At 57.6% G+C, this 56,418-nt stretch carries 51 protein-coding genes and 6 pseudogenes (2 of these 57 only partly in view); 34 read left to right on the top strand and 23 right to left on the bottom strand.

Features of this window, described 5'->3' with window-relative positions:
* The 6 genes from EQV97_RS04035 to EQV97_RS04010 all read left to right on the top strand — a co-directional run.
* Nucleotides 1–620 carry the 3' portion of an SDR family oxidoreductase gene (locus EQV97_RS04035; RefSeq protein WP_240888470.1) on the top strand. The gene continues 166 nt to the left of window position 1, outside the view, so 620 of the gene's 786 nt are visible here — the last part of the coding sequence; its start codon lies beyond the left edge, outside the window; it ends in the stop codon at nucleotides 618–620.
* Nucleotides 621–630: 10 nt separating this feature from the next.
* Nucleotides 631–1,101, top strand: a complete 471-nt coding sequence (locus EQV97_RS04030; protein ID WP_122839851.1) for a MaoC family dehydratase — start codon at nucleotides 631–633, stop codon at nucleotides 1,099–1,101.
* Between the two features lie 6 nt (nucleotides 1,102–1,107).
* Nucleotides 1,108–2,316 carry an acetyl-CoA C-acyltransferase gene (locus EQV97_RS04025; RefSeq protein WP_240888469.1) on the top strand — a complete coding sequence of 403 codons (1,209 nt, stop codon included), beginning with the start codon at nucleotides 1,108–1,110 and terminating at the stop codon, nucleotides 2,314–2,316.
* Between the two features lie 76 nt (nucleotides 2,317–2,392).
* A complete protein-coding gene (locus EQV97_RS04020) occupies nucleotides 2,393–3,595 on the top strand; it encodes a helix-turn-helix transcriptional regulator (protein ID WP_240888468.1) in 1,203 nt (400 codons plus the stop codon).
* 101 nt (nucleotides 3,596–3,696) lie between these two features.
* Complete coding sequence (locus tag EQV97_RS04015) at nucleotides 3,697–5,073, top strand: DUF1329 domain-containing protein (RefSeq protein ID WP_122839853.1); 1,377 nt, start codon at nucleotides 3,697–3,699, stop codon at nucleotides 5,071–5,073.
* A 178-nt stretch (nucleotides 5,074–5,251) separates the two neighbouring features.
* Entirely contained in the window at nucleotides 5,252–6,292 is a 1,041-nt protein-coding gene (locus EQV97_RS04010) for a Rieske 2Fe-2S domain-containing protein (protein ID WP_045058503.1), read from the top strand.
* 453 nt (nucleotides 6,293–6,745) lie between these two features.
* Here the strand turns inward: EQV97_RS04010 and EQV97_RS04005 are convergent, their stop codons facing one another.
* From EQV97_RS04005 to EQV97_RS03975, 7 genes are all read right to left on the bottom strand, one after another.
* The gene (locus tag EQV97_RS04005; RefSeq protein ID WP_201146879.1) at nucleotides 6,746–8,062 is read right to left on the bottom strand and encodes a PAS domain-containing methyl-accepting chemotaxis protein; all 1,317 of its coding nucleotides are present in this window, start codon (nucleotides 8,060–8,062) and stop codon (nucleotides 6,746–6,748) included.
* 278 nt (nucleotides 8,063–8,340) lie between these two features.
* Nucleotides 8,341–8,469: a DUF2256 domain-containing protein gene (locus EQV97_RS04000; RefSeq protein WP_122839855.1), complete on the bottom strand. Its 129-nt coding sequence runs from the start codon at nucleotides 8,467–8,469 to the stop codon at nucleotides 8,341–8,343.
* Entirely contained in the window at nucleotides 8,466–10,004 is a 1,539-nt protein-coding gene (locus EQV97_RS03995; protein WP_240888467.1) for a cryptochrome/photolyase family protein, read from the bottom strand. The genes EQV97_RS04000 and EQV97_RS03995 overlap by 4 nt, the downstream gene beginning before the upstream one ends.
* Before the next feature lie 43 nt (nucleotides 10,005–10,047).
* The gene (locus tag EQV97_RS03990) at nucleotides 10,048–10,755 is read right to left on the bottom strand and encodes an SDR family NAD(P)-dependent oxidoreductase (protein ID WP_240888466.1); all 708 of its coding nucleotides are present in this window, start codon (nucleotides 10,753–10,755) and stop codon (nucleotides 10,048–10,050) included.
* Complete coding sequence (locus EQV97_RS03985) at nucleotides 10,752–11,294, bottom strand: DUF3833 domain-containing protein (protein WP_240888465.1); 543 nt, start codon at nucleotides 11,292–11,294, stop codon at nucleotides 10,752–10,754. Before EQV97_RS03985 ends, EQV97_RS03990 begins: the two co-directional genes overlap by 4 nt.
* Nucleotides 11,295–11,677: 383 nt before the next feature.
* A complete protein-coding gene (locus tag EQV97_RS03980; protein WP_240888464.1) occupies nucleotides 11,678–12,799 on the bottom strand; it encodes an alkene reductase in 1,122 nt (373 codons plus the stop codon).
* A gap of 106 nt (nucleotides 12,800–12,905) precedes the next feature.
* A complete protein-coding gene (locus EQV97_RS03975) occupies nucleotides 12,906–13,583 on the bottom strand; it encodes a type 1 glutamine amidotransferase domain-containing protein (protein WP_240888463.1) in 678 nt (225 codons plus the stop codon).
* A 197-nt stretch (nucleotides 13,584–13,780) separates the two neighbouring features.
* Here EQV97_RS03975 and EQV97_RS03970 point away from each other — a divergent pair, with 197 nt between their 5' ends.
* Nucleotides 13,781–14,374: a TetR/AcrR family transcriptional regulator gene (locus EQV97_RS03970; protein ID WP_240888462.1), complete on the top strand. Its 594-nt coding sequence runs from the start codon at nucleotides 13,781–13,783 to the stop codon at nucleotides 14,372–14,374.
* A 13-nt stretch (nucleotides 14,375–14,387) separates the two neighbouring features.
* Here the strand turns inward: EQV97_RS03970 and EQV97_RS03965 are convergent, their stop codons facing one another.
* Nucleotides 14,388–15,047, bottom strand: coding sequence for a TetR/AcrR family transcriptional regulator (locus tag EQV97_RS03965; RefSeq protein WP_225569739.1), 660 nt, complete (start codon nucleotides 15,045–15,047; stop codon nucleotides 14,388–14,390).
* A 161-nt stretch (nucleotides 15,048–15,208) separates the two neighbouring features.
* On the opposite strand from EQV97_RS03965, the gene EQV97_RS03960 reads away from it, so the two are divergent.
* From EQV97_RS03960 to EQV97_RS03945, 4 genes are all read left to right on the top strand, one after another.
* Nucleotides 15,209–16,375, top strand: coding sequence for an ATP-NAD kinase family protein (locus EQV97_RS03960; protein ID WP_240888461.1), 1,167 nt, complete (start codon nucleotides 15,209–15,211; stop codon nucleotides 16,373–16,375).
* 36 nt (nucleotides 16,376–16,411) lie between these two features.
* A complete protein-coding gene (gene gcvPA, locus EQV97_RS03955; protein WP_122839863.1) occupies nucleotides 16,412–17,815 on the top strand; it encodes an aminomethyl-transferring glycine dehydrogenase subunit GcvPA in 1,404 nt (467 codons plus the stop codon).
* A complete protein-coding gene (gene gcvPB / locus EQV97_RS03950) occupies nucleotides 17,812–19,368 on the top strand; it encodes an aminomethyl-transferring glycine dehydrogenase subunit GcvPB (RefSeq protein WP_122839864.1) in 1,557 nt (518 codons plus the stop codon). The genes gcvPA and gcvPB overlap by 4 nt, the downstream gene beginning before the upstream one ends.
* A 123-nt stretch (nucleotides 19,369–19,491) precedes the next feature.
* Complete coding sequence (locus EQV97_RS03945; RefSeq protein WP_240888460.1) at nucleotides 19,492–21,114, top strand: acyl-CoA synthetase; 1,623 nt, start codon at nucleotides 19,492–19,494, stop codon at nucleotides 21,112–21,114.
* Between the two features lie 460 nt (nucleotides 21,115–21,574).
* On the opposite strand, the gene EQV97_RS03940 is transcribed toward EQV97_RS03945, so the two are convergent.
* Nucleotides 21,575–23,398 carry an NAD(P)/FAD-dependent oxidoreductase gene (locus EQV97_RS03940; protein ID WP_240888459.1) on the bottom strand — a complete coding sequence of 608 codons (1,824 nt, stop codon included), beginning with the start codon at nucleotides 23,396–23,398 and terminating at the stop codon, nucleotides 21,575–21,577.
* A 244-nt stretch (nucleotides 23,399–23,642) separates the two neighbouring features.
* Between EQV97_RS03940 and EQV97_RS03935 the strand changes: the two genes are divergently transcribed.
* From EQV97_RS03935 to EQV97_RS03925, 3 genes are all read left to right on the top strand, one after another.
* Nucleotides 23,643–25,532 carry a sigma-54-dependent Fis family transcriptional regulator gene (locus EQV97_RS03935; RefSeq protein WP_240888458.1) on the top strand — a complete coding sequence of 630 codons (1,890 nt, stop codon included), beginning with the start codon at nucleotides 23,643–23,645 and terminating at the stop codon, nucleotides 25,530–25,532.
* 48 nt (nucleotides 25,533–25,580) lie between these two features.
* Entirely contained in the window at nucleotides 25,581–26,006 is a 426-nt protein-coding gene (locus EQV97_RS03930; RefSeq protein WP_225569734.1) for a VOC family protein, read from the top strand.
* 110 nt (nucleotides 26,007–26,116) lie between these two features.
* On the top strand, nucleotides 26,117–26,365 hold the full coding sequence (locus tag EQV97_RS03925; RefSeq protein WP_122839868.1) for a CsbD family protein: 249 nt from the start codon (nucleotides 26,117–26,119) through the stop codon (nucleotides 26,363–26,365).
* Between the two features lie 103 nt (nucleotides 26,366–26,468).
* Here EQV97_RS03925 and EQV97_RS03920 read toward each other — a convergent pair whose 3' ends face one another.
* Nucleotides 26,469–26,735: a Rho-binding antiterminator gene (locus tag EQV97_RS03920; RefSeq protein ID WP_122839869.1), complete on the bottom strand. Its 267-nt coding sequence runs from the start codon at nucleotides 26,733–26,735 to the stop codon at nucleotides 26,469–26,471.
* Between the two features lie 297 nt (nucleotides 26,736–27,032).
* Between EQV97_RS03920 and EQV97_RS03915 the strand changes: the two genes are divergently transcribed.
* From EQV97_RS03915 to EQV97_RS03900, 4 genes are all read left to right on the top strand, one after another.
* Entirely contained in the window at nucleotides 27,033–27,218 is a 186-nt protein-coding gene (locus EQV97_RS03915) for a hypothetical protein (RefSeq protein WP_225569732.1), read from the top strand.
* Nucleotides 27,219–27,343: 125 nt separating this feature from the next.
* Nucleotides 27,344–28,810: a catalase gene (locus EQV97_RS03910; RefSeq protein ID WP_240888457.1), complete on the top strand. Its 1,467-nt coding sequence runs from the start codon at nucleotides 27,344–27,346 to the stop codon at nucleotides 28,808–28,810.
* Between the two features lie 80 nt (nucleotides 28,811–28,890).
* Nucleotides 28,891–29,454, top strand: coding sequence for a cysteine hydrolase family protein (locus EQV97_RS03905; RefSeq protein WP_045058489.1), 564 nt, complete (start codon nucleotides 28,891–28,893; stop codon nucleotides 29,452–29,454).
* Nucleotides 29,455–29,589: 135 nt separating this feature from the next.
* A complete protein-coding gene (locus EQV97_RS03900) occupies nucleotides 29,590–30,537 on the top strand; it encodes a helix-turn-helix domain-containing protein (protein ID WP_240888456.1) in 948 nt (315 codons plus the stop codon).
* Between the two features lie 10 nt (nucleotides 30,538–30,547).
* Here the strand turns inward: EQV97_RS03900 and EQV97_RS03895 are convergent, their stop codons facing one another.
* Nucleotides 30,548–30,958 (bottom strand): helix-turn-helix transcriptional regulator, encoded by a 411-nt coding sequence (locus EQV97_RS03895; protein WP_122839874.1) that lies wholly within the window; start codon nucleotides 30,956–30,958, stop codon nucleotides 30,548–30,550.
* Nucleotides 30,959–31,220: 262 nt separating this feature from the next.
* On the opposite strand from EQV97_RS03895, the gene EQV97_RS03890 reads away from it, so the two are divergent.
* The 4 genes from EQV97_RS03890 to salA all read left to right on the top strand — a co-directional run bounded on the left by EQV97_RS03890 (nucleotide 31,221) and on the right by salA (nucleotide 35,563).
* A complete protein-coding gene (locus EQV97_RS03890) occupies nucleotides 31,221–32,291 on the top strand; it encodes a hypothetical protein (RefSeq protein WP_240888455.1) in 1,071 nt (356 codons plus the stop codon).
* Nucleotides 32,292–32,485: 194 nt separating this feature from the next.
* Nucleotides 32,486–33,310: an alpha/beta hydrolase gene (locus EQV97_RS03885; RefSeq protein ID WP_240888679.1), complete on the top strand. Its 825-nt coding sequence runs from the start codon at nucleotides 32,486–32,488 to the stop codon at nucleotides 33,308–33,310.
* A 192-nt stretch (nucleotides 33,311–33,502) separates the two neighbouring features.
* Complete coding sequence (locus EQV97_RS03880; protein WP_240888454.1) at nucleotides 33,503–34,120, top strand: thymidylate kinase; 618 nt, start codon at nucleotides 33,503–33,505, stop codon at nucleotides 34,118–34,120.
* Between the two features lie 159 nt (nucleotides 34,121–34,279).
* Nucleotides 34,280–35,563, top strand: a complete 1,284-nt coding sequence (salA, locus tag EQV97_RS03875; RefSeq protein WP_240888453.1) for a salicylate 1-monooxygenase — start codon at nucleotides 34,280–34,282, stop codon at nucleotides 35,561–35,563.
* A gap of 126 nt (nucleotides 35,564–35,689) precedes the next feature.
* On the opposite strand, the gene EQV97_RS03870 is transcribed toward salA, so the two are convergent.
* The 3 genes from EQV97_RS03870 to EQV97_RS03860 all read right to left on the bottom strand — a co-directional run bounded on the left by EQV97_RS03870 (nucleotide 35,690) and on the right by EQV97_RS03860 (nucleotide 40,731).
* Nucleotides 35,690–36,988, bottom strand: coding sequence for a carbohydrate porin (locus EQV97_RS03870; RefSeq protein ID WP_122840405.1), 1,299 nt, complete (start codon nucleotides 36,986–36,988; stop codon nucleotides 35,690–35,692).
* Nucleotides 36,989–37,091: 103 nt separating this feature from the next.
* A complete protein-coding gene (locus EQV97_RS03865) occupies nucleotides 37,092–39,497 on the bottom strand; it encodes a glucose/quinate/shikimate family membrane-bound PQQ-dependent dehydrogenase (RefSeq protein WP_122840406.1) in 2,406 nt (801 codons plus the stop codon).
* A gap of 319 nt (nucleotides 39,498–39,816) precedes the next feature.
* Nucleotides 39,817–40,731 carry a pyridoxal-phosphate dependent enzyme gene (locus tag EQV97_RS03860; protein ID WP_240888678.1) on the bottom strand — a complete coding sequence of 305 codons (915 nt, stop codon included), beginning with the start codon at nucleotides 40,729–40,731 and terminating at the stop codon, nucleotides 39,817–39,819.
* Nucleotides 40,732–40,971: 240 nt separating this feature from the next.
* Here EQV97_RS03860 and pstS point away from each other — a divergent pair, with 240 nt between their 5' ends.
* The 6 genes from pstS to EQV97_RS03830 all read left to right on the top strand — a co-directional run bounded on the left by pstS (nucleotide 40,972) and on the right by EQV97_RS03830 (nucleotide 46,217).
* The gene (pstS, locus tag EQV97_RS03855) at nucleotides 40,972–42,003 is read left to right on the top strand and encodes a phosphate ABC transporter substrate-binding protein PstS (RefSeq protein ID WP_122840408.1); all 1,032 of its coding nucleotides are present in this window, start codon (nucleotides 40,972–40,974) and stop codon (nucleotides 42,001–42,003) included.
* Between the two features lie 73 nt (nucleotides 42,004–42,076).
* Nucleotides 42,077–43,042: a phosphate ABC transporter permease subunit PstC gene (gene pstC, locus EQV97_RS03850; protein WP_122840409.1), complete on the top strand. Its 966-nt coding sequence runs from the start codon at nucleotides 42,077–42,079 to the stop codon at nucleotides 43,040–43,042.
* The gene (pstA, locus tag EQV97_RS03845; RefSeq protein WP_122840410.1) at nucleotides 43,042–43,935 is read left to right on the top strand and encodes a phosphate ABC transporter permease PstA; all 894 of its coding nucleotides are present in this window, start codon (nucleotides 43,042–43,044) and stop codon (nucleotides 43,933–43,935) included. The genes pstC and pstA overlap by 1 nt, the downstream gene beginning before the upstream one ends.
* Before the next feature lie 76 nt (nucleotides 43,936–44,011).
* Entirely contained in the window at nucleotides 44,012–44,773 is a 762-nt protein-coding gene (gene pstB / locus EQV97_RS03840) for a phosphate ABC transporter ATP-binding protein PstB (protein WP_045058436.1), read from the top strand.
* A 107-nt stretch (nucleotides 44,774–44,880) separates the two neighbouring features.
* Entirely contained in the window at nucleotides 44,881–45,579 is a 699-nt protein-coding gene (locus EQV97_RS03835) for a hypothetical protein (RefSeq protein WP_240888677.1), read from the top strand.
* Nucleotides 45,579–46,217 (top strand): hypothetical protein, encoded by a 639-nt coding sequence (locus tag EQV97_RS03830; RefSeq protein WP_240888452.1) that lies wholly within the window; start codon nucleotides 45,579–45,581, stop codon nucleotides 46,215–46,217. The genes EQV97_RS03835 and EQV97_RS03830 overlap by 1 nt, the downstream gene beginning before the upstream one ends.
* Nucleotides 46,218–46,382: 165 nt before the next feature.
* Here EQV97_RS03830 and EQV97_RS03825 read toward each other — a convergent pair whose 3' ends face one another.
* Complete coding sequence (locus tag EQV97_RS03825) at nucleotides 46,383–46,640, bottom strand: YgjV family protein (protein WP_240888451.1); 258 nt, start codon at nucleotides 46,638–46,640, stop codon at nucleotides 46,383–46,385.
* 235 nt (nucleotides 46,641–46,875) lie between these two features.
* Here EQV97_RS03825 and EQV97_RS03820 point away from each other — a divergent pair, with 235 nt between their 5' ends.
* Nucleotides 46,876–47,319 (top strand): DNA methylase, encoded by a 444-nt coding sequence (locus EQV97_RS03820; RefSeq protein WP_240888450.1) that lies wholly within the window; start codon nucleotides 46,876–46,878, stop codon nucleotides 47,317–47,319.
* A 156-nt stretch (nucleotides 47,320–47,475) separates the two neighbouring features.
* Here the strand turns inward: EQV97_RS03820 and EQV97_RS03815 are convergent.
* Together EQV97_RS03815 and EQV97_RS03810 are read right to left on the bottom strand one after the other, a co-directional pair.
* A pseudogene (locus tag EQV97_RS03815) lies at nucleotides 47,476–47,568 on the bottom strand (DUF393 domain-containing protein); the annotation flags it as partial.
* A gap of 67 nt (nucleotides 47,569–47,635) precedes the next feature.
* Nucleotides 47,636–49,276, bottom strand: coding sequence for a methyl-accepting chemotaxis protein (locus EQV97_RS03810; RefSeq protein ID WP_240888449.1), 1,641 nt, complete (start codon nucleotides 49,274–49,276; stop codon nucleotides 47,636–47,638).
* An 800-nt stretch (nucleotides 49,277–50,076) separates the two neighbouring features.
* Between EQV97_RS03810 and EQV97_RS03805 the strand changes: the two genes are divergently transcribed.
* Entirely contained in the window at nucleotides 50,077–50,457 is a 381-nt protein-coding gene (locus EQV97_RS03805) for an antitoxin Xre-like helix-turn-helix domain-containing protein (protein ID WP_346769714.1), read from the top strand.
* Here EQV97_RS03805 and EQV97_RS03800 read toward each other — a convergent pair.
* A pseudogene (locus tag EQV97_RS03800) lies at nucleotides 50,454–50,639 on the bottom strand (integrase core domain-containing protein); the annotation flags it as partial. The gene EQV97_RS03805 and the pseudogene EQV97_RS03800 overlap by 4 nt on opposite strands.
* Before the next feature lie 65 nt (nucleotides 50,640–50,704).
* On the opposite strand from EQV97_RS03800, the gene EQV97_RS03795 reads away from it, so the two are divergent.
* Nucleotides 50,705–52,954, top strand: a complete 2,250-nt coding sequence (locus EQV97_RS03795; protein ID WP_240888675.1) for a GGDEF domain-containing phosphodiesterase — start codon at nucleotides 50,705–50,707, stop codon at nucleotides 52,952–52,954.
* Nucleotides 52,955–53,442: 488 nt separating this feature from the next.
* Here EQV97_RS03795 and EQV97_RS03790 read toward each other — a convergent pair.
* Nucleotides 53,443–53,820, bottom strand: a pseudogene (locus EQV97_RS03790) (HAD-IA family hydrolase); the annotation flags it as partial.
* Nucleotides 53,821–54,161: 341 nt separating this feature from the next.
* On the opposite strand from EQV97_RS03790, the gene EQV97_RS03785 reads away from it, so the two are divergent.
* Nucleotides 54,162–54,401, top strand: coding sequence for a hypothetical protein (locus tag EQV97_RS03785; protein WP_240888448.1), 240 nt, complete (start codon nucleotides 54,162–54,164; stop codon nucleotides 54,399–54,401).
* 199 nt (nucleotides 54,402–54,600) lie between these two features.
* Here EQV97_RS03785 and EQV97_RS03780 read toward each other — a convergent pair whose 3' ends face one another.
* Entirely contained in the window at nucleotides 54,601–54,873 is a 273-nt protein-coding gene (locus tag EQV97_RS03780; protein WP_163019495.1) for a hypothetical protein, read from the bottom strand.
* A 490-nt stretch (nucleotides 54,874–55,363) separates the two neighbouring features.
* Here EQV97_RS03780 and EQV97_RS03775 point away from each other — a divergent pair, with 490 nt between their 5' ends.
* Nucleotides 55,364–55,789, top strand: a complete 426-nt coding sequence (locus EQV97_RS03775; RefSeq protein WP_240888447.1) for a DUF2628 domain-containing protein — start codon at nucleotides 55,364–55,366, stop codon at nucleotides 55,787–55,789.
* Nucleotides 55,790–55,795: 6 nt separating this feature from the next.
* Here EQV97_RS03775 and EQV97_RS03770 read toward each other — a convergent pair.
* Nucleotides 55,796–55,983: pseudogene (locus EQV97_RS03770) on the bottom strand (class I SAM-dependent methyltransferase); the annotation flags it as partial.
* On the opposite strand from EQV97_RS03770, the pseudogene EQV97_RS03765 reads away from it, so the two are divergent.
* A pseudogene (locus tag EQV97_RS03765) lies at nucleotides 55,984–56,239 on the top strand (hypothetical protein); the annotation flags it as partial.
* Here EQV97_RS03765 and EQV97_RS03760 read toward each other — a convergent pair.
* A pseudogene (locus EQV97_RS03760) lies at nucleotides 56,203–56,320 on the bottom strand (transposase domain-containing protein); the annotation flags it as partial. The pseudogenes EQV97_RS03765 and EQV97_RS03760 overlap by 37 nt on opposite strands.
* Nucleotides 56,321–56,418, bottom strand: partial view of an NAD(P)-dependent alcohol dehydrogenase gene (locus tag EQV97_RS03755; RefSeq protein WP_240888446.1) — the end only. 913 nt of this gene lie beyond the right edge of the window; the window shows 98 of its 1,011 coding nt (coding positions 914–1,011); the start codon falls outside the window, past its right edge; its stop codon occupies nucleotides 56,321–56,323.

The following is a 56,418-nucleotide window of genomic DNA, read 5'->3' as shown; positions in this document are numbered from 1 at the left end:
AAGAGGCGGTAGCGCGCCTCAAGGGCGAGACCGGCCTGCAGGCGATCTACGGCCAGCTGTGCAATGTCACGATAGAAGACGAAGTCCAGGCCTTGGTGGCGGCGGCCGAAGAGGCTCTGGACGGGGTCGATGTGCTGATCAACAACGCGGGGCTGGGTGGCCAGAAGCGTGTGGTAGAGATGAGCGACGAAGAGTGGTTGCGGGTGCTGGACGTGACATTGACGGGCACCTTCCGCATGACTCGGGCGATGTTGCCGCACATGCAGCGCCGCGGCGCAGGAGCCATCGTCAATAACGCCTCGGTGCTCGGTTGGCGGGCCCAAAAGGAACAGGCGCATTACGCTGCGGCCAAGGCCGGCGTAATGGCCCTGACCCGCTGCAGCGCCCTGGAAGCCGCTGAGTTTGGCGTGCGCATCAATGCGGTATCGCCGTCGATTGCCCTGCACGATTTTCTCAAGAAAGCCTCCAGCGAAGAATTGCTTGCCAGCCTGGCAGGGCGCGAAGCGTTCGGTCGTGCCGCCGAAGTATGGGAGGTGGCCAACGTGATGATGTTCCTGGCCAGCGACTACGCCTCCTACATGGTCGGTGAAGTGCTGTCAGTCAGTTCACAACAAGCTTGAGGGCACGCTCATGAGTCACCTTTTCAGTAGCGCCCAGGCTCTGCTTGCGGCCGAAGGCCTGGACCTGGGCCACACCGCCTGGCTGACCATCAACCAGGAACGCATCGATCTGTTCGCCGAGGCCACGGGTGACCACCAGTGGATTCATGTCGATCCGATACGCGCCGCCAACGGGCCGTTCGGCACCTGCATTGCCCACGGCTACCTGACCCAGTCCCTGGCCAACCTCTTCATGCCGCAGTTGTTGACCCTTTCAAACATGACCATGGGCGTCAACTACGGCAGCGATCGGGTGCGCTTCCCGGCCCCGGTCAAGGTCGACTCGCGGGTGCGCGGCAGCGGCCAGATTATCCGCGCCGAGCCAGTGGGCGATGCCGTGCAACTGGTGGTGCGCATCACCGTGGAAGTCGAAGGCCAGGCGCGCCCGGGCTGCGTAATCGACACCATCAGCCGCTATACCTTCAACCCAATTTGCGAGTGAGTTTCCATGGACCTGAATGAAGTCGTCATCGTCGCCACCGCCCGTACAGCGCTGGCCAAATCGTTTCGTGGATCGTTCAACGATACCGAGGCGCCAGTGCTGGGTGGGCATGTGGTACGCGCGGTGGTCGAACGTGCCGGCATTGAGCCTGGGGAAGTAGAAGATGTAATCATGGGTGCGGCGGTTCAACAGGGCACCCAGGCCTATAACATCGGTCGGCTCTGTGCCTACACCGGTGGCTTGCCGGACAGTGTGCCGGGGATGGCGCTGGACCGCATGTGCGCCTCGGGGCTGATGAGTATCGGCGTAGCTGCCAAGAGCATCATGAGTGGCGAGATGAATATTGCCATTGGCGGCGGCGTCGAGTCCTTGTCGCTGACCCAGACCAAACACAAAAACAGCTTCCGCGCCCAATCCGAAGCGGTGCTGCAGGTGATGCCCAGCGCCTATATCCCGATGATTGAAACCGCCGAGATCGTCTCCCGTCGTTATGGCATCAGTCGCGCCGCCCAGGATGAGTATTCATTGCAAAGCCAGCTGCGCACGGCTGCTGCTCAACGGGACGGGCTCTTTGATGAGGAAATCGTGGGCCTAGGCGTGGACAAGCTGCTGTTCGCCGCTGATGGCCAGCCCAATGGTCATGAGCGCGTGCAGGTTCTGCGTGACGAATGCAACCGACCGAGTACGCGCCTTGAAGACCTGGCAAACCTGAAGCCGGTGTGGAAGGACGGTAAATGGATCGAGCAGGGGACGTTCGTCACCGCCGGCAACGCCTCGCAGTTCTCTGACGGTGCTGCGGCCAGTCTGTTGATGAGTCGTACCGAGGCCAAGCGTCGCGGATTGACGCCTTTGGGCATCTACCGTGGCATTGCCGTGGGTGGGTGCGCACCCGAGGAAATGGGCATCGGTCCGGTGATCGCCATACCCAAGCTGCTCAAGCGTTTCGGCCTGGGGGTGGGGGATATTGGCCTGTGGGAGATCAACGAGGCTTTTGCCTGCCAGGTGTTGCATTGTCGCGATGCGCTGCAGATCCCGGCAGAGCGCCTGAACGTCAACGGCGGGGCGATTGCCATCGGTCACCCATTCGGTATGTCCGGCGCGCGGATGGTGGGCCATGCCTTGCTCGAAGGGCGGCGGCGCGGTGCGCGTTATGTGGTGATTGCCATGTGCATCGGTGGCGGAATGGGCGCCGCCGGCCTGTTCGAACTGCCGTGAAGCGAGCGGGACGCGGCCGCACATTCGATTAAAGCCATGGGGGCCCGCGGGTCGGGCCCGCTGCTGGGGAATGGATATGCAAAGTTGTATGCCCAATGCACAGGTCCTCGCGCAAATGGGCCTGGAGTTGGCCGAGTACGAACGGATCATTGGCAACATCTACGATTCGTCGATGAACACGGCCTCCTTGAGTGACTCGTTGCGCGAGATACGCGCGCTGTTCAAGGCTAATTTCGTGACCTTGATCCTGCGGGTTCAGGATGAGCCGCTGCTGTCACCGATGGTGGTTGCCGGTGATGTCGAATTGGGCCAGGGCGGCATCAACCATTACGCCTATTACGCCAAATCTACCCTGTTCGAGGGTTTGCCCACCGACACGGTATTCACCATCGATGAGCTGATGAGCGATGCCGAATGGGCCAGTTCGGCGTTTTACCTGCTGTACTGCCAACCTTACGATTGTTACCACATGCTGGGTGCCGATATACGCATGCCGGATGGCGGCATCGTGCGTTTTCGGATCAATCGACCACAGGGCCACCCGCCATTCAGTGAGACCGAGCGGGCCTTGTGCGCCATGTTGCTGCCCCATTTGCGTCGGGCCTTGCATATGTATTCGCTGCTGGACCGCAGCGAGTCCCTCGGCAGCCTGTATTCGCAAACCATCAGCCGCCTCGCGGTGGCGACCTTCGTGCTCGACGAAAACGGCTGCGTGGTGCAACTCAATCCCGTGGCCAGGGAAATTCTTGACAGTCAGGACGGCCTCAAAGTGGTGGGAGGTCGACTGGAGGCGACCTACCCCAGTGACAATCGGGAGTTGGCGCGCCTGGTGCGTAATGCCTTCCAGCGGGCCAGGCAAGGCGCAGCCAGGGGCGTACAGGTGGCCGAGGCAACGTCGATTTCCCGTCCCTCGGGACAGGTCAGCCTCGGCGTAGTGGTGGAATTGATTCCTTCACGGGAACTGCTCGAAGGCCACGGTAAACCTACAGTGGTGGTGTATGTGCGGGACGCGGTGAGCAAATCGCTGGTGAGCACGGTGCTGACTTCGCAGCTGTACAACCTGACCCCGGCAGAAACCGCGCTCGCCCTGGAATTGGCCAACGGCCTGTCGCTTGAGGACGCCTCGGAAATTCTGAATATCCGGCGCAATACCGCACGCGCGCACCTGCGTTCGATATTTTCCAAGACGGGTGTCCGACGCCAGACCGAGCTGGTGCGGATCATGCTCAACAGCGTGGTAGCGCTGGGTGCGCCCCAGCCAGCCGGGTCTCGGCTGTGACCTGGGGCCAGGCCAAAATGCGTTAGTCCGTGCGGACGATGCTCTCGGTTTCCTTGCCTGTCGATACTGGGCAACCGTTGTCGAACCCAAGGAGAATAAAAATGACCGGCAGTAATAAGTCCCCTGGCTGGGCCTTGACGTTGTTATTTGGATGCTGTGCCATCGGCACCGCAAACGCAGCACCGGAGGACATCCCGCGCCTTGGCAAAGACTTGACATGCCTGGGCGCGGAACAGGCCGGCAATGCCGATGGCAGTATCCCGGCGTTCAGTGGCAAGTGGTTGGGCGCGCCGCCCCATGTTGATTTCAAAGGTACGGGGCACCACCCCGTGGATCCGTACCCGGACGAAAAGCCGTTGTTTGTGATCACTGCGCAGAACATCGCGCAATACAGTGACTCCCTGTCTGACGGGCAAAAAGCCCTGTTCAAATTGTACCCGGCCACCTACAAAATGCCGGTGTATCCCTCGCACAGGGATTTTCGCGTCAGTGACTCGGTATGCCAGGCCACTCGGGAAAACGCCAGCGTGGCGCGTCTGGTGGATGACGGTGAAGGGGTCGTCGGCAAGACCGGCGGCACACCATTCCCGGTGCCGCGCAGCGGGCTGGAGCTGTTGAAGAATGCCTCGACCTTCACCTTGCGGGCCTGGACCGAAGAGTACACCTCCGATAACGCCTACGTGCTCAAGGACGGCAATATCAACTGGGGCAGGGTGCATTCGCGCAACCTGGCCCCAGCATTGGAACCAGGCAAGATCGGCGATACCACCGGCAACTCGTCGTTCTATCTCAACGAAACCCTGCTACCGCAACGGGACAAGGGTGAGATCAACACCGGCACCGAATTCTGGAACGACAAAACCGAACCGCGCCAGGCCTGGCGTTACGATCCAGGCACCCGGCGCGTGCGTCAATCGCCGGGCTATGGTTTCGACATGTCATTCCCCGGCAGTGGCGGCTCGATCACTGTGGATGAAGTGCGCCTGTTCAACGGGTCCGGCCAGCGCTACGACTGGAAGATCGTTGGCAAACGGGAAATGTACATTCCGTACAACACCTATCGTCTGCACGACGCCAAGCTCACCTACGCCAGCCTGTTGACTCCCGGTCATATCAACCCCGATGCCATGCGTTATGAGCGTCACAGGGTCTGGGAACTGGAAGGCACTCTCAAACCTGGCTATCGCCACCTGTATGGCAAACGCAAGTTGTATGTCGACGAAGACACCTGGTTTCCGATGCTCGCCGACAACTACGACAACCGTGGCGAGTTGTGGCGCACCTCGATGGTCAACTACTTCTATGCCTACGAGAGCCAGGCCCAGCAGGCGGGCGTCGGCCTGTACTACGACCTCAATGCCGGCAGCTACCTGGCGTTCAACCTGATCAACGAGCAGCGCAACGGTTACCTGTTGAACAAACCCGGTTTCAGTCCCAGGGACTTCGGCCCGGAAGCCGCTCGCCGCTTCGGCCAGTAAGCAGGAAACAGGGCGCCCGCTGTTTCAGGGGCGCGCTTTGAGAGTAGCTCTCATTTGATCTAGTCCAACTGCACGATGATCTTGCTGCGCGACTGCTCAATGATATCCGCCATGGGATTACCCGGTATTTCTTGGGGGCATCGCCTGCCCCGAAGTCTGCATTTGAGGAATAATAACAATGACGAAACTCGCTGAAATCAACATCGAGAATGCCCAGCGTACCCACCGTTACGCGCGCGGCTGGCACTGCCTGGGCAATGCCAACGATTACCGTGATGGCAAGCCTCATACCCTGGAAATCTTCGGCACTCGGCTGGTGGCGTTTGCCGATAGCCAGGGCGTCATCAGTATTCTCGATGCCTACTGTCCGCACATGGGCGCCGACCTGTCACAGGGCACCATCGAGAACGACAGACTGGTATGCCCGTTCCATCACTGGAAGTACGACACCGGCGGCAAATGCGTGGAGATCCCTTACTGCAAGCGCATTCCACCCAAGGCCAAGACGCGCAGTTGGTTGACCTGCGAGGAGAACAACCTGTTGTTCGTCTGGAACAACCCCGAAGGCCGTCCGCCCAAAGAGGGCGTGATCATTCCGCACCTCCCTGAGATGGACGACCCGGACTGGATTCATAACTGGAACATCGACACCATGCTGATCGAAACCAACCCACGGGAGTTGGTCGATAACCTGGTGGATGCCCAGCATTTCGGGCCGGTGCACGGTACGCCAACCAAGTATTTCGCCAACATTTTCGAAGGGCACATCGGCCATCAGATTTTTCATGGTGACTCCGAGCGCCTGGGTGGTGACCTGATCGCACCATCGGCCTATTACGGTCCGGCCACTCACTTCACCCATATCAGTTCGATGTTCGGCGATGCGCGGATCCACGCCATTCTGCTCAACAGCCACGTGCCAGTGACGCCAAACAGTTTTGACTTGCGCTTTGGTTGCATGGTCAAGCGCGTACCGGGCTGGACGGAAGAGCAAAACCAGGAAGTGGCCAGGGCCTATGTCCAGGGCAACCGGGACTCGTTCTACCAGGACGTGGTGATCTGGAAGCACAAAATCCGTATCGACAAGCCGGTGCTCGCAGAAACCGACGGCCCGGTCTATCAGTTGCGCGAGTGGTATGAGCAATTCTTCACCAATGAGGACGACGTGCCCGCTTCAATGGCGCTGCGTCGCGAGTTCATAACGGTCGACGAGCGCTGATAGAGGGAGCAGGGCGCCTTCGAGAAGCAAGCGAATACTCTCCAAGGCGCCGCTCCCAGGGACACAGCCACCTTGAGTCCATGGTGATGACTCAGGTCCGATTTGAAGGCAATGAGGGAATACAAAATGAAAATAAAAAATGCCTACACCTTTCCTTTGTTAGTAGTGTTTCTCCTGGTGTTGGTTGTACAGATGTCGGTGCCGGCGGAGTCGGCCAGCGTCAAGGCGTGCAAGCGCTACGCGAGCTGCCTTTCGCTGAGTTCGGGAATCTCAAACTGGCTGGATTTTCGTTAGGGCTGTTTCAGGGGAGTGTTGCCTCGGAACCGCGGGCAACGCTCCGCCCCTGTTTGTCGCCACAGGTGTTATCAATGGGGATGGCCCCGTCGTAGAGGTGGGCGCCACAACGCTGCCCAGCGTTTCAGGCTTTATTAAAGTGCTCTGCTGATCGCTGAGTCAGCGTGCTAATGTCGAGGCGAAATGGCTGATCGCCTGTACGACCTGACGAGCACTGTCCTGAATATCGAGAATCACTTGACCCGCCTCACCGGCTAATTTGACGCCTTGTTCTGCCTTGTCTTTACTCGTCTCCATCCTGGCCACTGCCCCCGTGGCCAATTCACGATTGTGCTGCACCACCTCGACAATCCTGACAGTGGCTTGACTCGTGCGTGCGGCCAAGTTGCGCACTTCGTCAGCAACCACGGCAAAACCTCGCCCCTGATCTCCGGCACGAGCCGCTTCGATGGCCGCATTGAGCGCCAGAAGATTAGTCTGCTCGGCAATCCCACGGATGGTCTGCACGATACTGCTGATTATTTCCGACTGCTGACTGACGGCATTGACACCTTCGGCTGCGCGATTCAACTCGTCGGCCAGGCTTTGCATGACCTCCACGGTGTCCTGCACGACACGGGCTCCTTCGTGGGCTGTATCGTCAGTTTTCAGTGAAGTCTCATAAGCCATGCGCGCTGCTCGTGACTCGGTTTCCTGCTGTAGAACCTGATCAGTAATATCGCTCGCATACTTGACTATTTTGTAAAGATCGCCGTTGGCGTCGAACACCGGATTGTAAGTCGCACGTAACCAGACTGCGCGTCCCTGTTTGTTAAGGCGCTTGAAGCTGCCTGAGAAAAATTCGCCCTGATTCAGGCGCTCCCAGAACTGCCGGTAATCGGGGGATTCGATTTCGCTAAGCTCACAGAACAGCCGGTGGTGCTTGCCAACAATCTCTTCCAAGCGGTAACCCAGCACTGCAAGGAAGTTTTCGTTGGCGCTGACGACTTCTCCCTGCCGGTTGAACTCGATGGTTGCCATGGACCGGTTTATCGCCTTGATCTGGCTCTCCTGCTCTTGTTCCTTCTGAACCTGGGCAGTTACATCCGTCGCAATCTTGACGACCTTGATCACCCGTCCGGTGGTATCGCGAACAGGGTTATAGCTGGCCTCCAGCCAGAGCTCACGCCCCTGTTTATCCAGGCGCAGGAAGCGGTCGTTGATGAACTCGCCATTACCCAGGCGTGACCAAAAGCCTTGATAAGCAGCGCTGTTGGCGTATTTCGGCGTACAGAATAAGCGGTGATGCCGAGATTGGATTTCTTCAACGCTATAGCCCATTACCCTCAGGAAGTTGCTATTGGCACTGAGGATCGTGCCATCAGGCTGGAACTCAATCAGGGCCATGGAGCCACCTAAGGCTGCAAGGGTGGCTTCACTGTCAGCCAAGCGCCGCTGGCTGACGGCCAGTTCTTTTTTGATTGTCGAGTTGAACATGCATACCTCAGTGGATATGGGCTGCCTGGCATTTCCTTCAAGCCAACGGAAAGCTATGCAGATCGATGTCAGATGTACAATAAACCTGTGAAATCAGATACGAATCGCGGTTGCCGAAAGAGCCGTAACGGCGTTAGTTAGGCAGCGAGCATCCAGTAATGGCTGACCAATATCAGAATGACATACATCCAAAAAAACCTATACAAAAAACTATGCATGTATAGGTTTTTTCGTTGCGCATTAAAATCGTGTTCAGGTTTTCTTTTTCACTGTCCAAGTCATCTACATCGCCGGCAACGCTCCGAGCAATAACGCACTTCGTTCCAGCAACGTGCCCATTTCTTGCGCCAGGCGAAGGGCAATCCGCAGACCGCGCAAACCTTGACCGGGAGCTCACTTTTTTTCACAGTGACTCCCCGGCATCCAGTTTGGCGAGCAGTTTCTGGCCCCGCTCCCACAGCGCTTGCTGCTTGGGCTCGGTCATGCGGTCGAGGTTTTTGTAGACCATGCTCATGCGCTGGTTGCTGCGCAGCAGGTCGCCATGACGCATCAGGAAATGCCAGTAGAGTGAATTGAAAGGACAGGCGTCGTCCGTCGTGCTCTCACTGACTTTGTAGGCGCAGTTGCGGCAGTAGTCAGACATCCGCTTTATATATTGACCACTGGCGCAATAAGGCTTGGAACCCAGGTAACCGCCGTCGGCGTGCATGACCATGCCCAGCGTATTGGGCAGTTCGACCCAGTCAAAGGCGTCCATGTAGATCGCCAGGTACCATTCGCAAATCTGGCTCGGCGCGATGCCGGCCAACAGTGCAAAGTTGCCGGTCACCATCAGCCGCTGGATATGGTGGGCGTAGGCATGCTTCAAACTCTGGCCGATCGCCTGTCCCATGCAGTTCATTCGGGTGTCGCCCGTCCAGTAGAACTCTGGAAGAGGCCGGCTGTTGCCGAATAGATTGCCATCGGCGTAACCGGGCATTTTCAGCCAATAGACGCCCCGTACATATTCGCGCCAGCCGATGAGCTGGCGAATGAAGCCTTCGGCGGCATTGAGTGGAATCCGGTGCGCCCAATATGCAGCTTCCACGTCGCTGCACAACTGACGCAGGTCCAGCAGGCCAATATTGAGCGCCGCACTGATGCGCGCATGAAATAGAAAAGGTTCATCACTGGCCATGGCGTCCTGATAGTCGCCGAACCCTGCCAGGCCATAATCCAGAAAATACGCCCACAGCGCCTGTGCGTCGGCATGTGTGACCGGATAGTCGAAGTTGTCGAGTGCGCCGTAGTGATGGTTGAAGCGCGCCCTGACCAGCGCAAGCACATCGCAGGTGATGGCGTCGTTACTGAAGTGCACCGGGTAGGGCGCTTTCACCCCTTTGGGCAGGGCCTTGCGGTTCTCGGCATCGAAATTCCACGCGCCGCCTACCGGAGAGCCGTCGCCATTGAGCAATAACCCGCTCTTGCGCCGCATCTCGCGGTAGAAGAACTCCATGCGCAACTGCTTTTTACCTTGCGCCCAAGCGCCGAACTCAGCGCGACTGCACACAAAGCGCGTGTCGGCGTGCCAATGGATGGCCAGGCCACAGTCCTTGAGCGCCTGTTCCAGCCGCCAGTCCCCGCACTCGGTGACGTGTACTTGCTCTGCTTGCAACAGCTGTTGCCAGCGTCGCAGTTCACTCGCCACCGAACCGCTGTTTTGCGGGTCATCCAGGGTCACGTACTCGACGTGCAAACCCTGGTCTTGCAGGGCCTTGGCGAAATGGCGCATGGCACTGAAGATCAGGGCGATTTTCTGCGGATGGTGGGGGACATGGCTGGCTTCTTCCATGACCTCGACCAGCAGCACCGTATCGCACTGGGCATCGAGTTTCTGCAAGGAAGCCAGGTCAAAGGACAACTGGTCACCCAGGACCAGGCACAACCGATGGCGCTTGTTCATATCTGTTCAGTCCGGCGTCTGCAGGTTCATGCTTGTTCCCTGCCTACCAGGGCAGGCGCTCTGCGTTGTAGGCAAAAAAATGTCCGCTGTCGGCCGGCGTCAACTGATCAATCAGGCTCAAGAGTTCAGCCGCGGCAACGTCCGCCGGACGTGCGCCGGTAGCCCCACGAAATGGTTGCGACAACCCCGACACGACCGTGCCTGGGTGCAGACTCAGCAGTCGGCTCTGCGGACGAGTACGGGCCAGTTCGATAGCGGCGGTCTTGATCAGCATATTCAGCGCGGCCTTGGAGGCGCGATAGGCGTACCAGCCACCCAAACGGTTGTCGCCGATGCTGCCGACTTTCGCCGAGAGCACTGCCATCGCGCCCCGGGCATCAAGCAACGGCAAAAAGTGCCGCAACACCAGCGCCGGCCCTAGCGCGTTCACTTGAAACACGGCCTGCAGCGCCTCATGCTCAATCGCGCTGTAGCTTTTTTCCGGCTTGATCTGGTCACGATGGAGCAGGCCGGCGGCGTGCACGATCAACTGGTACGGTGCTTGCGCTGCCAATTCAGCGGCGGCGCTGGCGATGGTTTCGGGTTGCTCCAGATCCAGTGCGGGCACTGTATTGCGCCCCAGTTGGCGAACCCCGGCACATCGCGGGTCCTTGCCGAGCAACTCGCAAAAAGCCGTACCCAGGGCACCACTCGCGCCGATCACCAGGGCGCGATAGCCGTCGCCGAGGGAGTTCATGGTGAACGTGTTCAATGGGTTTCTCCTGAACCCTGGCGTCGGAAGAACAACGTCACCTGGCCAACCTCGACGCCCAGCTTGGACATGCTGGTGCGGTTGATCAACGTGTCCTCGTCCATCAGGTACATCCAGTCGTCCATGCTCATTTCATAGGTTGTGCCGTCAACCGGCAGGTTCAGGCGATAACGCCAGCGCAAGGCATTGCCGGCGATTTCGCCTTTGGCGACACCCACTACGTCATCGGCGCGACCGCTCCAACGTCCCTGGCCCTCGGGCGTGAGGGTCCAGACGCGGCGTTGGCGGGTGCCGTCGCTGTACAGGAAGCGCTCATCGAGAATCAGGTTGTTGCCCTCACGACGGCTGACGATGTCGACCTCGAAACGCTTGGCCACCTCGCCGGAACGCTTCTGAAACATCCCCCAGGCTTTGACCGGTTTGCTGAAAAAGCGCTCCAGATTTAATGCCGGTTGCTGATCCGCATAGTGGGTGACATCCACGCTGCCACAGCTCGCAATGCTGAGTACCAAACCCAGTAAAACCAAACGTCGTGTCATTACCTTTCTCCCTGGGTGAACAGGTGCTGAGGATGAATTTTGTTGCCTTATATGCTTGTACAGGTGCCCTGTGGTGTACAGGTTTCTGGCGCCCGCCCAAAGATGGAATCGCGGTTTTCGCGCAATGCAACTTGCCGATTGCAGCGTCGTACTCGGCGGATGGAGTAGGGGTCGTCAACGTGGGCTTGCCCAGTCCATTCCTTAATAGTTGTACGACGGAAACTGATCTGTATAGGTTTTATTCAAGATAGGCTGAAAAAAACCCCCTGACAATGCGTCAGCCATCTTTTTGTGTAGCAACGAGAACGTCAGATCAAAGAGCGCGGGAGGGCAACGGAAGGGAGATAGCCCGGGGAGATGGGAGCGCGTTGCTAAACCAGGGATTACTCGTAGGTCGGGTAATCCACATAGCCTTCGGCATTACCGCCGTAGACCGTGACCGGGTTCAGTGGGTTGAGCGGCCAGTCGTGGGCGATCCGCGCTGGCAGATCCGGATTGGCCATGAACGGGCGGCCAAAAGCGACCAGGTCTGCCAAGCCTGACTCAAGCAATCGCGCGCCGGATTCGGCGTTGTAACGTCCGGCATAAATGATCGCGCCACTGAACGTTTCGCGCACCGCACGACGAAAGGCGTGCGGCATCATCGGCGCGTCGTCCCAATCGGCTTCGGCGATGGACAGGTAGGCAATGCCCACATCTTCAAGCACCTTGATCGCTTCAATGTAGGTCGTGTGCGGGTCTTCCTCCACCATCCCCAGATAGGTCCGCGCTTCATCGGTGGTGGTGAACAGCGGCGCGAAACGCACGCCGACCTTTTCCCGGCCGATGCACTCGGCGACGCCCGCCACCACTTCACGCAGAAAACGCAGGCGGTTACCCAGAGAGCCACCGTACTGATCGGTGCGCACATTGCTGTGAGCAGAAATGAACTGGTTTACCAGATAACCGTTGGCACAGTGCAGTTCGATGCCGTCGAAGCCGGCGTCCATCGCATTGCGCGCAGCCTGGATATACAACTGAACCAGTTCCTGGACTTCATCCGTGCTCAGCGCTCGCGGAGCGGATGGCGCAACAAGCGCACCGGCACCCGGCGCCGTTTCGATAAATACGCTGACACGCTCGGTGGCGATCGCGGAAGCTGACACCGGTGCCGCACCATCAGGCTGCAACGCGGTGTGGGACACCCGCCCGACGTGCCAGAGCTGAGCGAAGATCACGCCGTCTTTGGCATGAACAGCCTCGGTGACCGTGCGCCATCCGGCAATTTGTTCAGGTGTGTGGATGCCGGGCGTCCAGGCGTATCCCTGACCCCGAGGCTCGATTTGCGTGCCTTCAGTGACCAGTAGACCCGCGCTGGCGCGTTGCTGGTAATACTCGGCCATCAACGGGTTGGCGACATTGCCCGGTTGCGTGCTGCGCTGGCGGGTGAGGGGAGGCAGAACGATACGGTTCTTCAGGGTATGCCGGCCAAGGGTGACGGGTGTGAAGTAAGCGCTGTTTTTCATGGGATACCTGTTCGCTGGGTATTAGACCAGTCGACTATCGATGGGGCGAAAAAAACACCGTGTGCAAAAAGACGCGCGCGGTGCCTGGGCAGTGAGTTGATACCCGTCAGGCCAGCATTTGCAGCAGCTTTTCGGCGACGGCCGCCGAGCTGGCAGGGTTCTGACCGGTTACCAACTGGCCGTCAGCGACGACATGAACCTGCCAGTCGGTCACTTTGGAATAGCGCCCGCCCAGACGCTGGAATTCGTCTTCGATCAGGAACGGCACGACTTCCGTCAGGCCCACGGCCGCTTCTTCAGCATTGGTGAAACCGGTCACGCCCCGACCCTCAATCAACGGCTTGCCATCAGCAGCGAGGACGTGACGCAGTACGCCCGGCGCATGGCAGACGAAGCCGTGGGGCTTGTGGCTGCGGTCGAAGGCTTCGATCAAGGCGATGGAATGCTTGTCTTCAGCCAGATCCCACAGCGGGCCATGTCCACCGGGGTAAAACACGGCATCAAAATCGTCAGCGCTGACCTCGGCCAGGCGCCCTGTATGGGCCAGTGCCAATTGCGCTGCAGGGTCCTGGCGGAACCGGTCGGTTTCGGCGGTCTGCGCACCGGGCTCATCGCTTTTTGGATCGAGCGGTGGCTGGCCACCGGCCGGCGACACCAGGGTGATTTCTGCGCCGGCATCCTTGAAGGCGTAGTAGGGGGCCGCAAACTCTTCGAGCCAGAAACCGGTTTTTTTGCCGGTGTTGCCAAGTTGGTCGTGGGAAGTCAGAACCATCAAGATTTTCATAGGGCGCCCTGTGTTGGTCAGGTGTCCGAGGACGGGTTCGCCTTCGACACCCGGGAAGGAGTGAGGGGCACAGCATAGTTTCCAATTAGACCAGTCGTCTAGTAAATTCTTTCAGGTGTGTTTCCGGCCGCGCTCTATGGCAAACTCCTGCCCATCAGAAATATACGACTGGTCTATTGTTTGGTATTTTGCGCCCCATGAAACCGACCTACGACGATACCCGCCAACACCTGCTCGATACCGGCCACCGAATGATGGCCGAAAAAGGCTTCACCAGCGTTGGCCTGAACGAGATCCTGCAGACTGCCGGTGTGCCCAAGGGCTCGTTCTATCACTACTTCAAATCCAAGGAATTCTACGGGCAGGCGCTGCTTGAGGATTACTTTGTAGGCTACCTGTCGGACATGGAACGACGTCTGACACTGCCCGGGCTCAATGCCTGCGAGCGGCTGATGGATTACTGGCAGGGCTGGCAGAACCGCTGCACCCTGGAAGGCCATGGCGACGAATGCCTGGTGGTGAAGTTAAGTGCAGAGGTCGCCGACCTTTCCGAATCGATGCGCCTCACGCTCCGTGATGGCGCCGAGCGCATCGTCGCGCGCATCACGGTGTGCATCGAACAGGGCCAACTGGATAAAAGTCTTCCGGATGCCGACGCTCGTCAGCTGGCCGAAACCCTCTACCAACTTTGGTTGGGTGCCAGTTTGCTGAACAAGCTGCAGCGCACGGGGCAATCGTTGCAAACGTCGATGACGATGACGAAGCGGCTTCTGCAATGTCCCCTCGCCTGAATGCAGGAAAGGCTTAGTGGGCAGTACCGTTTTGCGAAGAAACGGGGTCAGCCGACGTGACTGACTCAGGCTGATGACCCTTTCCACTCTCCAGTAGCAATCCGCACACCAATGCCAGGAAGCTTTCGGCCACCTGCTCGCAAGCCTTTTGCGGATCCTCGGCATTGGCAACCCACAAGGACGCGCCGAGCAGGGCGCCCATGATCAGGCGCGCCGTCGCTTCGGAATTGACCGCACGGATCGTGCCTTCATCGATCAGCTTCTCAATGCTGCGCTGGGTGCTGCGGATGCACGCATTCTGGCCTGGCCATTGCGACGGATCGCCCAGCACCGAGGGGCCGTCGAGGAACACAATGCGCTGGATTTCAGGCTCCAGCGACATCTTGATGTAAGCGATGGACTCATCGACAAAACCATCCCAAGTGGTATTTGCCTGCGCGATGATGACCGACAATCGCGCCATCATCTCTTCATCGATCTGGGCGATGACAGCCTGTAGCAAACCTTTCTTGTCACCGAAGTGATGGTAGAGCGCACCGCGGGTCAGCCCGGCTTTAGCGGTCAGATCATCCATCGAACTCTGCGCATAGCCCTTCGCAGCGAATGCATCGCGCGCCGCCTTGATCAGCTTGCCGCGGGTCTCGGTAATCATGTCTGCACGCTTCTGCGCCATTGGTCCTCTTCCTTATCAAAAAAATAACATTCGTGGCGTATGCGAGTTGACATACGGCTCGTATGTCGTATTGTGACTGACATACATGGCGTATGCAATAAGTCCGGGCAGTGTGCTGCTCTGCCTGTGATACGCCGCCATTCAGCACAGGATACCGAGCAATGCGTGAGCAGCGCGACTCCGATAGTCCAGGCCTTGACGCCGGCCATTCCAAAACCATTGGGCTGATTGTCAACCCTGTCGCCGGCATGGGCGGGCGTGTGGGCCTCAAGGGCACTGATGGCCCTGAGGTTCTGCGCGAAGCGATACGCCGAGGCGCACGACCCGTCTCGAGCGAACGGGCCACCCTGGCGCTCAAGCACCTGGCAGCCTCGGCGACGCCATTTCGACTGTTGACCGGCGCTGGCGACCAGGGCGAAGACGTCGCTCGCGCCGCCGGTCTCGACCCTGTCGTTGTATACCGACCATTACCTGGGGCGAGCCGGCCCGAAGATACTCGAAACGCGGCCCTCGTCATGGCAGCCGCCGACGTCGATCTGCTGCTGTTCGCCGGAGGGGATGGGACCGCGCGTGATGTGCTGGAGAGCGTCGGCGATCGCGTGCCCATCCTCGGAATTCCCTCGGGCGTGAAAATGTACTCTGCCGTGTTCGCTACCAATCCGCAGAACGCTGGCAGCCTCGCGGCCCATGTCATTGCCGGCGAGTTCAGGGTGCGCTTTCGCGAGGCCGAAGTCATGGACATCGATGAGGCCGCCATGCGCTCTGATCAGGTGTCGGCGCGCCTCTATGGCTACGCACTCAGTCCGCACGAGCGCTACCTGGTGCAGAACGCCAAGGCCGGTTCAGTCCCCAACGAAAACCTGGCACTCGACGCCGTAGCCAGGCAGGTCGTGCGCCAGATGAAGGCCGGCTGCCTCTACCTGTTGGGGCCCGGCACCACCACGCGGCGGGTCATGACTGCGCTCGGCCTGCCTTCAACCCTGCTTGGCGTCGATGCAGTCATGGATGGTGCGTCAGTCGGCGCCGACCTCAACGAGCAAGCGCTGATGCGTCTCATGGAAGGTCATGCAACCCGGATAGTCGTTGGTGTGCTTGGCGGCCATGGCAGCTTGTTCGGACGCGGTAATCAGCAGATCAGCGCCGAGGTGATCCGCCGCACCGGGCGCGAAAACATCATTGTGATCACCTCGATGGACAAACTTGTTTCCCTCGACGCCGGATGCCTGAGCGTCGACACCGGTGACGGCGAAGTCGACGCCATGCTCAGCGGCCACATACGTGTGCACACAGGACCTGACCGATCCGTCATTTTCAGGGTTCGGTCCTGATCATTTATTCCATCCGCAAAAAACGAGGATAACCCCATGAGCAATCATGTCGCTCACCCGTACATGGCCAATTCTGTTCCCGCACTCAAGCAAGAGATGCTCGACTCGATCGGTGTCGCCAGCATTGCAGAACTGTTCGAGCAAATCCCCGAAGGCCACCGCCTGCAACGTCCGATCAACCTGCCACCGGCTCTGAACGAAAGCGAATTGCGTCGGCACCTGGTGAGTATCCTGTCGAAGAACAAGACGTGCGAGCAGAACCTCAACTTTCTGGGCGCCGGTTGCTGGCAGCATCACGTTCCAGCAGCCTGCGACGAAGTTGTGCGCCGCAACGAGTGGCTGACGTCGGTATTCGGCGAGCCAAGCTCCGACCATGGCCGCAACCAGGCCTGGTTCGAGTTCTGCAGCCAGCTCGGCGAGCTGCTGAACATGGACCTGGTAGGCCTGCCTGTGCGCAGCTGGGGCTGCGCGGCAGGCCACGCCATTCGCATGGCCACCCGCATCACCGGGCGCAACGAGGTCGCGGTGGTCCGCGCCATTGACCCGGAGCGGCTTTCAATCATTCGCAACTATTGCGAACCGGTCGACATGCCAAGCCACATTGTCGTACGCCTGGTCGACTATGACCCGGCAACCGGCTTGCTCGATCTTGACCACCTTCGTGCCTTGATCGGTGAGCAAACCGCTGCCGTCTATTTCGAAACCCCGTCCTACTTCGGGGTGATCGAACAGCAGGGCGCCGCCATCGCCGCCATTGCCCATGCGGTCGGTGCCGAGGTGATCGTCGGCGTCGATCCTATTTCGCTGGGTGTGCTGGCAGCACCGATCGATTTCGGAGCGGACATCGTGGTGGGTACCACGCAGCCGCTCGGGGTGCACATGAATTGCGGTGGCGGCGTCAGCGGTTTCATCGCGACGCGGGACGAAGAACTTTATGCCCACCAGTATCCGACGCTGTTCATCAGCATCGCCGAGACCACCAAGCCCGGCGAATACGGTTTTGGCCTCAGTCTCTTCGAGCAATCGTCCTACGGCCTGCGTGACAAAGGTAACGACTGGACCGGGCACTCGGTGTACATGTGGGCCATCGCCAATGCCGTGTACATGGCAATGATGGGCCCCCAGGGCTTTGAAGACGTGGGTAATGTCATCCTGCAACGGGCTCGTTATGCCTCGAAGCTGCTGGCGGGCATTCCAGGTGTGCGCGTGACCTTTCCCAGCGGTTTTTTCAAGGAGTTCGTGGTGAATTTCGACGCGACTGGCCTGAGTGTGAAAGACATCAACAAGCAACTTCTCGCCCTCGGGATATTTGGCGGAAAAGACCTGACACAGGACTTCCCGGAGCTGGGCGCCAGCGCCCTTTACTGCGTCACCGAGATTCACACCCAGGCCGATCTCGAGCGTCTGACTGCTGCACTCAAAAAGGTAATCGCGCAATGAACACTGCACTCAAGCAATACCACGCTCCCGTCTGGAGCGAACCGGTCATTTTGGAAATGGGCTATCCCGGCCGTCGCGGTGTGATTTTTTCCGATGTCGAAGCCGACGTTCAAATGGCTGTCGGCAGCGCCGCTGATTTGATCCCTGCGAACATGCGTCGTACGCGTAAACCGGCGTTGCCGGAAATGTCCGAGCCCGAGGTGCTGTACCACTATCTGCGCCTGTCGCAGCAGACGCTGGGCATGATGAACATCAGTCTGTTCGGCACCTGCACCATGAAGTACAACGCGCAGATCAACGAGGCGATGGCCTGGCGCCCGGAAATCACTCACATGCATCCTTACCAGGACGAAGACACCCTGCAAGGTGCCCTGGAAGTCGTGCATGGCATGGACACGATCCTGCGCGAATTGTCCGGGATGGATCAGTTCATCTTCCAGGCCGGTGGCGGTGCCGACGCGGCCTACACCAACTGTGCCGTGACCCGTGCCTACCACGCTTCCCGGGGCGAGCTGGCACAGCGCGATGAGATCATCACCACGATCCAGACGCACCCCAGCAGTGCGGCGACCGCGGCGGCGGCGGGGTTCAAGGTGATCACGCTAATGATCGAGGAGAACGGTTATCCGTCGCTCGAATCACTCAAGGCCGCCGTGTCCGATCGAACGGCTGCGCTGATGGTGAACAATCCCGATGACATGGGCGTGTATAACCCACAGATCCGGGAATGGGTGAGGGTGGTGCACGAGGCGGGCGGGCTGTGCTTCTACGACCACGCCAACTTCAACGGCGCAATGACCAAGATTCGGGCTCGGGAACTCGGTTTTGATGCGTGCATGTTTATGCTGCATAAGACCTTTGGCGCTCCGAAAAGCGGGGTCGGCGGCCCGGCGGTGGGCGCTTATGGATGTTCGGCGGAGCTCGCGCCGTTCCTGCCGGCACCGGTAGTGGCGTTCGACGGTGAGCGCTACAGCCTGGATCACGACCGGCCGCAGAGCGCCGGCAAGATCCGTGAGTTCTGGGGCAACGTGCCCGTCATCCTCAAGGCCTACGCCTGGTCCCGTGCCATGGGCGCACAAGGCATGGCCGAAGCGTCCGATATCTCGGTGCTGGCCAACAACTACATGGAAAAAGGGTTGCTGGCGATACGCGGCGTCACCCGCTCCCACCCCGAGGCCACCAGCCCGCGGATGGAGATGACGCGCTACAGCCTTGAGCAACTCAAGGAAGACACCGGGGTTGACGTTCACGATGTGCAGAATCGCATGAGCGATTTCGGCATTGACCCGATGTGGAGCAGTCATCACCCGTGGCTGGTGCCGGAGCCTTTCACGCCCGAGGCGGGCGAGATGTATGGCAAGGAAGCGCTGGATACCTGGATCGCCGTGCTCGCGCACATTTGCGACGAAGCCTACTCGAACCCGGAGATCGTCAAGACCTCACCGCATAATCAGGCGATCCACCGTTTGAAGGCCGCACCGCTGGAAGATCCGCTGCGCTGGGCGATGACCTGGCGCTCGTACCTGCGCAAAAACAACAAACAGACTGCCTGAACCGTTGCAGCGTCCTCGTCGATCAGGCGCAGGCGTTATCGAAGCCTGATCAGAGCTAACAATCAGCCATTGGACGCTGCCAGCATCACTACACGGCTGGCGGTTTCCTCACAGGAAAACGTCATGTCGATTTTCGAAACGGGCCTGGCGCCCTCGCCAGTCAACCATATTGCCCTTTCACCACTGAGCTTCATCGAACGTACGGCTTGCGTCTACGGTCAGTATCCGGCGGTGATCCACGGCGCTGTAAGGCGCAACTGGAAACAAACCTATGATCGCTGCCGGCGCCTGGCCAGTGCGCTCAGCGGGCGGGGCATCGGCAAGGGCGACACGGTAGCGGTCATGCTGCCGAACATCCCGGCGATGCTCGAAGCGCATTTTGGTGTGCCAATGATCGGCGCGGTTCTCAATACCCTGAACATACGCCTGGATGCGCAGGCCATCGCCTTTATGCTGGAGCACGGCGAGGCCAAGGTGTTGATCACCGACCGTGAGTTTCATGGGGTGATCCGTGAGGCCTTGAGCGCACTTGCCAATCCGCCGCTGGTAGTGGATGTGAACGATCCTGAGTACGGCGAAGGCAGTGCCGTGAGCGCTCTGGACTACGAAGCGTTTCTTGCCGAGGGCGACCCCGGGTTCGCCTGGCAATGGCCAGAGGACGAGTGGCAAGCCATTTCCCTCAACTACACCTCCGGCACCACAGGTAGCCCCAAAGGCGTGATTTATCACCACCGCGGCGCCTACCTCAACTCACTGGGCAATCAGATGACCTGGGCCATGGGCAACCACCCGGTGTACCTATGGACGTTGCCGATGTTTCACTGCAATGGCTGGTGCTATCCGTGGACCGTCACAGCGTTGGCAGGAACTCATGTATTCCTGCGTCGGGTTGATCCGCAAAAAATTCTCACACTGATTCACGAGCACAGGGTCAGTCATCTGTGTGGTGCGCCGATTGTCCTCAATGCGCTGGTCAATCTGCCGGAATCGGCCAAGTCAGTTATCGATCATCCGGTCAACGCCATGGTTGCAGGGGCGGCACCGCCGGCGAAGGTCATTGGTGCGGTCGAGGAAATGGGCATCCAGATCACCCACGTCTATGGCCTGACCGAGGTTTACGGCCCGGTGACGGTGTGCGCCTGGCATGCGCACTGGGATGAACAGCCGCTGGACGAGCGCGCGATGATCAAGTCACGCCAAGGCGTACGGTATCCGACCCTTGAAGGACTGATGGTCGCCGACCCGCAAACCCTGGAGCCCGTGCCTTGCGACGGCACCAGTATGGGTGAGGTTTTCATGCGCGGTAATACGGTGATGAAAGGCTATCTGAAAAACCCCGAGGCAACCGCCGAAGCTTTCAAGGGCGGCTGGTTCCATACCGGCGACCTGGCTGTTCGGCATCCGGACGGCTATGTTGAAATCAAGGATCGTCTCAAGGACATCATCATCTCGGGCGGCGAAAATATTTCCACCATCGAAGTTGAAGGCGTCCTTTATCGCCACCCGGCGGTACTGGAAGCGGCAGTGGTTGCACGGCCTGATGACAAATGGGGCGAAACACCCTGCGCGTTCATCACGCTCAAGGTCGGGTATGGAAACACGCGAGAGGCCGATGTCATTGAGTTCTGCCGTGAGCATCTGGCGGGTTTCAAACTGCCCAAAACCGTGGTGTTCGGCGAGCTGCCGAAGACCTCGACGGGCAAAATCCAGAAGTATTTGCTGCGCGACACGGCCAAGGCACTCTGACAAAAGCGCCTCTTGGAAACACGTTGCACCTAGGCGGGATCGGCCCATCCCATAAGGCCAATCCATTCGATTGTTTGACGACTGCGGCGCTTCGGCGAACATTTTGCCCAGCGGCGTCAATGCGTATTCCACCTTGGGAGCACGACACTATGAACGTGGCGTGTAACCAGCCCCCGCGCTTGCACATCGCGCAGTGTCTGCACCAGCATTTTTTTTGGAAATGCCGGGCAGTGCGCGTTGTGGGCTTGGGTTATGCAGCGCCCAACTGGGTCGGCGGGATTCTGTCTACGTGTGCGCTACTGCTGGCGTTGGCGTCGGGCTGGCTGACCGTTTCGCATGTTACCCAGCGCAAGGGGGCTCTAGCTTGTTCCGCAAGTTGAACCAGAACCCAGCGAACAAGCCTGCGGTACATCCGTGGCATTGTGGAGAGGCGCCCAACCCCGGCCGGGCGCCCTTTTACTCAGCCAGTGTGATGACTCTTCGCCAGGCCGTACACAGATGTGTCGATGCCTTCAAAACGCGCCTTCAGCTGCAACGCCAGGTACAGCGAATAATGCCGTGACTGATGCAGGTTGCCACCGTGGAACCAGAGGTTTTGCTGCTGCGTGGGCTTCCACATGTTGCGCAGTTCGCCCTCATATGGGCCAGGATCATTCGTGGTCCCTGAACCCAAGCCCCAGCAGCGGCCGATCTTGTCCGCGACTTCCTGGGAAATCAGCCTCGCTGCCCAGCCATTCATGGAGCCATAGCCCGTGGCGTAGACGATCAGGTCGGCCGGTAGTCGGCTGCCGTCGTTGAGTACGACGGCATCTGCTTCGATGCGTTCCACACCCAGGCCCGGCGCGCTCTTGAGCTTGATCGTGCCGTTAGCGATCAGTTCCGAAGCGCCGACGTCGATGTAGTAACCAGAACCACGGCGTACGTATTTCATGAAAAGGCCAGACTCGTCGTCACCGAAATCGAGCATGAAGCCGGCCTGGGTCAAGCGCTCGTAGAAGTCTTTGTCACGCTCCTTGATCGCGGCAAACACGGGTTGATGAAAGCTTGGCATCACCTTGTAAGGGATCGAGGCGAACAGCATGTCGGCCTTGTCCGTGGTCAGGCCTGACTCCAGGGCGTCTTCAGAGTAGAGCCCACCGAAGACCAGATCCATCAAGCTATCGGAGCGCACGATGTGGGTGCTGGAGCGTTGCACCATGGTCACCTCGGCGCCGTTCTCCACCAGGTCGGCGCAGATATCGTGAGCCGAATTGTTGGCACCGATGACCACCGCGCGCTTGCCGCGCCAGGCGTCTCCGCCGGGATGGCGGCTGGAATGATGCTGCTGGCCGTTGAAGACCTCGGCACCTGCATAAACAGGAACGTTGGGTACGCCAGACATGCCGGTGGCGAGGATCAACTGGGCAGGCTGTAGCGTCAAACGCTCACCATCGCGTTGAACGTCCACCTTCCAGGTGCCACTTTGCTCGTCAAAGCTGGCGCTCACGCACTCGGTGCGCGGCCAATAATTGAGCTCCATGACCTTGGTGTACATCTCCAGCCAGTCGCCGATCTGGTCTTTTGGGGTGAAGACCGGCCAGTGATCGGGGAAGGGCAGGTAGGGCATATGGTCGTACCAGACCGGGTCGTGCAGGCACAGCGACTTGTAACGGCCGCGCCACTGATCGCCAGGACGCTCGGCCTTGTCGACGATCAGCGTTGGTACGCCCATTCGCTTGAGGCGTGCGGCGAGCCCCAGCCCACCCTGGCCGCCACCCACGATCAGGCAGTACGGCTGGGTGGTGATGCCCAGTGATGCTTCTTCGTCACGACGGCGTTCCAGCCAGTTGCGTTTGTCGGCATGGGCATGACCATGATTGGCACCCATCGGGCGACGGCGGCCCCTGGGTTCTTCAAAGCCTTTGAGCTCGCGCATGGTGGTCAACAGCGTCCAGCACAGGCCCTCCTTCAGTCGCACGTAGCCTTTACCTCGCGCCGTAGCGGTTTCCAGGCTGATCCAACCTTCGAGCACACCGTTGTTGAGCGTGGCCTCACCTTCGAGTGTCCATTGCTCGGGCCGAGTTTGATCAAGGCGCGTTTCGAGCATGTCGCGGATGGCAGGCCTGCCTTCCAGGGTCACCAGGTTCCAGCTGAACAGCAGCAGGTCACGCCAGTGACACTCTTCGGCAAACAATTGCAGCGCGCCGTCCAGGTCGCGTTGGGCGAGACGCTCGCCGAGGTTGTCGACCCAGGCCGCGAGCTGGGCAGTTGGCGTTTGCAGGGGTGTTTCGACAGCGATGTTCATGGGCTTCTCCCGTTCTTGTTGTTTTTGTAACAACTTGCCTTGGAGCAAGGCCCGGGCCACCTTTATGAGAGCCCCGTTGCAGAGCGGCTGAAGCAATACGGACGAGGCTTTGACTCCGTTCCATGTCACGATTTCGGGAAGGGTGGATGACAGAGTGTCACGCGGCGCATGGGGCGCTCTCGGTCGGCTTTTCCTATAAGCTGGCAACAGCCCCGTGTCCTGACCGTAGCGGAGAACAAGAACAATGAAGCCGGCCTTTATCAACGCCCATGCACAACAGGTGCTGCAAGCTGTACAGGGCATTCCTGCCAGCCACGGCCATGCGACTGACCTTGCCATCACCCGATCATGGCGTCGTTGCCTGGATCAGCATCAGCTCGATCCCGCCAGCCGCCGCGCGCCGAATGTAGTTGAGCACCCACGCCTGCTGGATCACCGCGCGCCCCTGGAGCACATCATCTCCGTGGCGCACTGGCAGATGACCAGCCTGCACCACCAACTGGGGGGTGACGGCCACGTCGTGCTACTCACCGATGCTCGTGGTGTGGCGATTGACAGTGTGTTCAACGAATCCGAACGAGCCGAGTTCCAGCGTTCCGGGCTGTGGCTTGGTTCGGTGTGGAGCGAGGAGTGCGAGGGCACCAACGGTGTCGGTACCTGCCTGGTCGAGCAACAGCACGTCACCATCCGTCGTGATCAGCACTTCCGTGGCAAGCACGCCGGCTTGACGTGTTCGGCCAGCCCTATATTCGATGCGAGCGGAGAGTTGCTCGCCGTTCTTAACCTCTCATCCGTGCGCGAGGAACAGGGTCTTCAGCAGCACTTCAAAGCCATGGCGTTGACCAATCTCACAGCCAATTTGATCGAGAGCTGTTATTTCCTGGGGCATGATCCGCAACGGTACTTGCTGCGCTTCCACCCTGAGGCAGGCTTCGTCGGACTGCTGGGTGAAGGGCTGCTCAGCTTTGACGAAAGTGCCTGTATCCGTTCAGTCAATCATGCTGCGCTGGACCTGCTGGGCCTCAGCCGTGACCAGGTGGTGGGGCAATCGCTGGCGATGTTGCTGGAAACTCCTGTCGATCAGGTGATGAGTCAAGCCAGTTCGCAACCGAGTGTCTGCTGGCCAATGCGACTTCCGGACGGACGCCAGTTCTACGGACAGTTGCGAGAGCCCTTGCGTCATGCGCCTCTCGTCACGCCTGCAACTCCCCCAATCAACGACGTGCGCGTGTGTCTGGAAGACTCGCGCCTGCAACGTGGCTTTGCTCGCGCATTACGAGTGCTGGAGCGTGACGTACCGGTGTTTCTGCAGGGCGAAACCGGTACCGGCAAAGAAGCCTTTGCTACGGCGCTGCATCGCGCCAGTTCCAGAGCCAGTCAACCGTTTGTGGCGATCAATTGTGCGGCCATTCCAGAAACGCTGATCGAGAGCGAGCTGTTCGGCTATCGCGGCGGCAGCTTCACCGGCGCGCGCAAGGACGGGATGATCGGCAAGCTGGAGCAGGCCCATGGCGGCATTCTGTTCCTTGATGAAATAGCCGATATGCCACTCGCGTTACAGACTCGGCTGCTGCGTGTACTGGAGGAACGTCAGGTGGTGCCCCTGGGCGCCGCGGCGGCACGTGCGCTGGACATACGGCTCATCTGTGCCAGCCACCAGGATCTGCAGGCCTGCGTGGCCGAGGGGCGTTTTCGCGAAGATCTGTTTTATCGCGTCGCCGGCTTCGCCGTGCAGCTGCCGCCGTTGCGTGAGCGTTCAGACAAAGGGCGGTTGCTCGACCTGCTGCTGCGCGAAGAGTCAAAAGGTGCAAGGGTTCGCCTGGAGACAGGTGTGAGGGAGCGCTTGCTGACGCACCCCTGGCCGGGCAATGTCCGGCAACTGCGCACGTGCCTGCGCACACTGGTCGCATTGGCGCTGGAGGGCCGTGTCACTCTGGAAGACGTGGCGGAGTTGCTGCCGGCAGCGCCTGCCGTGTTGGCCGAGGACCCACTGGGAGTCTCTGAGCGGCAGACGCTGCTGAAGTTGATTGAAGCGGAACACTGGCACGTCGCTCGTGTTGCCGCCCGATTGGGGATTAGCCGCAATACGCTGTATCGCAAACTGCGCCAACATGGGATTTCACGACCTGGTTGAATGCGCAATCGCTGTTTCCTGGCCAACAACAACTGTATTGGAGTTCTGATGAGCCTCTCGCCTTTCCACCTCGCAATCCCCGTTTACGATCTCGCTGCTGCACGGACATTTTACGGCGAAGTGTTCGGCCTCGAGGAAGGTCGTTCCAGCAACCAGTGGGTCGACTTCAACTTTTATGGCCACCAACTGGTTATTCACGAACACCCGAAAACCACTTCCCAGGACAGCGTCCATAGCAACCCGGTAGACGGCCATGACGTACCTGTTCCGCACTTTGGCATCATCTTGGGCTGGGCAGAGTGGGAAGCACTGGCCGAGCGCCTGAAGTCTTTTGGCACGCAGTTTGTGATCGAACCCTACATTCGTTTCAAGGGGCAGGTCGGCGAGCAGGCCACCATGTTTTTGTTTGACCCCTGCGGTAATGCCCTTGAGTTCAAGGCGTTCAAGGATATGAGTCAGCTCTTCGCGAAATGAGTCATCAACTTTGAACTTATCATTACGCCTATCCCCCTAATGCTGTGCAAATATCCCCTGGCTTGGGTCGACCCTGAGCTGGCCACTTACACGCAAAGGTTGGGTGAATCATGAAGAGTGAACAGGTCGAAGGTGTAGCGGAAAAACTCACCGGCAAGGCGCAGAGCGCGGTCGGCAGGTTGTTGGGTGATTCGAAGATTGAAGCTGAAGGTGCTGGACACCAGGTTGCTGGTCAACTGACCAAAACCTATGGCGACACGCTCGACAACGTTTCGACGTTTGTTAAGGAAAAACCGGTTGCTGCACTCGCGATAGGTGCAGCAGTGGTGCTGTTAGTGAGTCGGCTCCTGCGCCGCTGAGCCAAGTGTAGAGGACTTCCAGCCGGAACGTCCCTCATGTCTTTACTCCCCCTCGTACTCGCTGGGATTGTCTGTCAGTTAGGGTGCGGGGGCGGGCTTGTTGCTAGGCGCCTGCGAGCGCTATTCGACCGAAACTGGCATTGGAGTCGAGTGGTGTTATTGCCAGCAATTGGTCGAGTCGTAACTCGACCTTGCCGCCTTCATTCTCCACAACGAGAAATTCTTCCTTGCTCGGCGCGGTCCGTGTGGTCAGCGCCCTGGCCACGAAAGCCGGTCCTCGGAGCAGTTCGATATGCAATTCGTAATGGTGCATACAGGCTATCTCCAGGTAGTCATGCAGGTCGCAGTTCAGGGGCTGATACGCTTTCATCTGACGTCTCCTAGCAACCTGTAGCTTAATGATGAAGTAACCCTGGCTGGCTATTGCAGCAGCAACTTCTGGATTGGCGGCTTCGCTGTGACAAAGCTGTCAACGGCGCAGTTCGATTTTAGCATCCTGAATCCGTCCAAATATCATCCATTCCTTATTTAGCGGATATCCGCTCCAGTGACGTGTTCATCATCAGAGGCGCGCTCCTCGCAATTTGCCGTTTTTACGTAGCTCGCGTGTTGGTATTTCCGGAACATCGATTCTCCAGGTTATGGACTCAATGTCGGCAAGGACACAGTGACTATCCAAGTGCCCCTGGCAGCTGTTGGATTTCCCGATAACTTCAAATACGACGGTGTGACGGCAGGGCTCAAGGTTAACGCCGACCTGCACGACCCGCTGCTGTGTGTGAGTTCGGTATGGGATGTCGCATCGGGTGATCTTTCTTTACCGGGGACATGGAATGCCAAGGAAAAGCCCTGAGGCCTAAAGGGCCCAATAACGCCGAACGCGGCGCATGAGATCAATGGACCGACATACTTGCATGCCATCGTTACCACGAGCGATCTGGTCGAATTGCTTCGTTAGTGCCCTGAGAGGTCAACCTGATGAACGATAAAAACCTGACTCACGCCACCGGCGCCCCGGTTGTCGACAACCTCAATATCCAGACTGCCGGGCCACGCGGGCCTGCGCTGTTGCAGGATATTTGGCTGCTGGAAAAGCTGGCACATTTCGACCGGGAAGTTATTCCGGAGCGGCGCATGCATGCCAAGGGTGCCGGTGCCTACGGAACCTTCACCGTCACCACCGATATCAGCCCTTTCAGCAAAGCCAGTCTATTTGCCGAGGTCGGCAAGCAGACGCCGGCATTCGTGCGTTTTTCCACGGTGGCGGGGGAGCGTGGCGCGGCCGATGCGGAGCGAGACATTCGCGGCTTTGCGGTAAAGCTGTATACCGACGAAGGAAACTGGGACATCGTTGGCAACAACACCCCGGTGTTTTTCTTCCGCGATCCGCTAAGGTTTCCCGACCTGAACCATGTGGTCAAGCGCGACCCCCGCACCGGGCTACGCTCGCCAACCAACAACTGGGATTTTTGGACACTGCTGCCCGAAGCGCTGCATCAAGTAACAATCGTCATGAGCGATCGCGGCATACCCGCCAGTTATCGGCACATGCATGGTTTCGGCAGCCACACTTTCAGCCTGATCAATGCTCACAATGAGCGTGTATGGACCAAGTTTCACTTCGTCTGCCAGCAAACCATCACCAATCTCAGCGACGGTGAGGCGGCGGAGGTCGTTGGCAGTGATCGCGAGAGTCACTTGCGTGATCTCTATGAATGCATTGAGAGCGGCGATTTTCCACGCTGGAAACTGTGCATACAAACCATGACAGAGGAACAGGCTCGTACCCATCGTCACAACCCCTTTGACTTGACCAAAGTGTGGCCACATGGCGAATTTCCACTTCAGGAGGTAGGAGTACTGGAGCTAAACCGGAACCCTGAAAACCATTTTGCCGAGGTTGAACAAGCGGCATTTTCGCCCGCTAACGTTGTGCCTGGCGTGAGTTTTTCGCCAGACAAAATGCTTCAGGCTCGCCTGTTTTCATATGGTGATGCGCAGCGCTACAGGCTGGGCGTGAACTTCAACCATATCCCGGTCAACGCGCCACGGTGTCCATTCCACAGTTACCACCGCGATGGTGCCATGCGCACTGACGGCAACCTCGGTTCAACGCTGTCCTATTTTCCCAATAGTTTTGGCGAGTGGCAGGATCACCGGCAACTCCACGAGCCGGCACTGTCGCTAGATGGCGACGCGGCCCATTGGGATCAGAGTGTGGTCGAAGATCATTACGAGCAGCCCGGTAATCTCTTTCGACTCATGACGCCGCTTCAGCAACACCTGTTGTTCCAGAATACGGCACGGGCTATGGGTGACGCTCCGGTGATGATCAAGCATCGGCATATCATCAATTGCTCGAAGGCCGATCCTGCTTACGGTGAAGGAGTGGCGCAAGCACTTGGTCTGAGTCTTGTAGCGCAAGAACTGGAAAATGCGAAGTAAGTCCAAGGGCGTGCGGCCAACTTGAAGGAACAAGCCCGGCAGGCCACCCATTTCTGTGATACGCGATTGGGAGAAAAATCATGGGCAGTACTGATTCGAACAAGAAAGCACTGGTGGTCGTTGATATCCAGAACGATTATTTTCCAGGTGGCAGATGGGCTCTTTCGCACGTCGAGGACGCGGCCGCCCAGGCGGCGCGAGTGATTGATCGGTTTCGTGAGCGCGGCGATTTGGTGGTGCATATTCGTCACGAATTCAAGGACGAAAATGCGCCTTTTTTCCGCCCCGGCAGTGAGGGTGCGCAGATACACGAAAGCGCAAAAAATCGCGAAGACGAGCCCGTGGTGCTCAAGCACTTCATCAATTCGTTCCGTGAGACCGAACTGAAAGCCATACTCGATCAGCACGGGGTCAACGAAGTGGTGGTCGTCGGTAATATGAGCCACATGTGCGTAGACGGCATGACCCGCGCGGCGATCGACTTCGGCTACACCACCACCGTACTGCACGACGCCTGTGCCACGCTCGATCTTGAGTTTAACGGGGTCAAGGTGCCCGCCGCGCACGTGCATGCCGCGTTCATGGCTGCACTGAGTTTCGGTTATGCGCCGGTCATTTCCACCAGCGAATACCTGAGCCGTTGATCCACTGCACCGGGCAGGCGGATGGGCGGCCATGGTCATCTATCCGCCTGCCGTTTTCGTCGTCTATGCTGAGCACCTGGACTGATCTGGCACGGAGGCTGCCTTCCACTGTTTCGGGACCGGTGAGGTGCGGCGGTGCAATTGATCTGCTCGGAATTCGACGAGTTCGAAGAGGCGTTGTACGGGGTGCAAGGTCGCTACGTGCTGCGCACTCGGCAACAACGCGACTGGCAGCTCAACGTGGTCGATTTGAACGGCGTGGCACTGATGAGCGGACGCGAAGGCGCGGGTACGGTGTACACAGGCATTGGGCTGCCCGGTTACTTCAACATCTTCCTGCCGCTTACGGGGCATGAGACCACCCTGGTCGACGGCCATCCGTTCAATCGCCGACGCATCGGCTGGATGGTGCCCAATGCCATGTTCCACATCAACGCGAAAAGCCCGGCCAGTTGGCTGACGGTGGCGATGTCCTGCGAGTTGGTGCTGCGCTGGGCCTCAGTGCGCGAAGATGAATTCGACTTTTGCGTACTGCATCGCAACCTGGTCAGCAATGCCCAGCGCAATCTCGGGCCGTTGCTGTGGCTGGCGCGGCGTCTGTTCCAGATCGAGGCCCGGTCACCCGAGGTTCTGCACACCGAGGGGGCAGAGGAGGCCGCGCGTCGGGAGGTGATGGATGTAGTGTTTCGTATGCTGCTGCCCGTAGACCCGCTTCACGCCGCACCACGACACCATCGCGATCACAAGGATATCCTCAAGCGTGCGCTGGAGTTACTGGATACGCTGGAGACCCACTCGGTTTACACCGAAGACATCTGTCAGGCGACCTGCGCCTCGGAACGTACTGTGCGCAATGTCTTCAACGAGTACCTGGGCATGAGCCCGCACCGATATCTGATGATTCGCCGCTTGCACGGGATTCGCGACGCCATCCGTCACGCTGGACCCGAGGATACGATCACCAGTATCTGTGCGCGCTTTGGCGTCTGGGATTTTGGCCGGTTCGCCGGTTTGTACCGCCAGTACTTTGGATTGCTGCCGGCGCAATCGCTCAAAACCGCGAAGGCGTTAACCTCTGCATAGACGCCGACGCTCACCCTAGCGTTCGCATCAGCGTTGTGCTGGGGTACTCACCGAACAGCCTGTTGTAGTCGGACGCCATGCGGCCACTGTCGGTAAAGCCAAATCGTAGAGCTATCTGACCAACAGATCCGGTATCCGGACTGGCGATCGACAGCGCTACTCGAACCAGGTGCAGGCGTCGAATGTGCAGGTAGCGATTAGGCCCGACACCGAACATCTCCTTGAAAATCGAGCGCAATGTGCGCTCGCTCACACCCGCATCGCGGCACAGCTGTGACAATCCGATCGGTCGCTCCTCATAACGTTGAAGTAGCTCCATCACCTTGGCGATGTTGCTTTGGCGCGTCAGTTGCTGCCAGCCGCCCCCTGCGGTGGGCGGCGTGGGATTGCAACTCGGGAGCGTGGCCAGGGGCTTTTCCATTTCAACCTGCTATCAAGCTCGGTCAGATTGATAAAGACTCTCGCGATCGCATACGCGGTACTACGTAAAACAGGCAAATAGCGCGATTTTCGGGGTAATCGCAAGATCCTGAATATGACCTGCAAGCTTTCAAATTGCCGGATTTACGTAGTTCGTATCTGATCGATTTGCGCATGCTATGAGCGTATCGGGCTGTTGGCACACGCACTTGATCGTCCGACTCACCGGGATGGGAGTATCAGAAGTGGGCATAAGGCGCTGCATGGCTGTGGTAATCGCCTTGTCTCTATTGACTACCGGCTTGTCCAGAGCGGCGCAGCCGGACTTGTTGTACGGGCAAGTGAAGCTTTTCGCAGAGCTGCCGGAGGGTGTGCGCAATCCCGAGGGGCTGGCGGTGAATCCAGTGAATGGCGAAGTATACGTCGGCACTTTCGACGTACGTGCTCCCGAGACCCAGCGCAATAACCAGCTGCTGCGGTACTCCGCCGACGGCCAACTGCTCGCCCAGCATAGCTTTGGCCAGACGCCTCTCACTGGCGTCGAATTCAAGGATAACCACATTTACATCCTGAATTTTGGTGCTGCGAAATTGCAGCGCATCGTTGCCGATTTCACGACTTCCTCAGCCGTCGAAGATGTTCTGACATTCGTCGCGCTGACGCCCCCAGCGCCACCGTCGCGCCACGTCGATAATCCGGACGGCAGCCAGGATGTGATCACCTTTGGTTCCAAGGGCATGCCCGGTCCAAACGGCATGGTTTTCGATCGTCAGGGCAATTTGTACATCTCCGACTCTTTTCAAGGTGCGATCTATCGAGTCGACAAGGCGACCTCGTGTGCGCCTTGCGCCGTGACAATCATCGCCCGTGATCCGTTGTTCGCCACGACAGCCGCATTGCCATTCGGCGCCAACGGGCTCGCGTTTAATGCCGACGAAACCCTGCTCTACATCAACAATGCCGGCGACGGCCGCGTATTGCGCATGCCGATGCCCGGAGGGCCAGCGAGCGTCCTCGCTGAAAGTGTTTTCGGGGCGGACGGCTTGCTGTTTCACGACGGCTTTTTATGGGTGGCGTCCAATCAGTCTGATGCGATGGTCGCCCTCGACCAGCAGGGCCGGGTGAGGGCGCGTGTCGGGCAATTTCTTGGCATCGGCGCAGACGGTGCGCCCAAGGGATTGCTGTTTCCATCCGGCGGTGCAGTCCAGGGCAAACGGATGATCGTGGCCAACTTGGCTTTTCCGTTGACGGCTTCCCGTGGGGATGAGTGGGAAGAGGAGGTCACGCGGTGGAATCTGGTGAGTTTCGAGATTCCGCAGTTCGATACGCAGTGAGTTTTCAGCCATGGCAACGGTTCGAGGGAATCATGACACAACAAAAGATCGACATCGATGAAGCACGGCGCGCGCTCCTGTTAGGCGGCGCAGTGCTGGCGATCGGAGCCTGGATGCCGGGCTTGAGCCTGGCGGCCTCGCAATCCGCTACACCTGCGTCCACCCGGAAAACCTCCAAAGGAGTGCGTAAAACCATGAGTATTTTCACCACTCAAGAAGGCGTAGATATCTATTACAAGGATTGGGGCACAGGCCCGGTTGTGGTCTTCAGCCATGGCTGGCCGCTCGACGCGGACAGTTGGGAATCGCAGATGTTTCACCTTGCCTCCAACGGCTGTCGCTGCATCGCCCACGACCGGCGTGGTCATGGCCGCTCCAGCCAACCCTGGGACGGCAATGACATGGACCACTATGCGGATGACCTTGCGCAGTTGCTCGACCACCTGGATGTGAAGGACGCGACCCTGTTCGGTTTCTCCACGGGCGGAGGCGAGGTGGCAAGGTACATCGGTCGTCATGGCACCAAGCGCGTGAAGAAGGCCGGGCTCATTTCCGCCGTGCCGCCCCTGATGATCAAAACCGAAGCCAATCCCGGCGGTTTGCCAATCAAAGTATTCGATGACATTCGCGAAGCCTTCCTGGCCAACAGATCGCAGTTGTTCATCGATATCCCGAGCGGACCATTCTTTGGCTACAACCGCCCTGGTGCGAAGCCATCGCAAGGCGTCATCGATGCGTGGTGGATGCAAGGCATGTTGGGTGGCCACAAAAATACGTACGACAGCATCAAGGCATTTTCGGAAACCGATTTCACCCAGGATCTGAAGAAGTTCGATGTGCCAACACTGATCATCCATGGAGATGACGATCAAATCGTACCCATCGATGCAGCTGGCCGCGCATCGGCCAAACTGATCAAGAACAGCAAATTAATCGTCTACGAAGGCGCGCCTCATGGCATTACGGACACCCACAAAGAGCGCCTGAATGCCGACCTCCTGGCATTTGTGAAATCCTGAGAAGCACATATCTGGCGCCGTATAGTTGGTATGACACCTTTCGGCCTGCTGCATACAGCAGGCCGGAAACTACGTTAGAGTGTTGATCAATGTCTACTCTCAAGCACTCTCCATTCGATTCGCGTAGTCGCGCCAAGCGGTTGCAGCGAACGAACCGGGCCAAAAAATCGTATATCAATCGTTGTTTGAAGAATGAATCGTCCGCTGTTTGTTTCTCTGGATGGCCCCAAGGGAGCCGGAAAAACCACATTGTTGGAGGCCGTTACGAAAGTACTGAGGGCAGACAACAAAATGGTGATCCGGCTTTGCGAAAAAAAAAGCGATCCCTACAGGGGGGAAACAATGGCCCTCGTGAACAAACTCGTCAGGCACCCCTCCCGGGATCTGGAATTGGAAGTTTGTGAGCGCCTGGCTGATAGCCGTAACTGGATTTCCCGGCATGTGCTGGCTAAACAGCCGCCAGGCAGCATCGTCCTGATCGATCGCTGGTACCCGTCTGATGCCGCGTTTCGCCGGATAGTCCCGTTTGCAGAAATTCTCCAGTTGAACATTGATCGAAACGTGCAAGTGCCAGACCTGCACGTCGGGGTTGTCACCGCCCCTGAAATTTCATGGGCGAGGGCCGCAGCCCGGCGGCGTGGGCTGAGCAGTACCGTGATCCACAAGCTGGAAGAACAGGTTGCTTGTACCCAGGCGTTCGAGCGAGCGGTTGCAGATCACGGCTGGGTGTTATGCCGTAACGAAGGAACGATCGAAGACGCAACGATGCAGGTGGTTTCCGCGATCCATCAAGTCCTTCAATGCCCGTAGGCGAAGGTTATCGGGCTGGTTTGTGTTCATGAGAGTGTGAGACCTGCTCAATATTCACACTCGTGATGGCATGTATGTGATTTACGGTATTTATCAATAGCGCTCAGATGGCGATGATTTGGTAACTCCAATAACAATCAGCCTCATGGGTAACTTGCTATGCGTACTTCTGAATCCAAACTGCACATCGGTATTGTTGGCGGCGGTATTGCCGGCGTGGCTCTGGCCCTTGACCTGTGCCGTCATTCCCACCTGAGTGTGCAGCTGTTTGAAGCGGCTCCAGCCTTTGGCGAGGTCGGAGCAGGTGTCTCCTTCGGCGCCAATGCCGTTCGAGCCATCGCGGGCCTGGGTATTGCCGAACCCTACCGCAAGATTGCCGACCAGACTCAGGATCCGTGGCAGGACATCTGGTTCGAATGGCGTCGCGGTGAAGATGCCGGTTATCTGGGCGCAAGCCTGGCCGAAGGGGTAGGGCAGTCATCGGTACACCGTGCTGACTTTCTCGATGCCCTGGCCAGCCAGTTGCCCGGAGGGATCGCCCAGTTCGGTAAACGTGCAGTCAGCGTAGAGCAGGATGGCGAACAGGCTCGCGTGGTGTTCACCGATGGCACTGAGCATCGCTGCGATCTACTGATCGCTGCCGACGGTATCAAGTCTTCAATTCGTGATCATGTGCTTAACGGTCTTGGCCAACCCCTGGTGGCGCCGCGTTTCAGTGGTACCTGCGCCTACCGCGGAATGATCGACAGCGAACAACTGCGTGCCGCGTACCGGGCCCGGGGTGTCAATGAACACTTGATCGATGTCCCGCAGATGTACTTGGGGCTTGATGCCCATATCCTCACTTTCCCCGTCAAACAAGGCCGGCTTATCAACGTTGTGGCCTTCATTTCCGATCGCAGTCGCCCTGATCCAACCTGGCCAAGCGATGCGCCATGGGTGCGCAATGCCAGCCAGGAAGAAATGCTGTCCGCCTTCGATCATTGGGGTGACGCTGCAAAGGTGCTGCTCGAATGCATTCCGGCACCCACTCTTTGGGCGCTGCATGAGCTCGATGAATTGCCGGGCTACGTTCACGGCCGCGTGGGGCTGATAGGCGATGCTGCGCACGCCATGTTGCCCCACCAGGGCGCTGGTGCAGGTCAGGGGCTGGAAGACGCCTGGCTGCTGGCCCGATTGCTAGCTGATCCGCAGGTACTGGAGAGTCAGCCACAAGCAGTGCTCGCGGCTTACGACGCAATTCGTCGTCCACGTGCCTGCCGAGTGCAGCGCACCTCCTGGGAAGCCGGGGAGCTTTATGAAATGCGTGATCCAGCTGTGGCCGATGACGAACAACTGCTGGGCAAAAACCTCGCCGAGCGTTTTGACTGGCTGTGGAATCACGATATGCAGTCCGACCTTCAAGAGGCGCGTGCCCAGTTAGGTTGGCGAGCATCTGCTTAACGACGCCATGTTCTCGCGACGGTCGCTTGCAGCGGTTTGTGCCAGATACCACGCAGCCTGCTCCAGGACGATATCCAGGCGGGCAGGCTGGTGGAGGTGTTTGCGGCACATTGCTGCGTGACCCGTTCAGAGCGCAGCTTTCACCTGCAAACCGAACACCAGCGCATTGTCGATGTCCTGCCCGGAAAACGCGCCTGGCTCGATGATGTATTGCACATTCGGTCGCAGCGTCAACCAGGGAGTGGCCTGATAGCCGTAGCCAAGCTCGATCAATTGTTCGGCACTGTCCAGATTTGGAAACGATGCGCCATTGGCGAGCGCGGCGTCCTGCTGCACATCCCGGCTGCGAGGATTGGGCACCGCCCGGCCATAGCCCAGGGCGACGGTGTCCCGCGGGCGGCCTTCGAACGGTTTGTACAGCACCACGCCGGTGCCGTACCACTTGCTGAACGGTGAAGCCGCTTCGCTGGCCGCCGAGTATTGGCCGAAGGCGTGCAGACTGCGGCCCTCGGACGATTGCGAACGCCACACGGCCTGATCAACCAGCAGGTAATGACCGCCGCGGCCGGACACTTGTTTATCGCTGCCGATGCGTTTCACATCGGAACTGTCGTAGTAGTAGCCAACCTTGTACTCGCCGGGCAACTCACCCGCATGCTTGTACACCAGTTCGATCGGCACCACGGTGCCGGTCGTATGTTTCGGGCCCGGATGCCAGGCACGGCTGGAATTACCGTTGCTCTCAGGATCGACATTGAAGGCCGCCACGCGCAGCTGCCATGACGACGACAGGTCGTACTTCACGCGCATGCCCAAGTGGGCGTTGGGGTAGTTGGTCCAGCCACTACCGCCAGACATGTTCAGTGGATGGCCGCAGAAACCGGCGTTCATGAAGTTGCAGAGAATGCCACTGTCCAGGCCACCGAGGTCGTTGCCCATGGCCATGTAACCCAGCTTCACGTTGAGCGCCGGGGTGAACAGGCTGCGTTCGTAACTCAGTTCAGTCAGGCGAGTGTAGAGACCACCGTAGTTTTCCTGGATGGGCAGGCGGTTGCCGACCAGATCCTCGGAGGCGCTATTGCCGCGGCGGTCGTTGATGGTCAGTTGAATCTTGCCGGCGTTATCCACGCCATACAGTTTGCTCAGGTCGAACTGTGCGCCAAGCTTGATGTTCTGCGAGTAACGGGCCGAACGGTGCAGGCCGCCATCGGCGTTGTAGGCGGTTTCGCCGCTGTAATCGCCGGTGAATTTGATGCCGTCCTGATCCATTTGTTGGCGCAGACCACCCCAATCACCGGTCAGGGTATTGCGGGTCAGAAGGTTCGAATCGCTATCGGCGAAGGCGGGCAGGGTGGCGCTGCAGGTCAGGCCCAGCAGCAAGCCGTTGAGCCAGCCTGCATGGGAAAAGCGAACAGCCAAAAACATGGGAGACTTCCTGGTGCAATCTTGAATGATTGTGCAAAGCGGCGCGGCACCCGCAGGTGCCGCGCACAGAGGGATTGCCCGCCAGCGAGGCGGGCACAGCGGCTTACGGCAATGCGTAAGCCATCACGTAGTCGCCGCGATCGGTCGACTGGCGCGCACCACCGGCGGTGATGACGATGTACTGCTTGCCGGTCTTAGGTGAAACGTAGGTCATCGGGCCGCCCTGACTGCCGACTGGCAGGCGGGCTTTCCACACCTCTTCACCGTTGCCGCTGTTGAAGGCGCGCAGGTAGAAGTCCTGAGTGCCGGCAATGAAGATCAAGCCACCTTGAGTCGACAGGGTGCCGCCCAGGGTTGGCAGGCCGATCTTGATCGGCAGGTGCATGCGAATACCCAGGGGACCGGTGTCTTCTACGGTGCCGACCGGAACCTGCCAGGCGACTTTCTGCGTCTTCATGTCGATGGCGGTCAGGGTGCCGAACGGCGGAGCCTGACAAGGAATACCGGCAACCGACAGGAAGCGGTTTTTGTTCACGGCATACGGCGTGCCCTTGAGCGGCACGGCGCCCATGCCAGTGTTCAACGATTCGCCACCGGAAGCGGCTTGAGCCTTGTTCTGCGACGGGATCATCTGAATCCACAGGCCCAGGCGCATGTCGTTGACGAAGATGAAGCCGTGCACAGGGTCGGTGGAAATGCTGCCCCAATTCATGCCACCCAGCGAACCTGGGAAACTCAGCGATTTGTCGGTACCTGGCGCGGTGTACAGCCCGTCATAACGCATCGATTTGAAATCGATTCGGCACAACAGCTGGTCGTACGGCGTTGCACCCCACATGTCGGATTCGGTCAGGTGCTGGGCACCAATCTGCGGCATGCCGACCGATTTCGGCTGGGTTGGCGAGTAGGGTTCATCAGGGATGTTTGCCGCCTTGACCGGTACTTCTTTAACGTCGGTCAGCGGCTTGCCGGTGGCGCGATCAAGCACGTAGATCTGCCCGGCCTTGGTGCCGATGACCAGCGCCGGTACGGTTTTGCCGTCCTTGGTGAAGTCGATCAGGCTCGGCTGCATCGGCAGGTCGAAATCCCAGAGGTCGTTGTGAACGGTCTGGTAGACCCAGCGTTCTTCACCGCTGGTGGCGTCCAGCGCCAGGATCGAGGCGCCGTAGGTGTGGTCGAGCTTGCTGCGCTCCACGCCATAGATATCGGTGGAGGAACTGCCCATCGGCAGGAATACGGTATTGGTTGCCGCGTCGTAAGACATTGGCGCCCAGCTGTTCGGGGTGCTGCGCACATAGGTGCTGCCGTCTGCCGGTGCCTTTTTATCCTGCGGATTGCCCGGGTCGAAGGCCCAACGCATGGCGCCGGTCATGACGTCGAAACCACGGATCACGCCACCGGGCATGTCGGTTTGCACGTTGTCGGCCACGCGACCGCCAACCACCACGGTGGTGCCGGCCATCAACGGGGCTGAGGACAACTGGTAGTAGCTGTCCGGCACATCACCCAGGCCTGCCTTCAGATCGACCTGACCGTTGTTCCCGAAACCCTGGCAGAACTCACCGGTGTCGGCATCGACCGCGATCAGGCGGGCATCAATGGTGTTGGTCAACAAACGGCGCTGGCAATTGGCTGCCGGGGCAGGTGTGGCTTCGATAATGCTCGAGTTGCCTGGTTGAGCGATTGCTTTGGTGGCATCGAAATACGCCATGCCACGGCAACGCTGCCAGACTTTTGACTGCGCGTTGATCGGGTTTTTCCAGAGTTCCTTGCCGGTATCGGCGTCCAGCGCGATCAGGTTGTTGTGCGGGGTGCAGATGAACACCTTGTTGCCTATCTGCAGCGGGGTGAGCTGGTCTTCAGCGCCGTTGCCATCACTTTGGGCGACGTCACCGGTGTGATAAGTCCACGCCACTTTCAGCTTGTCGACGTTGGTGCGATTGATTTGATCCAGTGCGGCGAAGCGGCTGCCACCTTCGGTATTGCCGTAGTGGGCCCAGTCCTTTTGCGCTTTATCCGGCTCTACCGGCGTCAGTCCCGGGCCTGTGCCGGTCGCGGCCACTGTCGGATGTGCAACGAACATATTACCGGCGGCCACCGCCAGTCCGACTGCCAGTACAGCAGCGATGCCATAAGCGCCACGGCCCGGAACGCCACCGTTTGCCCGCTTGAGCAGCGGATACACCAAGGTCACGGCCAAACCGATCGCGCTGAACATGAACAGGCGCGAAAACACCGGCCAGAACACCAGGCCCGCGTCGCTGATGGCCCAGAGGGCGGTACCCACCAAAAACGCAGCAAACAGCCAGGCACCTGCCGGTTTGTAACGAGCGATCAGCAGACCGGAAGTGGCCATCACCAGCCCACCCACCAGGAAGTACCAGGAACCTCCAAGGCTGACCAATTTCACGCCGCCTGCAGCCAATGCCAAGCCGAGCAGGGCGATGATCACGCCCAGCCCGACCAGGATGAATTTTGATATGCCCGAGAGGCGTTGACTCTGCTTCACGTTGAGTATCCCGCTGAAATGATGTGAGCATTATATGGATAGGTAACTATCTAGTTAAACCATAATTTCAGGGAAAGCGCATTTCGTTGTCCTGCCGCGCCTGAACGAAGGCGGGCGCGAAGCAGAGATTTTGCAAAGATTGTTGAACCGCCCGCGAAAGTCTCTTTTTTGTCAGGTCAGAGAAGAATATCGACAGGTTTGGACCAGTGCGCACTGTTGGAAATTTAAGACTCCGCCCTTAACCAGCGAAAATTAACCGACGTATGGCTGGTGGCACGTCCGCCTGTTCAGTGCGTGCACTGGCTTTGCACCACTTCCTTCATGGCTGCGCAGTCCATTGTCGAATTTGTGCCAGTGTTGCCGTCGCACCCCCGCAAACAACCATAAGAACCTTGCTGTACGGCTTCAGGGAGTGGTGATTGTAGGCTAGAGATAGCGCAGCGCCGCAGGCAGGCTCGACGAGTACGCGATGATCAAACAGAAATCGTTCGCAGGCATCCAGGGCTGCCTGGTCGGTCACTACCACGCTGTCGATTTGATGAGTGCTGGTGTATTGGAATGCCTGATCGCAAATTCGCTTTGCTCCCAACGATGTCGCAATCGATTCAATGCGCTCTAACTCAACCGGTTTACCAGCAACCACTGCAGCATGGAACGAGGCGGCTCCTTCAGTTTCAACGGCGATGACCGGAACGTCATGCCAGCCGTTTCGCTGCAAGCCTTCAACAATGCCGCACAGCAGGCCGCCACCACCGACTGAAAGGACTACCACATCAGGTTTCTGGCCTGCTTGCGCCACTTCATCAATCAGAGAGGCATGTCCAGACCATAGCAGCGGATCATTGAAGGGATGAATGAATGCTTTTTCGGGTGACATCAGCGTCAACGCCAGCTCATTCGCTTCTTGCCACGAGTCTCCGTGGACGATGACCTCCGCTCCTTCCAGGTTCAGCAATTCCTTCGCGCGCTCACTCGTCGTTTTGGGAACCACCACTGTTACGGGTATACCTAGCTGGCGTCCCGCGTAAGCGACTGCAAGACCAGCGTTACCTCCGGAAGAGGACACAAAATGCGTGGCCCCATGACGGTGGTGCGTTTCGCAAGCGTGGCCGACGCCACGGAGCTTGAAGGATCCGCATGGCTGTAACGCATCCATCTTGAGCCAAACGGAACGCTCTGCAACAGCGCTGAGTGGTCGGGATTCGATGAGGGGAGTATTGATATGCAGAGGCATGGTCACAATTAACTCGTGTCGAGAAGGGCTTGGTAAAGTTTTAGTCGTGATTTGTCACGATTCAATTACATCAACTTGTGATTCGGAATGGCCGGATAAGGAATGTGGACGCCTGCGCCACGTGACAGCTGCCTGGAAAGACAATTGAGGTGACCGACATTTTTATGCCATCCGGATTCATAAAACCGTAACAAAATTGTTGCACAGTTTGGGAGCCCGTAATCACAACGAGTTCCCTCGATGAAAAGTTTGATGAAATCTGCTGCGCTCGCCATCTCGGTTTCTCTTTGCGCCACCTCAGTGTCCTTCGCTGCGGAAAGTGTCCGCTTGACAGGTTCCGGCGCCAGTTTTCCGGCTCCGATTTACCTCACCTGGTTTAAGGATTTCAGCAAAAAAACCGCTGGCGTAACAGTAGATTACCAATCCAAGGGCAGCGGTGCAGGTGTACAGGACTTCCTGAACAAAACCGTTGATTTCGCGGCCAGTGACTCTGCAATGAAGGACGAGGACATCGCCAAGGTAGCCGAGGGCGCGCAGTTGCTGCCGATGACAGCAGGCGAAATCGTGCTGGCTTACAACCTGCCGGGCAGCCCCAAAGGTCTGAAGCTTCCACGGGACGTTTACTCCAACATCTTCCTGGGCAAGATCACTCGCTGGAACGATCCGGCGCTCGTCACAGCCAATCCCGAGCTGAAACTGCCCGACATGCCAATCACGGTTGTCGTGCGTGCGGACTCCAGCGGTACGACTGCAGTGTTCACCAAGCACATGGCAGCAATCAATCCAGAGTTCAACAAGACATTGGGTGAAGGCAACACCGTGAACTGGCCAGCCAGTGACAAATTCATCAAATCGCCGAAGAACGATGGTGTGACCGCCACCGTACGCCAGACCCCAGGGGCGATTGGCTACATCGAATACGGCTTCGCCAAGCTGGCCAAGGTTGACTTCGCCCAGTTGCAGAACAAGGCCGGCCACTATGTTGTGCCGAACGCAGAAAGCGGTGCTGAGGCCCTCGCAGCGGTGAAGATGCCGGAAACCCTGGTGGCCTGGTTGCCGGATCCGGACGGTGCCAAGTCCTACCCGATCACTTCCTACACCTGGATGATCTTCCGCAAGGATAACGGTAACCCGGCCAAGGCCAAGGCCATGCGCGAGATGGTCGAATACAGCCTGACCGAGGGGCAGAAAATTGCCGATTCGATGGGCTACATCCCGTTGCCGCAGTCGGTTGTCGATCAGGTTCGCAAAGCGTCCGCCAACATCCAGTAACGCTCTTGAGGCCTCTCCCGGTGTGCGCGTTCAGCATGCCGGGGGCGTTTTCCCCCTGTTCCGGAATTAGCCAATGAACACACCTTTTGTCGTACCGGTTAACCCGGGTTCCGCCTGTCAGCCGCCCTCTACGAAGGATTTCCTGGTTGATCGCACCTTCCGTGCGCTTGCGCGAATAGGGGTGGTTCTGATTCTGGCGTTGGTCTTCGCCTTGGTGTTCGAGGTGGGACGCAAGGCCCTTCCAGGCATGGAGAAACACGGTTTTGACGTCATCTTCGGCAGCGTCTGGGACGTCAACCAAGGCAAGTACGGCATTCTGCCGGCCATTTGGGGCACGCTCTACAGCGCCCTGATCGCGTTGCTGATCGCAGGCGTTTTCGGCGTCAGCATGGCGATTTTCCTCACCCAGGATTTCCTGCCGGCGAAATTGGCAGCCGTGTTTCGCACAATCGTCGAGTTACTCGCGGCCATCCCCAGCGTCGTTTATGGCTTGTGGGGGATTTACGTGGTGATACCGGCGATCCGCCCTCTGACGACGTGGTTGAACAGCGAACTGGGCTGGATTCCTTTTTTCGGCACGTCCTTGAGTGGGCCGGGGCTTCTGCCTGCGGCTTTGGTACTGGCCATCATGATTCTGCCGACCATCGCTGCCGTTTCGCAGGACGCCCTCACCGGCGTACCGATGAAAACCAAACAGGCCGCCTACGGCATGGGGACCACCCATTGGGAAGCAATTCTTAAAGTGATGGTGCCCTCGGCGGCGACCGGTATTTTCGGCTCCCTGGTCCTTGGCCTGGGTCGTGCGCTGGGTGAAACCATGGCGCTGGCCATGCTGGTGGGCAACGCGAACAACATTTCGCTTTCTCTGTTTGCTCCGGCTAATACCCTGGCAGCCTTGTTGGCGCTGAACTTCCCCGAAGCCGGGCCCAACGAGATTGAGGTGTTGATGTATGCCGCTCTGGTGCTGATGTTCATCACGCTGCTGGTGAACGTCCTCGGTTCCATGATCATGCTCTACGCCCAGCGGGGTAACAAATAATGACTGACCTCACGTCCGCTATAACCGCAGTCCCCAGCCTGCAGCGCAAGTTCGAAGGCCGCGCCCTGCGCAGCCTGGTGTTGACCACGTTGGTCTGGACCGGCGCGTTGCTGGCCAGCGTGCCGCTGATTTCCGTGCTCTATATGCTGATCATGCGGGGCGGGGCACGCCTGAGCCTGGAAGTATTCACCGAACTGCCGCCAACCGGTTTCGAGACGGGCGGTGGCTTCGGCAACGCGATGGCAGGCACCTTCGTGATGGTCGGTATCGCGGCCGCCATCGCGGTTCCGGTCGGCATCATGGCCGCTATCTTCCTGGCTGAACTCGGGCCCGACAGCAAGCTGGCAAATGCCGCGCGCTTTGCCGCCAAGATGCTCACGGGGCTGCCTTCCATCCTGGCCGGGGTGTTTGCCTACGCCCTGGTGGTGATGACCACCGGCACTTACTCGGCGCCTGCAGGTGGGGTGGCACTGGCGGTACTGATGCTGCCCATTGTCGTGCTGACGGCTGAAGAGTCGATGAGGATGGTGCCCAAGATCATGAAGGATGCCGCCTACGGCATGGGCTGCACCCGCTCGCAAGTGATCTGGAAAATAATCTTGCCGACCGGCATGCCGGCAATCCTCACAGGCGTGATGCTGGCCGTGGCACGCGCCGCGGGCGAAACCGCGCCGTTGTTGTTTACCGCGCTGTTCAGCAACTACTGGATCTACCACGACGGCAGCCTGGCGGTGATGAATCCGACGGCATCGCTTGCCGTGCTGATTTACAACTTCTCCGGCATGCCCTTCGACAACCAGCTGGAGCTCGCATGGGCAGCCTCGCTGGTGCTGGTGATGATCGTGCTGGTCGTGAATATTTTGAGCCGCATTTTCGGCAAGCCCAAGTACTGAGAACGGGAGCATCTGAATTTTGAACGTATCAACTGCGCAAATAGCCGCTCCGTTTGTTACCCAGACACCGGTGGTCATGGACTGCAAGCTCGACAAGATTTTCTACGGCAATTTCATGGCGGTGCGTGACAGCCATGTGCCAATTGAAAAAAACAAGATCACCGGCTTCATCGGTCCTTCCGGCTGCGGTAAAAGCACCGTGCTGCGTAGCCTCAACCGGATGAACGACCTGGTGAAAGGGTTCCGCTTCGAGGGCCATGTGCATTTTCTCGGGCAGGACGTTTATGGCAAGGGCGTTGATCCAGTCGTCGTGCGCCGCTATATCGGCATGGTGTTTCAGCAGCCGAATCCGTTCTCCATGAGCATCTTCGACAATGTTGCCTTCGGCCTGCGCCTGAATCGCTATAAAGGTGACCTGGGCGACCGTGTCAAGCATGCGCTGCAGGGCGCCGCATTGTGGGATGAGGTCAAGGACAAGCTCAAGGTCAGCGGCCTGTCACTCTCTGGCGGTCAGCAGCAACGGCTGTGCATCGCCCGCGCCATTGCCACCGAGCCGGAAGTGCTGTTGCTGGATGAGCCCTGTTCAGCGCTTGATCCGATCGCCACTCGCCGTGTTGAAGAGTTGATGGTCGAGTTGAAGAAGGATTACACCATCGCCCTGGTGACCCACAACATGCAGCAGGCCATACGCGTGGCTGATACGACTGCCTTTTTCTCGGTGGATATTTCCCAGGGAACGCGCACCGGCTATCTGGTTGAAATGGGCCCGACCACCCAGATTTTCGGCAGCCCGCGCGAACAAATGACTGAAGATTACATCAGCGGCAAATTCAGCTAGGCAGCACACATCCGCTCAAGGCCGCCTGCCTCTCCAGCGCAGAGAGAGCGCCTTTGGCTGGGATCGGGTCGTTTTACTTTCTTATCTACCGTTTCGCAGGATCGCCAATGTCTGCAATGCGTCGTCTTGATTTACCCGCGATTGAACGCGCACTACGTAAGGTGCAGGGCCGTTTTTCCGAGCTCAGCCGGCACTTTACCGAGCAGCGTGATCCCTTGACCGACGAGGTTTTGCAGAATGTGCTCGAAGGCTATGCGCTGATCGATGACTATGTCGCACGCGGCGTGGACCTGTTCGACCTGCAGCAACTGAACCTGATGCTGGAGATCAATGCCACCGTTTTGTGCGGCCGAAACCCGGCGCGCCGGCATGAATACGCTCAGCACCTTGCGGCGACCGAGGAACACTTCTTCAACAACGTTGAGGGGGGGATAAAGGATTTGTACAACTGGTATTGCGCCTATCGCAGTGAGTCCGTGTGGAAGCGCGCGGCCGGTGTGTATGTCCGAATCCTCAGCAAGCCGCAATTGTTCATTGAAGGTAACAACCGCAGCGGGTCGCTTATCGTCAGCTATTTGCTCATGCGTGCAGGTTTGCCGCCGTTCGTGCTGACACTGGAAAACGCCGAGGGCTACTTCAACCCGTCATCGGTCATACGCAACTCTGCCAAGCATGGAGTCAAGGCGTTGTACGAATTGCCCAAGATCAAGAAAAAGTATGCAGCCTTTCTGGAAGAACAGGCGCCTGATTCAATGAAATTTTTTCTTGAAGACAAGCCCATGCCTCTCTACCAGGAGGGTCATTGATGAGCTGGAATCCACTGCTCGCTACTGAATTCCGAGCTTCCGGCAGCCGGGTATGGCAAGCCATCCGGTGTGCCATCCCGTTGCAGTTGTTCAGGCGTCAGCGCATACGAATTTCGTTCGATATCGATGACACCCTGGCCTGCCAACTTCACCATTGCGCGGTCGAGGCCAGCCGGCTGCCTGCCTGCGTTCATCGTTGGCTGGGTGAACCGTTGCGTATCGGAACACGCTCCCTGACCCGGGAATTACGTCGCCAGGGCTGCAGTATATGGGTCTACACCTCGTCCGGTCGTACTCCGTCCTACATCAGGCGTTGGCTATTGCTGTACGGCATCCGCGTCGACGGCGTGGTCAACAGTGTGCTGCATAATCGCGCTCTGACAGCGCATGGCCTATCGAACGCCCCCTCGAAATTTCCGCCGGCATTCGATATCGACTTGCATGTTGATGATTCCGAGGGCGTGCGGATTGAAGGGCATGATCACGGTTTTCGCGTTGTTGTCGTGCATCCGCAGGATGAGAGCTGGGCGCAGAAAGTCCTGGATGCTGTCGCTGTAGTCCAAGCGCAGCTCGCTAGGCAGCAACCGCTCAGGCATAAGGAACCAGCGCAACAACCCTCGCAAGTTTATTCCTCCTGACGTCATCTCTGGGCATGAAGAGGGCCGGCTGGCCACCTTTTAAAGACAGGGTCATTGAGACTTTTCGGCTCGCACCTTGCAACTGCGCGTGACGGCTTACCTGCCATGATCGTGCGCGTTGTTGCTGAGTGCGCACACCAAAGCAAGCGATACTGCTGGCTACCGTCAGTCCTGACTCTGCTCTTTTTCCAAGCCCTTCGAATTTTTCCTGAGCCCCCGAAGGTTCATGAGGAAAAGACAAATTTGCAAGAGGATTAATGCATACGCCCCTGCATAGACTCCCCAAATGACCCACAGCACGTTGCTCAAACTGAAGCATACAAAGCCGGTCATTCGTCGTCCTGACCGCTGAGATCCAATTAACCAGGCAGCGAGAACGGTGACAGCCATCGCTGGCCATTGAACCCAATCCAGATAAGCCAAGATTTCCTCCCGACACGTTTCGATGCGCTGAATCGCTAAGCACTGCGTCATTTAATCGGGGCTTTGATGGTTAGTTACGGCTTCCGATTTCCCCAGTATGTACACACCTGTCGCTTATTTCATTAGGTGCCACGTGGTGCTAAGGGTTCCTTCATACAAGCTGCTCCTGTGGATTGTTCACGGTTATGCGGGGTCTACATTCCGGACCGAGACGGTGGCTTGAAGGAATTAATCAGTGAGCAAAAACATCAGCGCGCATGATTTGAGAATCGAACTTCAGGGCGGGAACGAAGCCGGGCTATTCAAATGGCTGCTCGCCAGTTTCCTGATGGGCAAAAGAATTCAAGGGGCAATCGCCGCCAAGGCTTACCAGGTCATCATCGAGCAACATCAGCTGGATACGCCGCAAAAGCTGGCGCACTGCACTCACCGTCAACTGGTCGTGATGTTAGGTCAGGCTCATTACGTGCGCTACGACGAAACCACAGCATCCCGGTTGCTCGCGTTGGCCAGCAAGCTCAACGATGAATACGAAGGCAAGGTGAGCAACATAGCCAAAGCGAGCGCTGATCTTCAGGCTTTCGAAAAACGCTTGTCTGAATTTGAAGGTATTGGGCCGAAGACTATCGAGATTTTTATGAGGGAAGCATCAGCGGTGCTGTTTCGATCACCTTCCTGATCCCTACGCCGGTCATCCATATCATTGACGGCTTAAGCGTCCTCAGCAGAAAGCTTCGGGCTGTTCGTGACACTGTTAACGCTGTACAGCTTAATAACGCTGTACAACTCCTTGCGAGCCCTGCACCGGATCCCGGTCGGGAACCGGCAGCTTTGCGGCGTGTCGATTCAGCATCTTGATTTCGCGCGCAAACAGCGGACATTGACCGTCGAAGTATAGAGTCAGTGGCCAATCTTTTTTATTGTACATCTATAGCTGCGTTGTATAGGTCGTGCACCAGCTATGCTGAAAGAAAAGGGCTGACGATGGGCCTGGCCTAAGACACGCTGAAAAACGCAACCTTCTGGGTAAGACGATCAGCCAGCAGCGCTAACTCCTGGCTGGCCGTTGCAACTTCACGAGAGCCAGTTGCCGATTGCACCGTTGAGCTATGGATGCGCGTGATATTTTGCGCAACGTCTTCGGCCACGACGCTTTGCTGGACAGAAGCACTGGCGATTTGAGCATTCATGTGGTTTATGGCCCCGACTTGTTGGCTGATTTTAGCTAACGCCGTCTGTGCATTGCGCGTTTGCGCAACAGTGTGGCTTACCAGTTCGCAGCTATTACGCATGGTTTGTGCAGCAGTTTCAGTACCGCTCTGCAGGGTGCCTATCATGTCGCGAATTTCCCGCGTCGACTCCTGAGTTCGATTAGCTAGAGAGCGTACTTCATCGGCCACAACTGCAAACCCTCTGCCATGCTCACCTGCTCGAGCGGCTTCTATGGCAGCGTTAAGTGCCAACAGGTTAGTTTGCGTCGCAATTGAATTGATTACCTCGATCACTATTTCAATCTCTTCGCTGCGCTTGGACACCTGCTCTACGGTATTGGTGGTTTCAACCAGTGTGTCCGCCAATTGTTCAATAGCGAGAGTGGTGTCAGCAACGACGCGATTTCCGCTTACAACTTCAGCATCGGCTAGACGCGTCGCGTCCGCTGCTTGAGAGGCATAGCCTGAGACCTCATTGACCGTTGCCGCCATTTGCGTAATTGCAGTTGCCACCTGCTCCGCTTCGTGGGTCTGCAGGCTGATTTGATTGTTATTGGCGGACGATGTGGTCAACAGTTGCCGAGATGAATTGTTGACCTCTTGGGCCGCAATACGTACTTCACTAATGGTATCAGCCAAACGGCTAAGGGCAGTTTTTAAAACGCCCATCACGCTGTTCGGATAATCGGTAACGATCACTTGTTGCAAATCGCCTGCGGCCAAACGCTGGATTGCCTGTGCAACCTGAGTGGGCTCAGCACCAAGCGTTGACTTGACGAAGCGAATAATAGAGATCGCCAGAATGATGCTCAGCAGCAGCGCAATACCGGTGGCCATGAGCATCAATCCTCTGAACTCACTAGCAGTGGCTTGCACAGAAGTGAGTTGACTCTTGATCGAGGCTTCTTCGTAGTCAATCAGTGCGTTCACGCGTTTCAACCACTCGCTGTATTCTCCTGAGGTCTGACGCAGCAGCAAAGCCTGTGCACCAGAAATATCTCCGGCGCGGCGTAGGGCGATTACCGATTTTGTGGAAGCGAGCGTTTGCGTTTCAATGTCTTTTATGGCCCTTAACAGCTGTTGTTCCTGAAATGTTACTCCAGCGATTGCGAATAGCTGATCCATTGGTATTGCAGAATCGGAGTAGGCCTGTTCCAGATTGGTAACTTCGTTTAGATGGACGGTTAAGTCTTGATCACTATCCACTAATACTGCGTCCCGAATGGCAATAGCTCGGTTGTGCACGCTCCCCCGAAAGTTAATAGCGTAGCGTTGAATTTTCGCCGCATTTTCGCTCACGTGTTCCAGGGTGGAGTCGATAAAGCCTACGCGTTGAATACCCACGGCGGTGATAAGGATAAGCAACGATACAATTACAGCGAAGCCAAGGCCTATGCGCGAGGCGAGTGAGATTGAGTTTTTCATGGGCGGAGCTCTTAGATAGACCCTGTACGGGCAAGGCTTGGTGCTTCCATTTTGCTATCCGTGTCAGGGGCAACAGATGTACCTCTACCGCCCATTTGAAAGTTACGACAGCCTGGCGAGGTACTAGCGCAGCAGATGATGCTAGCCGACTGATGTCAGAGTGACATACATTGCTGAGAACCTATACAAGAATTTCATTTTGTATAGGTATTCGCGCATTTCGCTGAGTGGAGGCCTGCAGCCTGTCGCAAGCTGGTGTCGAGCTGGATCAGTACCGGCTGAGAGGATGAGATCGAGGAGTACGAACGGGACATAACATGATGTGTGTTCGCGACGCCCGTCAGCGCTTACCAACGCCTGAGGCTGTGGGAGGGCAGGTCGCAAGCAGATGTGCCGGGGTAAGGCGGACCCCGAACCTCTTTTACCATGCTTCCAATCGACTCATGTCCGCTCGTGCTTCTCATCGGAAATTGACTGCGGTCGCTTGCGATGGTGGCCTATAGCCGCTATTAGTGAGGAGGTGCTTGGAGAGGATGTGAAGATGATTTCGAGATTTGTTGTTGTCCCTGCAATCCCGACGGAAACGGGATCAACGCGTAACGGAGCGCGCTTTTACTGCCAGACCGCACCAATAGGCTTCAACCTCTATGACAATGAGGAAAAGCTGCGTCTGAAGACAACCTATCAGACCCGGGAAGAAGCCGAGAGTGAGTGTCTGTGCGTTAACATGGAGCGGCTTCAGAACGTCCTTTCAGAACGGCAATCCGTGACTGTCCCGGCACACCAACGGCTGGAAACACTTGGTCAACCTTAGTGCCCCCTCGCGCGGCACAACCCTCAATGACCTCTTGCGCCGAGGCCTTCCGTACGAGTATTTCAATCGGATAGCGAGGACTTTTCAGGTCGAGCCAAAGGTCATTTCTCAGGCCATCGGCGCACCCCCTGCATCCCAGGCACGTAGGGCAACAACAGGAGGCTTCAGCACCGTTGAAAGCGATCGCTTGGTCCCATTGATTGCTGTCTTTGAACAAGCATTGTTCCTGTTGGAGGATGACGTCACCGCTGCAACGGAATGGATGAGCGCGCCGCCTCGATGGCTCGGTTCACACCGCCCACTTGAGATGTTGAGCACAAGGGTGTTGGACTTGCCCCTACCAAACCGAACACCAATTCCCCGTTAAATTGATGCTGCCGCCAAGCGCTTGAACTCCCTCGGTGAACGGTATTTCAAGGCGTTATGAGGATGCTGTTCGTTGTAATGCTCGAAGGCAATTGCCAGGTTACGCAGCGCCGTTTCTCGATCCGACTTAGGCATGTGTGACACGTAGCCACGCTTGATTGCCTTTACGAAGCTCTCGGCCACAGTTGGCGAGAGCAGCCAACTTGAACTCCACCAGCCTCGGTAATGGCTCGAACGTAGGCAATCAAATGCAAGATAACTTCAACACCCAAAGCTCAGACGAGATGAATCTGTTGGTGCAGGCTGCTGCCTACTCAGCAGACTGCACCAGGGGACTGCTTGTGGGTGGAGTGCCAGGGAAGTGGTCGATTATCGCCAGTTACGGCGTGCAAGAAGACCTGATCGTCGAGGCCCCTACTGAAAGCTTTCTACGTGAGGTTGTTTCCCAAAAAGCTTTGATCGCAATCAGTGAAGCCGCAGGACAGGTCATGCCTATCTTGTTTCACCGGCTTATGGATTTCCGAGAAGGCTTTCTGATTGGCCTAGCCGTCCGTAGGGCGGACAACAGTTTGTTGGGCGTTTTGCTGGTCAGCAGTGTTGAGCCGCAACAGCGCTTGAGTGCCGCGCAAACATACGCCTTACAAACTCATGGCGCCCTTTTTAGTAAGCTGATCGAGTCAAAGGGAACCGTACCTGTCCCGGCTATTGATCCGTTGATCGAGCGCTTAAGGCTACTTGAGTCTGTGGTGGTCAATGCGAAAGACGCAATCCTGATCACTGAGGCCGAGCCCATAGATCAGCCCGGCCCGAGGATTGTATACTGTAATCCCGCGTTCATCACCGCTACGGGTTTTAGCTCTTCAGACGTGATCGGGCTAACCCCTCGAATTCTCCACTCGGAAGATACGAGCAGAGCGACTCTCGATTCAATTCGTGCCGCATTGTTGAAGTGGGAGCCCATTGAGGTTGAGCTTATCAACGCGCGCAAAGACGGCAGCAAATTTTGGGTGCAACTGAGCATCGTTCCTGTCGCCGACGAGCGCGGGTGGTTCACCCATTGGGTTTCCGTTCAGAGGGATATCAGCGAACGCAAGGAAGCCGAGTTGCTGGCACTTCAGGCTCAGGCTGATAGAGACGCGAAGGTCGCGTTGGAGACGCGGCTGTTAGAGAGGGAGCGCATTGAAGAGGAGCTTTCATATGCAGCCTTTCACGACGATCTGACCTCGTTGCACAACCGGGCTTATCTTATGTCCAGGTTGCTGAGTCTGTTCACTGCGAGCAAGCCTCACTATGTACCTGCGGCCACGGTACTTTTTCTAGATCTTGACCGATTTAAATTTGTCAACGATAGCCTTGGCCACAGCGCAGGTGATCATCTCCTGAAAATCGTCGCGCGGCGCCTTGAAAGCTGTATCCGCGAAGACGATATCTTTGCCCGCATTGGCGGCGACGAATTTGCAATTCTACTGGCTGGGGATGAAACGGCTCCTCTAGCCATCGAGCTTGCTCAACGCATCGTTAGCCAGCTAAGCCAGCCAGTTACGATTGATGGCCAAGATATTTTCACGTCCTGCAGCTTGGGCATTGTGACAACTGACGCCTCACACGAAACACCTGAAGATTTGCTTAGAGACGCTGATGTAGCGATGTACGCCGCGAAGAAGAAAGGGCGTGGCCGCTGGACGATATTTGATGCCTCAATGCGAAAGGCTGCTATTGATGCACTCCTCATGCAGAACGCGCTGAAGCAAGCCATTGCGCGCGAAGAGTTTTCAGTTGTTTACCAGCCGATTTATAACGTCAAGACCGGTGAAATAAGTGGCGTCGAAGCTTTGGTCAGATGGCTACATCCAGAGCTTGGGCATGTGCCCCCAGACGACTTCATCCCGGTAGCGGAAGATATCGGTGTCATTCATGAGTTGGGCCATTGGGTCATGCAACAAGCTTGCACAGAACTAATGCGCTGGAAGCACGAATTTCCTTCTCTACTACTGCATTTGAATGTGAACGTATCAGGCACTGAGCTCATTCGTCCTGGTTATGTAGCTCAAGTCAGCAATGTGCTGTCGACCACGGGAGTTTGCGCACACGAGCTTCAGATTGAAATTACGGAATCTGTTTTTCTTCACGAACCTGAGATGACCGCAAGCGTGCTGGAGGGGGTTCGGGCGCTAGGTATTCGCGTGGCGCTTGACGACTTCGGTACGGGCTACAGTTCCCTAGGATATATTGACCGCTACCCCCTCGATGCCATCAAAATCGACCGTTCCTTCGTTTCTAGAATGATGTCCTTCGATCGAAGTGATGCCATCATCAGAAGTATACTTTCCCTTGGCAGGACGTTGAATTTGGCTATCACAGCGGAGGGCATTGAGACGCTCGCTCAGCTCCAACGATTGAAAGAAATGGATTGCCCATTCGTGCAAGGGTATCTGCTCAGCCCTCCAGTCCGTGCGGAAGAATTATCTACATTGCTGCAGTCCTGGTCAGCGAGCTGAGGGATAGTAAATTGTCGTGAGCCTGTCGTAGTTGCTTATGATAACGATGCGTCCCAAACGTTTTTATGGCCATTTCGAAATTCCATATGATTCTGATGCCAACGGGCTGGGGACTAACGAAGGCCCGGCTTGTCAGTGTTGATTGAAAATTGACCAACTCTGCGTTTCGTGCTTGGTATTGCTCAGTCAGCAAAGTTTGGAAACCTGGATGCGTGGAGGGGCCTTGATCGCGATTGGCATTCTGCTTTTCGCCTGTACAAAAGTCGCGTTACCCGCGTCAGCAGAGCCAGGCTAGTGTTGTAAGCGCATTCCGCTGTCGGTGGAGTAGGTCATCTCAGCGACAGCGGAACGCAATTGTAATCAGGTGCATCCACTGCTTCGGCTCGTCGGTTGTCAGCAGCTGCAACAACTCGTCGCGCAGGCGGCAACTTTTCCGCCTTCGCCGAGCGGGAGAGCGCCCCAATTCAAGCCGCGTGCCCCCTCATGGCTCACGGACGGGAAGCCACCTCGTCAAGGTGCTGCAGCAGTGCAAGAGGATCCTCGTAGACTCGGAGTGCACCTGCGCGTTCAAGCTCTCCTGTGTCGTAACCTCCGCAAAGCAGCCCTATACCCGTAGCCTTACAGCGTCGTGCGGCAAGCATGTCCCAGATGGCGTCGCCGATCACCAAGCATTCTTCGATGGGGACATCGAGTTTGCTTGCACCGGCGAGGAACAGGTCTGGATCGGGCTTGCCATACTTGACGTCATCACGGGTGATGAGATTGACCTGCGCGATATCGAGGCCAAGTGCCTTGAGATTAATTGCTGCCGTATCCATCCCTCCGCTTGTAGCAATGCACCACTGGAAATGAAGTAACGACCGCAGGTGTCACTGGAAGCATTCGTCACCTCCGATCTTTCAAGGGCGCTTGTCCAGAGAATTCACGAAGGACGACTACCTCATTTTTCGGGTAAGACGTGCGTTCGAGACTGTCTACGATGTAGCGCTCGGCCGCCTTCATACCGGTTGCAGGGTCGATCATGATGAAGTCCTCAGATTCGCTGGTGTTGCGATAGAGGATGCGGCTTGGCGCAACGTTCCATCGAGATGACTGAAAGGCTGAATCGCGCGATGGCGACGATCGGTAAGCCGATAAATCGAACACTCGAAATTCAAAGCCTCTCCAAGCTACATACCCTCACCATTGAGGGTACTGAGAGGTGTGTATGAATAGCGATTCGAAGCTGCAAGGCGGTATGGGTGAGGATGACCCAATGCCCACGTCACCTGATCCATTGAGTCCGGGGCGCACTGAAGTTGACCCGATGAAAGAGGAGGGGGTTGACGAACTTCCGGATAATGAAGGCGACCGTCCGCTTGATGATGACGACGCCGGGTTAGATCCTGGGCGGGTGCGGGAAGAAACGGATAATGCGGTGATGGATAACCAGCGGGATCCTCGCTGACTGTGTATGCGCAATACAGCTGTCCACTCGTGAATACAGCTATTCAGGGAAAGCCCGGCCCGTCAGAGCTACGTGAGAGCCACGTACTGAACCGATTCGCAGCTGATCCCTTTTTCTACACAAAAAAAGGCCCGCGATGGGGGAGCGGGCCAGGAATCACTAAAGGAGCTGGTACGACTGTACGCCTGCAGATGTGAAATTATCGTGATGGGTGCATCACCGCTTCTTCAGTAGAAAAATCAGTTAGCGTTAACTGAGATTTCGTTTGTAAGCGACCAGAAAAATGGTCTTCCAGTTTTGGGAGAGCCATTTCCGTATTGGGCCATTCGGTCGTGAAACTCAGATCTTCTGCAGGCGGGGAAAGCTTTTGATGCAGGTAATCGATCTGCCTCCCTATAAAGTAAGCGCAGCAAGCTGCGGTAGATATCACTACCGCAACTCTGAGCATGGCAACCGCCTTCTGGGCTGACATTGCAAATCCTTATCTGGCGTGTGGGTTCTATTATAGTGCCTCCAGGCGAAGCGAGGAACAAAACCCAAGAAGGTCGGGGGACTGCGATTGAATTATCTGCAGGATGGCGTCCGGGATTCTTGAGCTTTATTACATGCTGAATGGGGATGGCTCGCTGATCATTAAGGTCATGGAACCTTCATCCGGCGCTGATGAGCGGTTGGTGATGGCGTGCCTACGACCTCACTTGCTTCTAGCGGAGCGATGGCCAGTCTTACTTATAGGGGGGTTGCCGAGAATCAGGGCGTGGACTATCCAGCCGAAATGCTGCGGATCAGGGTGTGCAGTGCCGAGCAGGTCGCGCAATTGCGGGGCCGGTTCAGAAGTGTTGATGTTTCGCCCGGGAACTGGAACCCTCTTCCGGCATATTAGGCTATGGTGCACGTGCGACAACAGTTACACAGGATTGCGGGAAGCACCACTCCATTCAGGGACTACAGGGATTTATCGAATGAACACCACGGATCAAGTACAGGATCAGAGTAAATACAGCGCAAAATGGCAAGAGCGTTTTGCTTTCTTTGACGCCCATGGGGCTCCCAACGCACCCGGCTACAAGCCGGCCCTCAAGCAGCTTCCATTTAAAAGGAAGATCACCGTCAATGCCAACATCATCGCGTTCTTTTTCGGCCCCATCTACCTGTTTTTCCTGGGACTGTGGAAGAAGAACCTGACAATGATTGCGCTAATCGTGGCGCTGACTTTCGTGCTGGATCTGGTCTTTGAGCTGATTGATTTCAGGTATGCCAAGAACGTCAACTTTGCCGTGGGTTTCGCGTTTAATCTGCTTTACGCACTGTCCACTAACTACGCGTACTACCTCAAGGAGCAGAAGGGCGAGCAGGGCTGGAATCCGTTTAAAGGGATGCGCATGTAACCCAGCTTAAACGCCCGGGAAGCGCGGCTCAGCCACCAGCAGCAACGACTGCCGCACCGGACTTTGCGGATGCGGCGGCTCTTGCAGGCCCACCCGTTAAAAACCGGCCATGTCCATCACGTTCAACCAGCTGGACAAGGTGCGCAGGTCCCACGGCACCCGTGCCACTGCCCGCTGAATCCGGTGAAAGTCTCACACTTGAGGAGACCGAGGAACTACACCGCGATTACCTCGGCTCTGGCACCCTGAGTGCCCGCGACACGTTTTACGCCAAGCGCACCGCTTTGTTCATAAAGCTCGGAAACAGTTGGGGAACGTTGCCGCGTATGGCTCAGGGTACTTAGCGAGGGAAAGATCAAGCAGGCATTGGCTATCTCGACCCGCAGCTACCTTCATACAGGCGAGATCGCCGGCTATGCCGACAAAGTGTCTGGCGTTGCCAGAGCGTCGACTCTCTCTCGCCTGCTGCGCAGGCAGCCATGTCAGCACATCTATGAAATAGGCATACGGATCATGCCCATTCATGCGTGCTTAGATATCCAGGCAAATTTTGCCGAAATGCTGGTTGGTTTCCTGATACTTGAACGCTTCGACAATCTCGCTCAAAGGGAAATGACGATCAATAATCG

Source organism: Pseudomonas sp. TMW22090 (genome assembly GCF_022496665.1).
Taxonomy (GTDB): domain Bacteria; phylum Pseudomonadota; class Gammaproteobacteria; order Pseudomonadales; family Pseudomonadaceae; genus Aquipseudomonas; species Aquipseudomonas gregormendelii.
This window is presented reverse-complemented; position numbering and strand designations above follow the sequence as displayed.

What these genes read in the sequence shown, in the direction of transcription:
- EQV97_RS04030 (WP_122839851.1), top strand. Translation starts at nt 631, where the DNA reads ATGAGTCACCTTTTCAGTAGCGCCCAGGCTCTGCTTGCGGCCGAAGGC.
- EQV97_RS04025 (WP_240888469.1), top strand. Translation starts at nt 1,108, where the DNA reads ATGGACCTGAATGAAGTCGTCATCGTCGCCACCGCCCGTACAGCGCTG.
- EQV97_RS04020 (WP_240888468.1), top strand. Translation starts at nt 2,393, where the DNA reads ATGCAAAGTTGTATGCCCAATGCACAGGTCCTCGCGCAAATGGGCCTG.
- EQV97_RS04015 (WP_122839853.1), top strand. Translation starts at nt 3,697, where the DNA reads ATGACCGGCAGTAATAAGTCCCCTGGCTGGGCCTTGACGTTGTTATTT.
- EQV97_RS04010 (WP_045058503.1), top strand. Translation starts at nt 5,252, where the DNA reads ATGACGAAACTCGCTGAAATCAACATCGAGAATGCCCAGCGTACCCAC.
- EQV97_RS04005 (WP_201146879.1), bottom strand. Translation starts at nt 8,062, where the DNA reads ATGTTCAACTCGACAATCAAAAAAGAACTGGCCGTCAGCCAGCGGCGC.
- EQV97_RS03995 (WP_240888467.1), bottom strand. Translation starts at nt 10,004, where the DNA reads ATGAACAAGCGCCATCGGTTGTGCCTGGTCCTGGGTGACCAGTTGTCC.
- EQV97_RS03985 (WP_240888465.1), bottom strand. Translation starts at nt 11,294, where the DNA reads ATGACACGACGTTTGGTTTTACTGGGTTTGGTACTCAGCATTGCGAGC.
- EQV97_RS03980 (WP_240888464.1), bottom strand. Translation starts at nt 12,799, where the DNA reads ATGAAAAACAGCGCTTACTTCACACCCGTCACCCTTGGCCGGCATACC.
- EQV97_RS03975 (WP_240888463.1), bottom strand. Translation starts at nt 13,583, where the DNA reads ATGAAAATCTTGATGGTTCTGACTTCCCACGACCAACTTGGCAACACC.
- EQV97_RS03970 (WP_240888462.1), top strand. Translation starts at nt 13,781, where the DNA reads ATGAAACCGACCTACGACGATACCCGCCAACACCTGCTCGATACCGGC.
- EQV97_RS03965 (WP_225569739.1), bottom strand. Translation starts at nt 15,047, where the DNA reads ATGGCGCAGAAGCGTGCAGACATGATTACCGAGACCCGCGGCAAGCTG.
- EQV97_RS03960 (WP_240888461.1), top strand. Translation starts at nt 15,209, where the DNA reads ATGCGTGAGCAGCGCGACTCCGATAGTCCAGGCCTTGACGCCGGCCAT.
- gcvPA (WP_122839863.1), top strand. Translation starts at nt 16,412, where the DNA reads ATGAGCAATCATGTCGCTCACCCGTACATGGCCAATTCTGTTCCCGCA.
- gcvPB (WP_122839864.1), top strand. Translation starts at nt 17,812, where the DNA reads ATGAACACTGCACTCAAGCAATACCACGCTCCCGTCTGGAGCGAACCG.
- EQV97_RS03945 (WP_240888460.1), top strand. Translation starts at nt 19,492, where the DNA reads ATGTCGATTTTCGAAACGGGCCTGGCGCCCTCGCCAGTCAACCATATT.
- EQV97_RS03940 (WP_240888459.1), bottom strand. Translation starts at nt 23,398, where the DNA reads ATGAACATCGCTGTCGAAACACCCCTGCAAACGCCAACTGCCCAGCTC.
- EQV97_RS03935 (WP_240888458.1), top strand. Translation starts at nt 23,643, where the DNA reads ATGAAGCCGGCCTTTATCAACGCCCATGCACAACAGGTGCTGCAAGCT.
- EQV97_RS03930 (WP_225569734.1), top strand. Translation starts at nt 25,581, where the DNA reads ATGAGCCTCTCGCCTTTCCACCTCGCAATCCCCGTTTACGATCTCGCT.
- EQV97_RS03925 (WP_122839868.1), top strand. Translation starts at nt 26,117, where the DNA reads ATGAAGAGTGAACAGGTCGAAGGTGTAGCGGAAAAACTCACCGGCAAG.
- EQV97_RS03920 (WP_122839869.1), bottom strand. Translation starts at nt 26,735, where the DNA reads ATGAAAGCGTATCAGCCCCTGAACTGCGACCTGCATGACTACCTGGAG.
- EQV97_RS03910 (WP_240888457.1), top strand. Translation starts at nt 27,344, where the DNA reads ATGAACGATAAAAACCTGACTCACGCCACCGGCGCCCCGGTTGTCGAC.
- EQV97_RS03905 (WP_045058489.1), top strand. Translation starts at nt 28,891, where the DNA reads ATGGGCAGTACTGATTCGAACAAGAAAGCACTGGTGGTCGTTGATATC.
- EQV97_RS03895 (WP_122839874.1), bottom strand. Translation starts at nt 30,958, where the DNA reads ATGGAAAAGCCCCTGGCCACGCTCCCGAGTTGCAATCCCACGCCGCCC.
- EQV97_RS03890 (WP_240888455.1), top strand. Translation starts at nt 31,221, where the DNA reads ATGGCTGTGGTAATCGCCTTGTCTCTATTGACTACCGGCTTGTCCAGA.
- EQV97_RS03885 (WP_240888679.1), top strand. Translation starts at nt 32,486, where the DNA reads ATGAGTATTTTCACCACTCAAGAAGGCGTAGATATCTATTACAAGGAT.
- EQV97_RS03880 (WP_240888454.1), top strand. Translation starts at nt 33,503, where the DNA reads ATGAATCGTCCGCTGTTTGTTTCTCTGGATGGCCCCAAGGGAGCCGGA.
- salA (WP_240888453.1), top strand. Translation starts at nt 34,280, where the DNA reads ATGCGTACTTCTGAATCCAAACTGCACATCGGTATTGTTGGCGGCGGT.
- EQV97_RS03870 (WP_122840405.1), bottom strand. Translation starts at nt 36,988, where the DNA reads ATGTTTTTGGCTGTTCGCTTTTCCCATGCAGGCTGGCTCAACGGCTTG.
- EQV97_RS03860 (WP_240888678.1), bottom strand. Translation starts at nt 40,731, where the DNA reads ATGCCTCTGCATATCAATACTCCCCTCATCGAATCCCGACCACTCAGC.
- pstS (WP_122840408.1), top strand. Translation starts at nt 40,972, where the DNA reads ATGAAAAGTTTGATGAAATCTGCTGCGCTCGCCATCTCGGTTTCTCTT.
- pstC (WP_122840409.1), top strand. Translation starts at nt 42,077, where the DNA reads ATGAACACACCTTTTGTCGTACCGGTTAACCCGGGTTCCGCCTGTCAG.
- pstA (WP_122840410.1), top strand. Translation starts at nt 43,042, where the DNA reads ATGACTGACCTCACGTCCGCTATAACCGCAGTCCCCAGCCTGCAGCGC.
- pstB (WP_045058436.1), top strand. Translation starts at nt 44,012, where the DNA reads ATGGACTGCAAGCTCGACAAGATTTTCTACGGCAATTTCATGGCGGTG.
- EQV97_RS03835 (WP_240888677.1), top strand. Translation starts at nt 44,881, where the DNA reads ATGTCTGCAATGCGTCGTCTTGATTTACCCGCGATTGAACGCGCACTA.
- EQV97_RS03830 (WP_240888452.1), top strand. Translation starts at nt 45,579, where the DNA reads ATGAGCTGGAATCCACTGCTCGCTACTGAATTCCGAGCTTCCGGCAGC.
- EQV97_RS03810 (WP_240888449.1), bottom strand. Translation starts at nt 49,276, where the DNA reads ATGAAAAACTCAATCTCACTCGCCTCGCGCATAGGCCTTGGCTTCGCT.
- EQV97_RS03795 (WP_240888675.1), top strand. Translation starts at nt 50,705, where the DNA reads ATGCAAGATAACTTCAACACCCAAAGCTCAGACGAGATGAATCTGTTG.
- EQV97_RS03785 (WP_240888448.1), top strand. Translation starts at nt 54,162, where the DNA reads ATGAATAGCGATTCGAAGCTGCAAGGCGGTATGGGTGAGGATGACCCA.
- EQV97_RS03780 (WP_163019495.1), bottom strand. Translation starts at nt 54,873, where the DNA reads ATGTCAGCCCAGAAGGCGGTTGCCATGCTCAGAGTTGCGGTAGTGATA.
- EQV97_RS03775 (WP_240888447.1), top strand. Translation starts at nt 55,364, where the DNA reads ATGAACACCACGGATCAAGTACAGGATCAGAGTAAATACAGCGCAAAA.